This window comes from Nostoc sp. LEGE 06077, assembly GCF_015207705.1.
In the GTDB taxonomy this organism is placed as follows: domain Bacteria; phylum Cyanobacteriota; class Cyanobacteriia; order Cyanobacteriales; family Nostocaceae; genus Nostoc_B.
In genome coordinates this window covers 1-47,015 of record NZ_JADEWI010000050.1, presented here as the reverse complement: position 1 = coordinate 47,015, position 47,015 = coordinate 1, and the positions used below count along the sequence as shown (strand labels likewise).

Here is a 47,015-nt window from a genome sequence, read left to right as displayed (position 1 = left end):
TTTTTAGGTAAAGATTCTCCAGCAATAGTTAATATTAGAAACTTTGTAAATTGTGGCTATTTTAACTTCTCTAACCTAAAAGAAAATAACCCTTCATTATACCAGAAAATATTTATGCAAGAGTTCTACTGAGCATATTCCTCTGGTGTATCAAAGTAAATCCGACCCACCGCATACTGCACATCTATTTGATATTGAAAACGATAGGGAATCGCTTCTGGATCACCCACAATCAATAGATAATAAGGCATTTTGTCTGGGTCGGCTGGGCCTGGGCCAACGCCATGACGGGATAAAAATTGATTCTTCGATTCCCCAGGACGATAACCTTTGGGGCCTGTGTATTCTTTATACTCACTTCTTGCACCTAGTTGAGTAAATACGTAAAAAACAAATCAAGAGAGCCAAATAATACAGCGTTTGAAGAAGCACAGGCAAGTATAGTTTTGTAGCTAAGTAGACTAGAAAAGATAGGTAGATTACATATTCAGCAATAAAAACGACTAGTTGCTGGGATGGTATTAGGAGCATCATCGGCAAGAAATATACTCAACAAAAAATTGTCAGGTTTGCCTTTGAGACTGAAAATCTGAGAGAAAAGGCGTGAAATACCAAATTAAACAAAGCACTAATCAATGCTTGCCCACGCCCAAAACCTAGTTTATACCTTGAGAGAACTGATGCCGACCCAGTATCAAAAAAAAAGATAATTTAGAAGCTATGCTGGCATTATTCTTAGAGGCACAAGGACATCCATTACCAGAACACAGTCAGACAAAATCTCCAAGCGCAATTAGCCGATTCTTAAATATAAACCCTTGGTCAACAAGGAAGATGATTAGGGTAATTCGTAACCACGCATTAGAAGTAATTTTAAAGATATTATCATCATCTAACCCAGGACGAAAACCTTTTTTACAAGTCATTATTGATTTGACAACTTTAGAAAAGCGGGGCAAATTCTCAGAATTTGGTGACTTAATTAGAGTGTACAATGGTAAGCGAGGTTTACATATAGTAGTTGTTTATTTGGTTATAGGAAGATGCCGTATTCCTTGGAATTTTCGGGTTTGGAGAGGTAAGGCAAAGCCTTCTCCAGCGCAGCTTGGATTGAAACTCGTTAAACGTTTACCTCAATCTTTAACTCAACATTTCCAGACAATTATTTTAGCTGATACAGCCTTTGGTAGTATAGAGTTTCTTGAGGGTATACGTCGGCTGAAATATCATGCTGTTACAGGTGTATCTATTAGTCGTAAGTTAGCTGACGGGAGACTGTTAAGACGTTTACATCAACAAGGGCAACAGGTTTATTTATTTGGTTTAAATTTTCCTGTTACTGTTTCTTGGTATTACTTAAAGCGTGATAATGGCAAACTAGAAAAACGTTTTGTTTTGTCTACTCGCCCGATTAAAGCTTCTACTCTTAAATGGTGGGGTAAGCGTCGTTGGCAGATTGAGGGATGGTTCAAAACTGCAAAGCATCGCTTCGGATTACATCGCTTTGGGCAAGGAACTCTACTGGGTATGTATCGTTGGCTGATTCTTTCACTCACTGCTTACCTGATTGCTCATTGGACTTATCTGCATATTCAACCAACATCACCTCCTGATTGGGGTCTGGCTGCACAAACTGCCCTTGAATCTATTTTTCCACAAATAGTTGTGTATTTTCTTTTACTTGATATTGAACGCCTAACTCCCCTTGCACGTGGTTGCGGTTTTGACATTCATATTTCCAGGTGCAAGATCTGAGTATAATAATGCTCGTGTTTTTGCGTCGCTTGTTTTTGACGATGCTCTAATAATTCTTTGAGTGCTTCTTTAATTACTGGGTCAGCATTAAAAGCAAAAATTACGCCCCAGCCTGTTTCTGCTAGGTTTTTTGGGTCTACCCCTTCCATTGGGGCAAAATGACCTTCTTGATAGCGCGGATCTTTTTGCTTAAGTTCGCTTAGTTCTAGAGGATCAAAGTCTTCACCCTGAGCAATTTTAGCTACTTGTTCAGGCGTTAAAGGCGGTAATAAATAGCCATTAGAAGCCCCATCAATACCGTTGAAATGTAGTTCTTCGGTTAATTGTTCTACGCTCATGTTAAGTACACCCTGTGATTTTGATTGTTGAATTAATTACCAAAAGCTGCCGCCCAAACAGCATGAGCTACTTCTGGCTTGGCGATGCTGTTGTGAGCGTCTTCATCTTTACCAGTTTTGGGGTCGGTATTACGGATAAACTCGCTGCTTTCCAAGTTATAAACTTTACCTGATTGGAAATTGTATGGCTTGTCACAAGGGTACATTTTTAAGCTTGTAGCTTCGTTGATTCCTTGAATGCCAAAAGTCCCAATACTGCCATACTCAGGAAATTCTGAGTTAGTCTCAGCAAAGTTAATATCTTGACCTTGGAACCTACCTAGTACGCTGGCTGTTGGATACAATTTTGTTACAGAATTATCGTGGATAGACCGAGTAGTAACAATTGGGCCTGTAACTTTGCGGTTATTGAGAATAGAGGAAAAACAACCAGATAAATTTCTGCGGCGGAGAATATCAGGACAGTAAGACCAAAGTGATAAAGCACCTTGAATTAATACTAAAGAATCAACTGGGCGGACTAACTGATTATTGTCTTTTCCATTCACAATTGAAGAAACCACAATACAGCCAAAACTATGTCCCACTAAATGAAATCGGGTTGTTTTAGCTGCGACTTTTTGCAGTTGAGTTAATAACTTAAAGCCACTGGTGCTACCAATTTCCCGCGCCCGTTCTTTCATCTTCCAATAGGAAAGATATCCTAAAAGATCCAGAATTTTATTATCAGCAGCATCACCAATTCCAAAACTGATTTCTTGGGTTTCTGCGTTCTCTGCTATCAGAGATTGATAAATATTTTCCGGGTTTAAGTTCAAAGATGCGCCATCTTCTTCATCACCGTTTAAAGCAGCTTCCTTGATTAACACCTCATAAGCTTGGTTTACTTGCGGCGGTAATGTTTCTGGGGGATTGGCATATTCTATCGAAGCTGCAAAAATTGTTCTGAGAGCCTCACGCGCTGCTTCTGTATCAGCCACATCTTGAGCATATTGGTCAATTAAATTATTTAATTCTGACCCTGATGTGTCGTACGATGTGGGTTTAGCATTTAAGTCTTCATTCCCCCAAGGTTTACTTGGCCAATGCAACCCAATTAACAAAGGGCGAAATTCTTGGTTTTGTAACTGGCGTAATTCTTTGATTTTTTGGATATCAGCAGCCCTACTTCCCATAGCTGTGATCCAATTGTTGTACTGTTCTTTCGCTGCGGGAATGTCACCCATCCATCCGTGGCTAATAAAAAACAGGACTTACGCAACTGGCACAATGCGATCGCTATTCAATAGTACATCAGTATTAATTAAATCTGATTCCGAAAGCTTTGTCTTCGCAGTAAAAGTCGCTGCCTGGGAAGCAAAACATGAAATATTCAGGAGAAAATAGGTAGAGGTTGTATGAGATAAATATTGCTTACGGTAATGAGATTTACTAAGCTTAATTACTGCCAATACTTATTAAGTAGTCAAATTAATTATACCACTACAAATTTAGCAGAGCATTTAGAGAATATTAGCCATGATGCCATTAACTATTATTTGAAAAGAGAAAAGTTAACACCTCGATTACTCTGGGAGAACGTGAAAGAGGTAGTTGAGTCTGATGCCAATGGTTACATAATATTTGATGATAGCGTTTTAGATAAAAGGTATTCTGAAGAAATAGAAATAGTCAGAAGGCAATATAGTGGTAATGAGCATGGTGTCCTCAAAGATATTGGTGTAGTTAGCTGCCTGCGTCTATGTTAACCCTACTCTACAAAGATATTGGGTAATAGATTACCGCATTTTTAATCCTGATGCCGATGGTAAAACTAAGATAGACCATGTGAAAGATATGCTGCAAAACCTTGTGTATCATAAGCTTTTGCCGTTTGATACGGTTTTGATGGATACGTGGTATGCGGTAAACAGTTTAATGCTTTATATTGATGCAATCGACAAAATTTATTATTGCCCTTTAAAAAATAATCGGTTAGTTGATGATACTTTTGGTAAAGAAAAATATAAACGTATTGAATTATTAGAATGGAGCCAAGAAGAATTAGACTGTGGTAAAATAATCAAAATTAAAGGGTTCCCAGCTAATAAAAAAGTGAAACTATTCCGGGTTACTGTTTCTACCAACAGAACGGATTATGTCGCTACTAACGATTTATCTCAAAGTTCCACGGATGTTGTACAAGAGGTGTGTAAAATTCGTTGGAAAATCGAGGAGTTTCACCGAGAGATTAAACAACTAACAGGCATTGAATCTTGTCAATGTCGTAAAGCTAGGCTCCAAAGAAACCATATCGCTTGTGCAATGTTGGTTTGGGTTAGATTAAAGAATTTAGCCTATCAAACTGGTAAAACTATTTATCAAATCAAGCATAATTTGCTTTCTAATTATTTAATTCAGCAACTAAAATGCCCAAGTATTCCTATATGCTTGGTTTGATTTAAATTGTCGTGTGCCACTGCTACGCCCCGCCTACTATTTGTGCCAGTTGCGTAAGTCCTGAAAAAGACATCTGTAATTGGTTGAGTAGCTAGTATATCTAATAACTTTTGGCTCATGAAACCAGTTGGTTCTAGACGTTCATTCCCATTAGCGTCATAAGCAATTAGATAATAGTCTAATGATAAGGTAGTGGTAGTAATATTTACAGTTTCAATTGGCATGGAAAAACTTTGATGTAAGTGTAATGTTGATTACTGCATCAAGAAATTTAGATAGCGATCGCTATCTCTCAACGCAGACTCACAAGTGTTAAATGCACCGTATAAGTACAATCTGTATACTCATCTAGTTGTTAGACTTGTACTTCATATATACTTAGTTGTGCTTACACACTTGAATACACATTAACCATAAAAAAACGGTAAACCCTCAGTGATAATGCTTACTTTTTTCGGGCATAATTCCGAAGATATATTATTCTTAGTTAAGATTTATACACTTAAACTCTACACATAGAGCAAAATCTATGAATACTAATTCGTACTCATAAGTAACCACACAAAATTAATTACAGTCATTGCGAGCAAAGCGAAGCAATCCCAGGTGTAGGTTGGATAGAGGATAGTAGTAACCCAACAAAGTCTTGAGAATGTTGGGTTACTACTATCCTCTCCACTCAACCATATTGTCTTGTCTGATTAATCTTCTTTAGGTAAAGTATCCTCAACGGAAGTGGCTGAATTTTCTTCCGGCCAATCATTATGATTACTAGGAGAATTAGAAACTATCACCACTTCAGTGTCTTGTGAATGATGAGTTCCCCATTCATCCAATACATCTTTAATTAAAACTTCTTGTACCCAAATTTTGGCAACAACTGTTAAAGGTAAAGCTAAAAATAAGCCTAAAAAGCCAAAGAAAGTTACAAAAAATAGTTGAGAAATTAAGGTGACGGCGGGTAACAAAGAAACTTGTTGCGCCATGACATAAGGTGTGATGAAATTACTTTCTATTTGTTGAATAATAAAGTAAAGAATCAAGACAGCAAGCGATTTCCAAGGCGCATCTAATAAAGCGATCGCCATTGCAGGAACTAAACTCAATGTCGGGCCGAGATTGGGTATCAAATTTAAAAATCCTGCCAACACAGCTAAAGCTAAGGCGGCTTTTACCCCCAAAATTGATAAGCCAATCACACTCATCAATCCCACAACACCCATTGCAATTAACGCACCTGTGACCCATCCGCCTAATGAGACTTCGCATTGATTTAAAATGCCCTCTACCCGTCGGCGATAAAAGGAGGGAAATATGCGAATAAAGACTTTGCGATAGGCTATAGGGTCAGCTAACAGCATTCCCGTCCACACCAGTACTAACAAAACTTTCAAAACAACTTCTAAAGAACTAGAGACAAAGGCAAAAGAACTCCCCAAAACGCGATTAATAAAAGGCTGTGCTTGCTGAATTAGACTGTTGAGATCGGGGATGTAGGGAACTAACTGGCTAGGAACTCTAGTTTTCATTTCATCCAGCCAACTATTAAAGCGTTCTAACCCTTGAGGAACCCGGTAAGTTAATTCATGAAATTGTTGGGCAAAAGGTGGCACAATCAATAAGAAAAAAACCACCACCGCAACAAAAAAGAGAGCAACTGAAAGGAGTACAGCAAATCCCCGTTTCATCCCCAAGTGTTGGAAGCGCTTTGCTAACCGATTTAAGGTGGTGGCTAAAACCACAGCGGCAAACATGAGCAATAATACTTCTTTGATTTGCCACAATATATATAGAGAGAGAACTATGGCAATTAAGCCAATCCATTGACCAAGGTTCACAGGCTGACTCCCGGCGGTTGGTGTGATGCGTCTGGTAATGCAGTTAGGTTAGCTGATTTTAGCGATAACGCCCAGATGATTTAAGTTAAGTTTGTTTTTTGGGTTTGGAATCGCCAGAATAAAGCGATCGCCATAATCATACTAGGCAATAAAACTAAAATTAGGGCGTTTGTTGCTGTCGCTGGCAGTGCCACACTCGGTAGTACATACTTAATTAACAGCGAGATCAAAGCTGATAGTACAAGTAGTTTGACAATAAAACTGAGTTGATTTTCCATAGCAGTACGGCAATTCACCTTTTCCTGTAGGGTATACCCGAATCTAGGCTCAATGGAAGACTCTCTACAATATTCATATAAATACACATCAAGGCTGAAGTCTAAAGTCTGAAGTGAAACAACCCATATAGTAAGCTTTTCAGCAATTGAGAATGGGGGGTTTTATGTTTCGTCATTTGTCAACACAAAGGACAAATGACCCATGACTAATGACAAATCTAAATCGAGGATACATCAAAATGCCTGTAGAAAAAAATACCAAGACTCCCATCAAACAACCGAAACTCCGGCAGTTTGGGGGTAGCTTACTAATTTTGGTTACTCTGTTATTACTGCTTAATTTTATAGTTCCTAGTTTCTTTGGCCCTCGATTACCACAAGTGCCTTATAGTGATTTTGTTGCTCAAGTACAACAGGGTAAAGTAGACCGCGCCGTTGTGGGTGGCGATCGCATAGAATATACTCTCAAAGGGCAAACTCCCGATGACAAAACTACCGCACAGGTATTTGCAACTACACCAGTCGCCCTCGATTTAGATTTACCCAAGATTCTGCGCGAGAATAACGTTGAGTTTGCAGCACCACTTCCAGACCAAAACGCTTGGATTGGTACACTCCTGAGTTGGGTTGCACCACCGTTAATTTTCTTTGGGGTTTGGGGCTTTTTAATGAATCGCCAAGGTGGTGGCCCGGCTGCATTAACAGTTGGTAAAAGTAAAGCCCGGATTTATTCTGAAGGTAGTACTGGGGTAAAATTCCCTGATGTAGCTGGAGTAGATGAAGCCAAAGCCGAACTTGAAGAAATTGTAGATTTCTTGAAAAATGCGACCAAATACACCAACTTAGGTGCAAAAATTCCCAAAGGTGTGTTGTTAGTCGGCCCTCCAGGTACAGGTAAAACATTACTAGCAAAAGCGATCGCTGGGGAAGCTGGTGTTCCTTTCTTCAGCATCTCTGGTTCAGAATTTATTGAATTATTTGTTGGTGTGGGTGCGGCGCGTGTCCGCGACTTGTTTGAACAAGCCAAACAACAAGCACCTTGTATTGTTTTCATTGATGAATTAGACGCACTGGGTAAATCTCGCGGTGGTGCGGGTGGATTTGTTGGCGGTAACGATGAACGGGAACAAACCCTCAACCAATTACTCACCGAAATGGATGGCTTTGATGCTAACACCGGAGTAATTATCATCGCCGCTACTAACCGTCCTGAAGTACTTGACCCCGCTTTGCGTCGTCCTGGTCGTTTTGACCGTCAAGTTGTGGTCGATCGCCCTGATAAAATTGGTCGAGAAGCAATTCTCAAAGTTCATGCACGTAGCGTCAAATTGGCGGATGATGTTAATCTCGCCACCATCGCCATTAGAACTCCTGGTTTTGCTGGTGCAGACTTAGCTAACCTTGTCAACGAAGCCGCATTATTAGCAGCACGAAACAATCGCCCAGCCGTAATCATGGCAGATTTCAACGAAGCAATTGAACGTTTAATTGCTGGGTTAGAAAAACGCTCTCGTGTACTCAACGAAACCGAGAAAAAGACCGTTGCTTATCACGAAGTTGGTCACGCCATCATCGGTGCATTGATGCCGGGTGCTGGTAAAGTTGAAAAAATCTCCGTTGTTCCCCGTGGTGTTGGGGCGTTGGGTTATACAATTCAAATGCCCGAAGAAGACCGCTTCTTGATGATTGAAGACGAAATCCGCGGCCGCATTGCAACCTTATTAGGTGGACGTTCCGCCGAAGAAGTTGTGTTTGGCAAAGTTTCCACAGGCGCAAGTGACGATATCCAAAAAGCCACAGACTTAGCCGAACGCTACGTCACCTTATATGGGATGAGCGATAAATTAGGGCCAGTCGCCTTTGAGAAAACCCAACAGCAGTTTCTTGATGGTTACGGTAACGCCCGTCGTGCTATTAGTCCCCAAGTCGCCCAAGAAATTGACAACGAAGTGAAGCAAATAGTAGATAATGCTCACCACATCGCTTTAAGCATTTTGCAACAAAACCGCGACTTATTAGAAGAAACTGCCCAAGAACTACTGCACAGAGAAATTCTCGAAGGTAAAGATTTGCGCGATCGCCTGACGCAAGCCAAATCCCCCGAAGAACTCACAGAATGGTTACGCTCAGGTAATGTTTCACCCGATAAACCATTGATGCAATCTGTGTTGAATTAAATAATTAAATCTGTGTGGTGCGTTGTCTTTTGCGACAACGCACCATATTTTTTATCTGTAGGGGCGAACGTCCGTTCGCCCCTAATCAGTTACAGGAAAAAAATAATTAACAGCAGATGGACGCGGATAAATCTTTTAAGCCACACCGTAATCTGTATACTGTCTTTTATACGGAGGTTGCAACCCCAAAACAATATCATCTTTGGGAACACCCATCTTCACCAACTCCTCAGCCGGATTTTGATCTGTTAAATTCTGTTGAAGCCAGATTTTTCCGTTTTTAATGTCCAAGTGGATAACGCAGCGATAAATGCGGTCAAATTGTTGCCAACCTACATTCATCCACTGATAATGATCTCGTTCTGTGTCAAAGATAAGTTGAGTTTCAACCTGCTGATCTGAAACATCGTCACTAGCATAATGAGTAAGCAAGGTCTGAATGTACTCGCGGTATTTAGCTATTTTATCCATTGCACAATCACCTCGTTTACGGGGTCATAGACAACTAACAACACTTGATATTTTTGTAATGCTGTCTGTGTAAACTCAAGTTGAAAGAAATTTTGATAGGCATCGACTGGAACTGCCAAATATAATACTCGTTCTGGCTGAGTAGTTTCTAGTGCTAGACGATAACTGAGAAATTGACCTAAAGCAGCGTAAAAATCTGTAATTGCAGAAGGATTGAGAAAGCTTTTAATCTCAACTGCTATTTTCTCATCTCCTCTATCGGCTGCAAGTAGTCTTTCTGCGCCCAAATCAACTTGAAAGTTGACGTTACCAAATTTAAATTTGAGTGGATCATCTGTAATTATCCACTGCTCTTTTTGTAACGCTTGCTTAACTGCTTCATGAAAGATATCCTTGGCAGACACAGATTTGAGTTAAATACGTATACAGTTATAATCTTACTATTTTGCTGATGGTGTGTTGCGCTTTGCGACAACGCACCATATTTTTATCTGTAGGGGCGAACGGCCGTTCGCCTCAGTTACGTCGCAAAGCACCACGCCACTACGAGGAAGATTTGTGTGTATATAGCGTAGCTTTTTAGGAGGGAGAGGTCTGCCAAATTCATATCTTAGTTAAATTTGGGCAGTCGTTTATCGAATTCGGGCAGCCGTTTATCGAATTCGGGCAGTTGTTTATCGAATTCGGGTAGTCGTTTATTGAATTCGGGCAGTTGTTTATCGAATTCGGGCAGTTGTTTATCGAATTCGGGCAGTCGTTTATCGAATTCGGGCAGTTGTTTATCGAATTCGGGCAGTCGTTTATCGAATTCGGGCAGTTGTTTATCGAATTCGGGCAGTCGTTTATCGAATTCGGACAGTCGTTTATTGAATTCGGACAGTCGTTTATTGATTTTAGTACACCCTAATACCCCTACACCCACGTCCCATTCCCCATGTTTCTTAATCCCGCAAACTCACGTAATATTTAAGTTGTAGCTGACCATCTAGAGGTATAACGTGGATACCATTGCTATCCCTACTCTCAATCGCCCAGTAGATGCCACGGTAGAGATTCCTGGTTCTAAAAGTATTACCAATCGGGCATTGCTTATCGCTGCTTTGGCGCAAGGCGACTCAATTTTAGAAAACGCCTTATTCAGTGACGATAGCGATTATTTTGCTAAATGTTTAGAGAATTTGGGTATTCCGATTACTCTCAATCCTGATTTGGCTCAGATTCAGATTACAGGAAGGGGTGGGGAAATTCCCGCTAAACAGGCAGATTTGTTCGTAGGTTTAGCAGGGACAGCCGCACGGTTTATTTCGGCACTGGTAGCACTGGGAAACGGCGAATATCGCCTTGATGGGGTTCCTCGGATGCGAGAAAGACCGATGGGCGATTTGATAGATGTGTTGCAAGCAAGTCGAATTACGGTTAATTTTGAGGGAAATCCTGGGTTTATGCCCTATACCATCTATGGTGGGCAATTCTCTGGCGGAAATTTTCGTTTAAAAGCTAACCAAACAAGTCAGCAACTTTCAGCATTACTGATGATTGCGCCTTATGCTCAACAAGATACAATTTTTGAGGTTGAAGGGACACTGGTTTCTCAGTCTTACATCCAAATAACCCGTCGTGTGATGGCAGATTTTGGCGTAGAGGTGAATCAAGTTGGCGACAATCAATTTCATATCAAAGCGGGACAGCGTTACCAGCCGCGCCATTACACCATAGAACCAGATGCGTCGAATGCCTCTTACTTTTTTGCCGCCGCTGCTGTCACTGGTGGACGGGTGCGGGTGAAATATTTAACTAAGCAATCATATCAGGGTGATATTCTCTGGCTGAATGTTCTAGAACAAATGGGTTGTCAAGTACGTGAGGCTGATGACTATATTGAAGTGACGGGGCCAGAACAATTACAAGGTATCGATATTGACATGAACGATATATCTGACCTTGTACAAACATTAGGTGCGATCGCTCCTTTTGCCAATTCACCTGTTACCATTCGTAATGTCGAACATATCCGCTATAAAGAAACTGAACGTATTCGCGCTGTGGTGACGGAGTTACGTCGCTTAGGCGTTAAGGTTGAAGAATTTCCAGATGGGCTAAAAGTTGAACCTAGCCCCATTACACCAGCCGCCATTGAAACTTATCACGATCATCGTATGGCAATGGCATTTGCTGTCACTGGCTTAAAGGTTCCCGGAATTGTCATTAAAGATCCAGGTTGTACAGCTAAGACTTTTCCAGATTACTTCACCAGATTCTTTAAAATGATAGAACAATAGCTGGCTAATATTCAGTTCCTACCTTAATCTTAACGATAAAGCCGACTACTTATAGGAGTTGCATCATGTCTAACATACGTGAAGAAATGCCTGTACTTGCCCGTCATGAAGGCGATTGGGTAGGAACCTATACACTTGTAGATACAGAAGGCAAAATTTTAGATAAACATGAATCGCATTTAAGCTGTCAGTTCCCCGATGACAGTCCTTATTCTTATTACCAAATCAATCGTTATAAGTGGGCTGACGGTAAACAAGAAGAACATAAATTTCCCGGAACATATCGTGATAAAGTTCTCTACTTTGATACAGAACGTATCGAAGGCAAATCCTGGGAAATAGACGATTCTACTGTGATTTTGTGGTTTTCTTATAAGACAGTTCCAGTAGCATACTTATATGAAATGATTCAAATCAGTCCCGATAATAATCATCGCGCTCGTACATGGCATTGGTTTAAAAATCATCAAATTTACCAACGTACCCTAATTCAAGAACAAAGAATTAGATAGTCATCTAAAAATTCAAAAATAGTCTCAAATTAAAGTGCGTTACACTATGTAAACGCACTATTTTATGACATAATAGATAGTTCAATATATATAAATTTAAATATATAATTTACGGATATGGCAAAGACTGAAAAAATTAACTTTTCTACTCCTAGCGGTTTCCCAGAATTTTTACCCAGTGAAAAACGCTTAGAATTATATTTACTAGATACCATCCGGAGAGTTTACGAAAGTTACGGTTTTACCCCGATAGAAACACCCGCCGTTGAAAGGTTAGAAGTATTACAAGCCAAAGGTAATCAAGGCGACAATATTATTTATGGTATCGACCCAATTTTACCACCCAATCGCCAAGCCGAAAGAGATAAAGCAGGCGAAACAGGCTCAGAAGCACGAGCTTTAAAGTTTGACCAAACTGTTCCTTTAGCAGCGTATATTGCCCGTCACCTCAATGAATTAACCTTTCCTTTTGCCCGTTACCAAATGGATGTCGTATTTCGGGGAGAAAGGGCAAAAGATGGACGTTTCCGCCAATTTCGCCAATGTGATATTGATGTAATTGCACGGCGCGAACTCAGCTTATTATATGACGCGCAAATGCCGGCAATTATCACCGAGATATTTGAAGCAGTTAACATCGGTGACTTTTTAATTCGCATCAACAACCGCAAAGTTTTGACAGGTTTTTTCCAGTCACTGGGTATTGCCGAAAATAAAATTAAAACTTGTATTAGCATTATTGATAACCTAGAAAAAATTGGCGAAATTAAAGTTAAACAAGAATTAGAAAAAGAAAGAATTTCACCAGAACAGACAGAAAAAATTATTGAGTTTATTAAAATCAATGGCAGTACTGATGAAATATTAGATAAACTCAAACACCTTTCACAAAACTTACCAACAGCCGAACAATTTAGTTTAGGTGTGAGCGAACTAGAAATAGTAATTACCGGGGTGCGTAACTTAGGCGTTGCTGATAAACGGTTTTGTATTGATTTGTCTATTGCCCGTGGTTTAAATTACTATACAGGCACAGTCTACGAAACAACTCTCATCGGTCATGAAGCTTTAGGTAGTATTTGTTCTGGCGGCAGATATGAAGAATTAGTCGGTATGTTTATCGGCGAAAAAATGCCGGGTGTGGGCATTTCTATCGGCTTAACTCGCTTAATTAGCAGACTACTCAAAGCAGGCATTTTAAATACATTACCTGCAACACCAGCACAAGTAGCCGTAGTCAATATGCAGGAAGATTTAATGCCGACTTATTTAAAAGTATCGCAACAGTTACGCCAAGCTGGCATTAATGTAATTACTAACTTTGAGAAACGCCCATTAGGTAAACAATTCCAAGCCGCAGATAAACAGGGAATTAGATTTTGTGTGATTATTGGTGCTGATGAAGCCGCCGCGCAAAAATCATCGCTCAAAGATTTGCAAACAGGCGAACAAATAGAAGTAGCATTAGCAGATTTAGCTGAAGAAGTTAAACGCAGACTGATGTAAATTTAAAATTGATCAGGTGCGAATCCTGATCACACCCATATTTTAAAATTCTCGCAAAAGTCTACCACAGCCATAAACTTGATCATGAATGTCGTTTTGGCGTAAAGCATACCACCAAGTGGCGGCGTTGACGGCAATTACGGGTTTAGCAGCGATTTTATTCACTTGAAAGGCTGCCAGTGCTGCCTGATATGCCGAAGCACAAGAAGCCACCTTCACATCAGCATAGTCCTCAACTCGCTTGATAAACTCTATGTTGCCTGCTTTACCTTCCCAAAAAGTTTCCGCACTCATCGCCATAATCAGGTAATCGACACCCGCAGTCATCACCCGATCAATAGCAAAGAACATTTCTTCGGAAATAGCTTCTAAAAGCCGTACCATTTTTTCATCACTACTCAAGTCCTGATCACGAAGATGAATCCGCGATGTATGAGAAGTGACACCCGGTACAGTCATTGCATGAAAATCGGGTTCAACAATTGTATTTGTGCTAGGCGCAAGCACACCAAATTTTTTTCGCCATCCTAATACATCTGTCATTGTCTACTTAACTATTTTTGTAGAAAATCGATGACTGATTTTACTATTTCTGTCGGCATTTGATTCACCATCCACAAAGTTCCACCTTCTAGTTCTACTCTTTGGCTATGAGGAATTACATCTTTGAGCCAATATTGATTTTCAGCTTTTGCTAAACCAGCTTTTTCTAATGGTTCTAAGGCATTTCCCCCTGATAAAATCAGAGTTGGACACTGAATTAAACGAAATCTTTCTGGAGCCGCAAGACAATAATTAGCTATTGCAATCCCAGGATACACAGGAGAGCCAAAACACTTCAAATCTTCTAAAACACAACGATGATTTAATTCTCCGTTACCGATGTAATTCACACGAGATAACCATTGTTCCATCAAATGAGAGCCATCTGCTTTAATGGTAAATCCTTGAGAATATCTGTAGAGGATTTTATCTTTTTCCTCTGCGTCAAATCCAAATAAATTACAGAGAATCAGTTTATCAACCCGATTTGGATAAGCTGCGGCTACTTCTCCGGCAATATAACCCCCTGTTAAACTACCAAAAATACTCGCTTTTTGAATGCCTAATTTATCCAAAAGGGCGATCGCAGTATTAGCATAGTCAGCAACAGAATAAACTCTAGGTGGTTTGTCGGAATCACCTAAACCCATCAAATCCATTGCAATAACTAAATTTTTTTCTACCAAAATACTCATCAATTCTTGAAATTCATCACTACTGCGGGGAATCATGTGCAGTAAAAGTATCGGTTCACCTTCTCCACCTATGCGGTAAAGAATTTGTCCATCTTCTGTGTCTAAAAATGCTTTTTTAATCTGTTGACTCATGTTTTCTCCGCCGTAACTAACTAAGAAAATTGCACATAAGAATCATATTTGATTCCTGAAAAAACTCAGTATACCTCTGTTATTTCTTATCCTGTTCCCTGTTCCCTACCTACACAAGTAATTTCAATAATCAAGTCGGATTCCTATACAAACCTTGCTGTTCTAGCTTAAACAGATAATTTCTTTTGGCTCATTTCTGTCTGCTTGATTTGAGATTCTAAAATCGCCCCATAAAGTGGACTTGTTTGCATTAATTCTTCATGGGTTCCTTGGGCGACTAATTGACCTTTATCAATTAATAAAATGCGATCGGCATTCTTGACTGTACTAATGCGTTGAGCCACAACAAAGGTGACACAAGCTTTTTGCTGCATTAAATCATCAAGTTCAGCTTGAATTTGTGTGGCGGTTTTGGCATCTACCGCAGAGGTACTATCATCTAATATCAGAATACTGTAATCAGTGAGTAAGGTACGGGCGATCGCTATTCGTTGTTTTTGTCCGCCAGATAAACCAACACCGCGCTCACCCACAATTGTGTCGTAACCATCGGGCAAACTCATAATAAAATCATGCATCTGGGCAGTTTTTGCTACCTCTATTACCTGTTCTAAAGTTGCATTCGGTTTGGCGTAGGCGATATTCTCGCGGATAGAGCCAGAGAATAAAGTAGTTTCTTGAAACACAATGCCAATATGCGATCGCAAACTTTGGAGGGTAAAATCCCGCACATCCCGCCCATCAATGCGAATGGCTCCCCCAGTCACATCATAAAAGCGGGGAATCAAGTTCATGACTGTGCTTTTGCCGGAACCTGTCATGCCCAGAACAGCGATTAACTCTTTGGGCTTGGTTTCAAAGGAAACATTTTTCAGGGCTTCGGTTGTGGCTCCTGGATAGCGAAAGGAAACGTTTTCAAAGGTAATTCTGCCACTACAAATTTCAAATGGTATGGCATGAGGGCGATCGCGGATATCTACTGTGGCATCTACTACTTCAAACACTCGGACTGCGGAGGCTGCGGCTTGCGCGATCGCTGGGGCGGCAAAACCAATTAATAATATTGGTTGAAAAATCAATACTAAATAAGAATTAAACGCCACCAATTCCCCAATGGAAAATCTCTCACCAATTACCTGAGTTCCCCCATAGCCAAAAACTGCCAGCGTTACCAAATTACTCAGCAAAAAGATAAAGGGAAAGATATTGCGGATGGCGCGAATTGTCTCCATGTTGGCTGTGACGAGGCCATCGTTCAAAGTCGTGTAACGCGACTTTTCGGCAGACTCGCGCACAAAGGCTTTAACTACCCGTATCCCCAGCAAGTTTTCTTGTAAAACAGCATTCAAATTGCCCAATTGCTGTTGTATTTGCCCAAACAGTCGGTCATTGCGACTGACAAACTGTGCCATCAACCATGCTGATACCGGTACTACCGATAGGGTAATTAAAGCTAATTGCCAGTTCATCACTAGCAAAATGATCGCAATCGTTACCAATGTCACCAATCCGCCAATTACCTGAATCAAGCTAGTACCGACAAATGTGCGGATTAGCTCAATGTCACTAGTCACACGGGTTAACAGTTGAGAAGTCTGTGATTGGTCATGATAGCTAAAACTCAGATTTTGAATTTTGCTGAAAATTTTGTTGCGTAAGTCATAGGCGACACCTTGAGAAGCCGCTTCTGCTAAATAACTTTGGCCAAAGTTAAACACACCCCGTGCGATCGCTGCTACTACCATCCAAGCAGCACTGTAAAGTACTATCTGTAAGTTTTGCTGGGCAATCCCTTGATCAATTCCCCAACGAAATAATTGGGGAGTTACAGCATTTGCAATCGTCAATAGTAAGAGACTAATCAAAGCTCCTAATGAAATCCATTGGTAATTGCCTAAAATCTCTAATACCCGCTTGATTGACCGCATCGGCGAACTTTGTCGGAGTTCTGGTTGTTGCACCAATTGTCTTCACCTCAACATCGTACACTTGTAAACCGGAAACTCTTGGGAGGGCTGGGTGTAATCTCGGATGTTAAGTCTGTTTATTTAATTATTAATTCTTTCCCTGACACCCCTACACCCATTTTCACTCCCTATTTCCGCACAGTAACCACAGGTAATTGTACTGTAACAGTAGTACCTGATGCAGTATCAGAAGAAATAGAAAATTCCCCACCATGAGCATTGACAATGCGTTTCGTAATCGCCAGTCCTAGCCCTGTACCCGCAGATTTTGTTGAGAAGAAAGGCTGAGTTAGTTTAGCGAGAATTTCTGGAGGAATTGGCTCACCACCATTACAAACATTGATACAAGCTTGGCCAGAAGATGAATTTTTCACTTCCCAGATAATCACATCTCCTGAAGAAACTGCCTCACAAGCATTACGCACAATGTTAATAAATACTTGTTTGAGCTTATCTTTATCTCCTAAAATTTTGACTGGATGTGGACTGGGGATAAATTTGATTGTGCGTGCAAGTGCTTCTGGCATTTCACAGATTAATTGCAGCAACTCCCTAGTAAATTCATTGACATCTAATTCACCTAGTTGCAACACTTGAGGTTTTGCATACAGCAAAATTTCACTCAGCAGATTTTCTAACCGCGTGGCTTCGCTCAGTGCTAACGATAATCGCTCTTTAGCGCCTGGGTTTAAAATAGTTTTTTTGAAAAAATTTAATCCCATGATCATTGTCGTCAAAGGATTACGAATTTCATGCACAATCATGGCAGCAAATTCACCAATAGCGGCTAGTCGTTCTTGTTCTACCAGCTTGGCTTGGGCTGTCCGCAATTCGGCGGTGCGTTTTTCTACTTCCGACTCTAAAATTTGATTAAATTCGCACTGTTGTTGGTAGAGATAATAATTGTCAATGGCTGTAGCTGCACGTTCAGCAAATACCTCAGCTACTTGAATTTCTTCTTTGGTAAATTCTCGTTGCTGGCGATGAAAAGAGCAAATAGTCCCAATTACTTTTCCTTCTGCTGTCCGTAATGGTATGCCCAAATAAGCATAGTAACCTTCGGGAATCTGCCCATACTCAGGATTTTTTAACGCATCTTCTACTGCTAAGGGGCGACCAATTTCAATCACAGTCCCAGTGAGCAAACCATGTAGTGAATAGATATGTTCACCCTTACCCATATCAATACTACTGGCTAGTACTTGCTCAAAACCTTTTTGGCACACGGTCACGACTGACCAATCTACTTCTAATAATTCGCTAACTCCACAGGCAATGCTCTGTAGGTAATTAGATAGTTCCCCAGAGCGATAGTTTAAACAGGATAAAAATGCGATCGCTCGTCTTTCGCGCTGCCATAGTTGCTTTTGCAACAAACTTGTTTTACCACTGGCTTTGCTCATATATGCCTGTTGCAGAAGTTAATAATTTTTTAACAATCATTAATACTAAGTTCAAAACTTCCTCCAGTAACTATCCTGGATGTTGATAATAATTTAATTAACTTTGGATTTAGCGATTTAATCATTACAAGGAAATAATACTGGAATTATCTGCATATTTACACTATTGATTCATAAATATTTTCTTAAGTTAATAAATTTTCACGACATCTAACTCGAAGCGTAAATGTATTTAGATGAATTCTGCTATTATCTACTCAAAATACTAAGGTTAACATTAGATTAATAAAAGTTAAAAACTAGATAATACATAATAATTTAATATTTTATTGTTTTCCACAATATAGAAATTAGGTTTTAGTCATGTTACAGCATTGCTTACCTGACTTTAATAAGAATAAACTAGCTGGTGCAAGATTTCCAAGCAACACTTTTTCTTCCTACCTTTCTAGCCTTATACCAGTGTTTCTTCAGAGATAACTCATATTTGATTTTCGTAATAGAAAGTTATTGCAAGGATGAGATTCCTATAAATCTGCAATACAAACATAGAACTGATCCACGCTACTTTAGATATTCATCCTGGATGGAAAGGTTTAAAAAATACATTCTAATCCTGACCGCAGACTTGTATGTATTCACTCTTAATTTAAGTTTTCCAGCAAAAAAAAGCAGTATTTACACTGTCGGCAATTGTAAAAAATAAAGCGACTATTTTGATGGATACGATACTCAGTCAATTTGATGTAACGAAGATTCACTAGATAAGTAATTGGGCAAAATAAATTATCTAGTTAGGTAAGGCAGTCCTATTAGTACAGGACAACAGCGAACGAAATCGCTGGGAACAATGACTCAATATTTATGCGTGGGTATTTAAGTGTGAATACAGAATTGATAATTAATTATACGCACAGACATAAACAAATTTGTCAACCGCGCATAACAATCCTGAAGCCTTTAACATTCGGCTTTGTTATTGCCGCGGTATTGTGCAATTATCATCAGGCGATCGCTCAAACTTCCAGTCCTCAGACTTTACCAACTGGAAGAATTGAAGATATTTCTGTTCCTCCCTTACCCTCAGATGCACTACCACAGCCATCAGACAAAGAGCCATTACTTCCGCCTGTGCAACTCCCTGATCAGTCAACACCAGGAGAGGATGATTCTAGTGCCAAATTCCGAGTTGATCGGATTGAAGTTGTTGGCAGTACAGTATTTAAACCAGCAGATTTTGCCCCCATTACAGCCCCCTTTATCGGACGGGAAGTAACCTTTGCAGAATTATTACAAGTCAAAGAAGCCATCAGTAAGTTATACACTGATAAAGGCTATGTCACTACAGGGGCTTTAATTTCACCGCAAACAGTAGATGCGGGAGTGATCAAAATTCAGGTAGTCGAAGGTAGTTTACAAGAAATCCAAATTGTCGGGAATCGGCGATTAAATAGCAACTATATTCGCGATCGCATCCGCATTGGTGCAGGAAAACCCCTGAATGTGCCACGTTTATTAGAAAAGCTGCAACTACTCCGACTTGATCCACGCATTCAAAACCTCTCAGCTGAATTACAAACCGGGACAACTCCCGGAACTAATATCTTACGCGTCGAAGTTAAAGAAGCCGACACCTTCACAGCTACAGTCAGCTTGGATAACGGGAGATCGCCTAGTGTGGGCAGTTTTCGTCGGGGTATAGATGTACAGGAAGCCAACTTACTGGGTTTGGGAGATACCTTAAGCGTCGGTTACACCAATACCGATGGTAGTAATACAATTGCCGCTAGTTACACATTGCCTGTCAATGCTCACAATGGTGCTTTATCTTTTAGTGTTAACCAAGGCTGGAACAACGTTATTGAAGATCCATTCAGCGTTTTAGATATTCAGTCAAATAGCACCTCTTACGAATTCGGATTTAGACAACCATTACTGCAAAAGCCTACCCAAGAATTAGCCGTGGGTTTCTCCTTCTCACGCCAAGAAAGCCAAACAAAAATAGGACTGGATAACATTGGTGGCTTTCCTTTATCCCCTGGTGCAGATGACAATGGTAGAACCAATATTTCTGCCTTGCACTTTACCCAAGAGTATACCCAACGTAGTAGTAAACAAGTTTTCGCCGCGCGATCGCAATTTAGTCTGGGAGTTGATTGGTTTGGAGCTAATGTGAGTAACGAAGCTCCAGACAGCAACTTTTTTAGTTGGCGAGGACAGGCGCAATGGGTACGACAATTCGCACCGGATACTCTCTTGTTAGCTAGAGGTGATTTACAACTAGCAGCAGATACCCTCGTACCTTTAGAACAATTTGGACTTGGTGGACAGCTAAGTGTGCGGGGTTATCGCCAAGATACATTACTCACAGATAACGGCATCTTGTTTTCCTCAGAATTCCGATTTCCGATTTTGCGTGCTAATAAAATCCAAGGAGTTCTCCAACTAGCGCCTTTTGTTGATGTCGGTAAAGGCTGGAATACCAAGGGTACCAATCCCTCTTCCAGTACATTAGTTAGTACTGGGTTAGGACTTTTGTGGAAACAAGGCAATAACTTCTCCGCTCGTTTGGATTGGGGGATTCCGCTGATATCTGTGGAGGGTGACAAAGAAACACTCCAAGAAAACGGCTTGTACTTCTCTATGCAGTATTCGCCATTTTGATAGGAAAAATTGCATTGTATAAATGTTGAATGAACTGTCTCACCAAATCATTTTGTGAATTGATATGACTGCATTGGGAACAATAAATACGGAATAAAAAATAAAAAATCAGTTCATGAAAGTAACTTTTGTTGGGTTTGGCTTTCTTGGTGCAATCTGTATATCTGCAAGTTACAACAGTAGTGTTTACGCGCAAGTAACCCCCGATAACACTCTCAATACTACTGTGAGTGGTAGTAGTAATTACACCATCAACAACGGCACTCATGTCGGCAATAATTTATTTCATAGCTTTAGCCAATTCTCTATACCTACAGGTGGATCTGCTCTGTTTAATAATTCCACTAGTGTAGAAAACATCTTCGCCCGTGTCACAGGTGGAAGTATCTCGAATATCGATGGCACAATCAGCGCTAATGGTAGCGCCAATGTATTCTTGCTAAATCCTGCGGGGATTTTGTTTGGGGCTAATGCTAAATTGAGTATTGGCGGTTCTTTTGTTGGTACTAGTGCAAATAGCATTAAATTTGCCGATGGGGTAGAGTTTAGCGCCACTAATACAACAGCCCCCCTCTTGACAATGAGCGTCCCTATTGGATTGCAACTTGGTAGCAATCCTGGAGCGATTACCGTTCAGGGAGCCGGACACAATGGTAGCTTCAGTGCATCGTCTTCAATATCTGGACTCAACATTGGTACAAGAGGATTACAAGTACGATCTGGCAAAACCTTAGCGTTAGTAGGTGGAAATATTGCCTTGGATGGCGGCTTACTCTCCGCACCAGGAGGACAAATAGAACTGGGTAGCGTCAGTAACGCCAACGTTACTCTTAATTCCACGTCTCAAGGATTTACCCTGATTTATCCTAATACTGCGAGTTTTGGCAATATAACCCTTACCCAAAAAGCTTTAGCATCTACACGCGATCTCAGCCAAGGAAATGGCGGATCTGTCAACATTCAAGGAAAGCAAGTGAGTATCCGCGATGGTTCTTTGGTATTTGTTCAAAATCGTAGTAACCAAGCTGCTGGTGATATTGTTGTTAATGCTACTGAGTCACTAGATATCATTGGTAAGTCACCTAATTTTAGAAGTTCTAGTAGTTTAATCAATGACACCGTATCCTCTGCGGCAGCAGGGCATATCATCGTTAATACCCCGAAGTTAAATATTGATCAAGGTGGTTACATTTTAAACCGCACATTTAGTACAGCGTCTGGAGGTAACATTATCATCAATAGTGATGCAGTAGATGTCAATGGTTTTGCATCGGGCGATCCTCTAGCTTTTCGAGCCGTTAGTCAGATATTCGCTGCGTCTTTTGGTAAGGGACATGGCGGAAATATTTCTATTTCCACTCAAGATTTATCTGTTTCTGCGGGAGCTAATATAGCAGCTAGACCTTATTCTTCAGGCAAGGGCGGCGATCTGAATATCAAAGCAGATACAATTCTAGTGACAGGTGAAGGAACTCCAAAAGGCAGTTATTTTAGTCTAGTTTCTGCTGCCACATTCGGGCCTGGTGATGCTGGAAATTTGAACATTGATACCCGTAAACTGTCGGTTCAAGCTGGTGCTAGAGTCTCAGCTTCTAGCATCATTTTAGGCAATGCAGGTTCACTGACTATTAATGCGTCGGAATCTGTTGACGTGAGTGGAGTGAAACCAGAAGAAACACCTAGCTATATTGGTACTGCTGTTCTGCCTGTTGGTTTTTTTAGTACAATTTCCCGTGCTAATGCAGGTAACACAACTATTAATGCTCCAAGTGTTAGTGTCTCTGATGGTGCAACGATTTTTGTCCAAAATACTGGCTCTGGGACAGCTGGTAATCTGCAAATTAATGCCAATACTCTCACACTCAAGAATGGTGGAAACCTTTTAGCTTCCACAAAAGCAGGTGAAGGCGGTAACATCAACCTGCAACTGCAAGATTTACTACTTATGCGTTATGGCGGTTTCATTAGTGCCGAAGCAGGGGGTACTGGTAATGGTGGCAATATTAGTATTAATGCTCCGGTGATTGTTGGGCTAGAAAATAGTGACATTATTGCCAATGCGGTACAAGGAAAGGGTGGGAATATTGCCATTACAACTCAAGGCATTATTGGTCTAAAATTCCGTGATACCTTGACTCCAAGAGTTGATTTGACCAATGATATTACAGCTAGTTCTGCATTTAATGTTAATGGTACGGTAGAAATTAATAATATTGGTGTTGATCCCAATTCAGGTTTAGTGGAACTGCCAGCAAATGTGACTGATCCATCTCAAAAAATAGCTAGTGGTTGTTCTGCCAATCCAGGTAGTAGTTTTGTCGCCACCGGACGCGGTGGTGTACCCCAAAATCCCACACAAGAAATCAGGAGCGATCGCACTTGGGCTGATATCCGCGACATCTCTGCATTCCACAATAAAACTACCGCAGTTATAGCCCAAACACCGAAATCCCCAGAAACACTTGTCCAAGCTACATCTTGGCGACGTAACGCCCAAGGCAAAATTGAATTAATTGCTGATAAATCTTCTGTGAATTTAGCACCATCATTAACTTGTGCTGCTGTTCATAAAAGCTGAAAAAAAACTCACCATAACATTACACAGTCACCCCCATAGCAAACTGAATCTTGGGAAGACTAGATACAAGGTAGATAATTACAAGTTTGGTTGATGAAAGTAACTTTTGCTAACTTAGGTTTAATTGGTGCAGTCTACATATCTGCTATTGGTAACAGCAGTGTTCAGGCACAAGTCATACCCGATAGTACTCTCAACACGGCTGTGTCTGGAAGTAATAGTTACAACATTACTGGCGGTACTGTTGTTGGCAATAATTTATTTCACAGCTTTAGCCAATTCTCTATTCCTACAGGTGGTTCTGCCACATTCAACAGTACCTCTGGCATCCAAAACATTTTTAGTCGGGTGACTGGTAATAGTGTTTCTTATATTAATGGTTCAATCACAACTAATAGTGGTGTGAATCTGTTTTTACTCAATCCCGCAGGGATTATATTTGGAGCAGATGTTCGCTTAAATGTGGGTGGTTCTTTTATCGGCACAACGGCAAATAGCATCAAATTTGCTGATGGCAATGAGTTTAGTACCAACATAACTCAATCCCCATTGTTAACCATGAGTGTACCTATCGGATTACAGTTGGGGGGCAATCTGGGAACTATTTCCGTACAAGGGATGGCAAATAATAGTAAACTGAATCCCACATCTCCTGTTTCTGGATTAACTAGTACAAATGGTTTGCAGGTTAAACCTGGAAAAACATTAGCTTTGATAGGCGGTGATCTCGTTCTCGATAGTAGCTTTCTTTCTGCACCAGGAGGACGAATCGAACTTGGCAGCATTACCCAAGGCAGTGCAAATATCCATCTCACACCGCAAGCATTAACGTTTAGCTATCCAAGTAATGGCTCTAGCTTTGGTAATATCCAAATGAGTCAACGTGCTGTTGCATCTGTACGCGGAACCAGCCCCGGTTCTATTCAACTTCAGGGTAAACAGATCGATCTTCGGGATGGTTCTTTGCTGGTAGTACAAAATTTAGGCAACAGTCAAGCAGGAGATATTACTGTTAATGCTACAGAGTCGCTACAGGTAATTGGTAGATCCTCAGATTTTCTTAGTTCCAGTGGCATAGTTAATGAAGCTCTACTATCAGGAACCGCAGGAAATATTGTGATTACAACTCCAACATTAACAATTGATCGCGGGGCAATTGTTATGAATCGTAGCTATAATTCGGCCCGTGGTGGTAACATCACAATCGATGCCAATACAGTGTCTGTGGGTGGGGTTGATCCGCAAGATCCATCTACTGTTCCGCTCTTTGGTGTGCTTGTTGCTGCTGCTTTTGGAACTAAGCCAGGTGGAGATTTATCAATTTCTACTGATAGCCTTTCAATTTTGGGCGGTGCTAATGTTGGTACGAGGAGCTTTTCTAGCGGTAAGGGAGGCAATGTTAAAGTTACTGCTGATACTGTGAATGTCTCTAGTTTAAATGCTCCCCCTGGATCACTTTTTATCAGTTTGTTATCAGCGAATACTTTTGGTAAAGGAGATGCAGGAGACTTACATTTAGATACTCGGAAATTGTCAATAGAAGATGGGGGTTTAGTCTCAGTTTCGAGTGTAAGTAGAGGGAATGCTGGCAATCTTACCATTAATGCCACTGAGTCAATAGATGTGAGCGGGATGAAAGACACAGCAAATCCTAGTTATATTGGAGCGATCGCTCGTTTATTCATACTGAGAACTCCTACAGCAATTAGTAACAATAGTACCGCTAAAGCAAATGCAGGTAGTGTCACCATTAATACTCCTAAATTAACTATTCGTGATGGGGCAAGAGTGTTTGTTGAAAATGAAGTTCAAGGTGATGCAGGTACCTTAAACGTTAATGCCAATACGTTATATCTCAACAATGGTAGTAGTCTTTCTGCATCCACAAAAGTTGGTCAAGGGGGCAATATCAATCTCCAACTCCGCGATTATTTGCTCATACGTAATGGTAGCTTCATTAATGCTGAAGCTGGTGCTGCCGGCAATGGTGGTAACATTACCATTAATTCACCTATCATTCTCGGCTTAGAAAACAGCGATATTATTGCCAATGCTTTCCAAGGTAAAGGCGGAAATATTGACATTACAACTCAGGGGATTTTTGGGTTACAATTTCGTCCGCAACTGACACCAGAGAATGATATCACTGCTAGTTCACAATTCGGTGTCAATGGTACAGTGGAAGTTAATACTGTTGGTGTTGACCCCAATTCTGGTTTAGTTGAATTGCCAGCCAATGTCACCGATCAATCGCAGCAAATAGCAAGTGGTTGTTCTAGTACCAATGGGAGTAGTTTTATCGCCACCGGACGCGGTGGTGTACCCCAAAATCCCACACAAGAAATCAGGAGCGATCGCACTTGGTCTGATATCCGCGACATCTCTGCATTCCACAATAAAACTAACGCAGTTATAGCCCAAACACCGAAATCTCCAGATGTTCTTGTCCAAGCTACATCTTGGCATCGTAACGCCCAAGGCAAAATTGAATTAATTGCCGATAAATCTTCTGTGAATTTACCACCATCATTAACTTGTGCTGCTGTTAATAAAAACTGAAAAAACTCACCATAACATTACACAGCCACTCCAATTACTCACTTCATCTTGGGAAGACTAGACAGCAAGTAGATAATTTGAATTACAAATAGGCTGATGAAAGTAACTTTTGCTCAATTAGGCTTCATGGGTGCAGTCTATATCTTGGCTATTGGTAATAGTCATGTTCAGGCACAAGTTACACCCGATGGTACACTTAACACGGCTGTGTCTGGCATGAATCTTTATACCATTAATGGCGGTACTGTTGTTGGCAAGAATTTATTTCACAGCTTTCAGCAATTCTCTATTCCTAGCAACGGTTCTGCTACCTTCAACAATAATTCTGGCATCCAAAATATTTTTAGTCGGGTGACTGGTGGTGATGTTTCCAACATTAATGGTTCAATCAACACTAATAGCGGTGTGAATCTGTTTTTGCTCAACCCGGCTGGGATTATATTTGGAGCTAATGCTCGCTTAAATGTGGGTGGTTCTTTTATCGGCACAACTGCAAATAGCATCAAATTTGCCGATGGCAAAGAGTTTAGTGCTGTGAATACAAATGCCCCAACATTATTGACAATGAGCGTGCCAATTGGCTTGCAAATGGGCAGTAATTCCGGTGCAATTAACGTTTATAGGGCAAAATTAGCAGTTCCAGCGAAAAATACATTTGCACTGGTTGGTAATAACTTAACTTTTGACAAGAGTACAATTACGGCTACCGATGGCAAAGTTGAATTAGGCAGCGTTGCAGCGAATAATCTGGTGGGACTGTCTGCAAATACTGCTGGATTCAACTTAGATTTTAATGCTGTGACTCAGTTCCAAAATATAAACTTTATTAATGCAGCTAAGGTTGATACAAGTGGACAGCAAGGTGGTGCGATCGCTCTCCAAGCAGGGAAAATTACTCTGTCTGGCTCTTCTACTATCACTTCCCACACATTAGGCACAGGCACAGGACAAGGTATTCTCGTCAAAGCTTCAGAATCCCTAGAACTAATTGGTCAGCCAGCCCTTTCTAACACAGCAATTGCCGCTTACTCCCAAGCAACAGCTAGGGGACGGGGTGGTGATGTGACCATTGAAACACCTGTGCTGAATGTTTTAAATGGCGCACAAATTAACACCCGTGCCTATGGAATTGGCGATTCGGGCAATATTACAGTCAAAAGTAAAACTGTCAATGTGATTGGAGAAGCAATCTATACACCAACAAAACAGCGATTTAGTGTGAGTACCCTGGCATCCAATACCATGAATAATTCTCAAGGTCGGGGTGGTAATGTCAAAATTGATGCTACACAAGTCAACATTCGAGACGGGGCTGAATTGCGTGCTACCGCCAGAGGAACTGGTGATGGTGGCAACATTATCATCACAGCACAGAACCTAAGTATAACAGGCGAAACTGCAACAAATGAACCTGCATTTTTGACAGGTATGAGTACCAGCATCCGTGAATATGCTACAGGTAAGGGTGGAGATATCATTCTCAATGTCGGTAAACTAGAGGTCTTGAATGGCCCTGGTATTCGGACAGGTACTTATGGTGAAGGCGCATCGGGTAACATTATTGTTAATGCTGACGAAGTAACGGTGGCTGGTAGTTCTTCAACTGGCGTGGCCAGCCGATTTTTTGCCTCAACAAATGGTAACTATGATTTTGCTACTGAAAAACTGATTAGTCTAGGTCAGGGACAAGGTGGCAACATTACTTTTAATGTTGGTCAACTCAACTTACTCGACGGCGGACGAATTTCTACCTCAACTGAAACCTACGGTACAGCCGGAAATATTTCTATTCAAGCCAATTCCGTGAATATTGCAGGTGTCAGCCAAGTACCTAGTGGCCAACTACTTTACTCTCTTGATGCGACTGGCCCCAGCGGGTTGTATGCTTCTTCTACTGGCCCTGGGACTGCGGGTTCGGTAAATCTGACCACGAAGAATTTGAGTCTGCGTGATCGCGGCGAAATTGTAGTTAGTGGCAAAGGTACAGGAAATGCCGGTAATATGCTCATTCAGGCTAATTATCTGAAGTTGGATCAAGCCAGTAAACTGCGATCGGAAGCCAATGCAGGCGAAGGAGGGAATATTGATCTGCAAGTGCGAGATGTCTTATTGATGCGTCGTGGCAGTTTCATCAGTGCAGAAGCAGGTGGTAATGGGGGTAACATCACAATTAACGCCCCTAATATTGTCGGTTTAGAAAACAGTGACATTATTGCCAATGCGGTGCAAGGTAGGGGTGGTAATATTCACATCACAACTCAAGGAATCATCGGGTTGAAGTATCGCAATCTTCTCAATCCTAGAGAAGTTTTGACCAATGATATTACCGCTAGTTCCCAATTCAATGTCAATGGGACTGTGCAGATTAATAATGTTGGTGTTGACCCTAATTCTGGTTTAGTTGAATTACCTAAGAATCTCACAGACCCATCCCAACAAATTGCTAGTGGTTGTGCTAACGAGACTGGTAGTAGTTTTGTCGCCACAGGTAGAGGTGGGATACCGCAAAATCCCACACAGGAAATTAGGAGCGATCGCACTTGGGCAGACACCCGCGATATCTCTACATTCCACACCAAACAACAAGTACAAGCCCAAACAGCAAAATCTCCAGAAACACTTGTCCAAGCTACGTCTTGGCGACGTAACGCCCAAGGCAAAATTGAGCTTATTGCAGCCAAATCATCTTCACCGATGCAACCCGCTTTAACCTGTGCTGCTGCATTCCAAAATTAACTACTGTTAAAAATTTTATTATCTTGGGAAAAATAAATATGGACTAGAAAATAACAAAATCTATTCATGAAAGTAACTGTTACCAGTTTGGTCTTAATTGGTGCAATTTTGATGTCTGCTATTTACCACAGTGATGTTCAGGCTCAGGTAACTCCTGATGGCACTCTCGACACAGATGTAAGTGGTAGTAATAATTACACCATTACCAAAGGTAGCCGTGTCGGTAATAATTTATTTCATAGTTTCAGCCAATTTTCTGTTCCTAGCAATGGTTTCGTAGCCTTTAATAATGATGCAGACATCCAAAATATATTTAGTCGGGTAACTGGTGGTCATATTTCCCACATTGATGGTGAAATCAGTGCCAAGGGTAGTGCCAACTTATTTTTAATCAACCCTGCCGGGATTATTTTTGGCAAAAATGCCAGCTTAAATATTGGTGGTTCATTTGTCGGAACTACGGCGAGTAGTATTAAGTTCGCTGATGGGACAGAGTTTAGTGCTGTCAATCCTGCGGCTAAACCATTATTAACAATGAGTGTACCCATTGGACTGCAAATGGGCAGTAACTCTGCTTATATCAAAGCTCAAGGAAGAGGATATACAAATAGCAATTCTTTGATTATTCCAATACCCAACTCCACAGAATTACAGGTGAAACCAGGGAAAACCTTAGCCTTGGTAGGTGGTAATTTACAAATAGATGGATTTATATTTACTGCCCCACAAGGACGGGTAGAATTGGGTAGTACCAACGGCATTGGACAAGTTAATTTAATTCCAAATGCACAAGGTTATACTTTGGGTTATGAAAATGGACAAATTTTTGGTGATATTCAATTAGCAGAACAGTCACTTATAAATGTCAGTGGTATAAATTCAGGTTCTGTTAGTTTGCAAGGAAAAAATATCCGTTTAATAGACGGTTCATTGATACTTGCACAAAATTATGGAAATCTTACCGGTGGAGACATTAGCATTCAAGCATCAACAGAAATTAATTTAATTGGGAGAAGTAGAGATGGAAATATTGTGAGTGGAGTTCGTAGCGAAACTTATGGAATTGGAGTAGGGGGAAATATTGGTATTTCTACTCAAAAATTTACTGTTCAAAAAGGAGCTGGTTTAAATAATCTAACTTTGGGAATTGCTCCTAGTGGCAATATTGATATTGATGCCAAAACAATTGAAATATCTGGTTTTTCAGTAATAAACCCGAACGGCGTTAGTGGTATTAGCACTTTGAGTTTTGCTTCTGGTAGTGCTGGCGATATCTTCGTTAAAGGTGATAATTTGCTAATATCTGGTGGAGCTTCCCTTTCTTCAGTTACGTTCGCCAGTGGAAGTAGTGGTAAAGTTTCAATTCGCAATCAAAATACCACAGTTATCGGCAACAGCCCTTCAGGATTTGACAGTGCGATTACTTTAGCTACATTCGCGTTCGGAGATAACAAAGATTTGATCCTGAATACTGGCAAATTACAAATTTTAGATGGGGGAAGAATTGGTTCATCTACACTGTTTGCTGGCAACGGGGGAAATGTCATTATCAATGCAAGTGAAGAGATCGCAATTAGTGGTCGTAACAATAACAATAACAGTGCAATTAATTCTTCTGCGACTCGTCTTAATGCAAAGTTGCGTCAATCATTTGGCTTTCCCGATATGCTGACGGCAAATGCTGGTAGTCTTAGCATTAAAACACCAAATCTGATCTTGACGGATGATGCTACTGTGACTGTAACAAGTGAAGGTACTGGTAATGCCGGCAACCTGAAAATTATCGCAGATATTATCCAACTAAAAAATCAGGCGTTGATTCAAGCACAAACCGAATCTGGTAATGGTGGAGATATAGACTTAAAATTAAGAAGTTTGCTGTTAATGCGGGATCGCAGTAAAATTACAACCACCGCAGGCAGTCAAGGTAATGGCGGGAATATCAACATCAATGCACCCGTAATTGTCGGCTTAGAAAACAGCGATATCACTGCTAATGCTCTTCGAGGTAAAGGTGGGAATATTAACATCACCACTCAGGGAATTATTGGTTTAGAATACCGTTCGCAACTGACACCAGAAAATGATATCACCGCTAGTTCAGAGTTTGGGGTGAATGGTACAGTGGAAATTAACAACATTGGTGTTGACCCCAATTCTGGTTTAGTGGAATTACCAGGAGACTTTACTGATTCATCACAAAAGATTGCTAGTGGTTGTGATGCTAATACTGGTAGTAGTTTTGTGGCCACAGGTAGAGGTGGGATACCGCAAAATCCCACCGAGGAAATTAGGAGCGATCGCACTTGGTCTGATATCCGCGATATCTCTACATTCCAAAATAAAACTAGCGCAGTTATAGCCCAAACACAGAAATCTCCAGAAATCCTTGTCCAAGCTACATCTTGGCGACGTAATGCCCAAGGCAAAATTGAACTTGTTGCCGCTAAATCTCCTTCTCAGGTGCAACCATCATTAACCTGTGCAGCTGTTCTCAAAAATTAATCGATGTTAAAAAAAATACTAAATTGGGAAAAATAAAACACTGAATAAAAAATAAGAACTAAGTTAATGAAATTAACTTTTGCTGGGTTTGGTTTTCTTGGTGCAATCTGCATATCTGCTATTCATAACACTGGTGTTTACGCACAAGTCATACCTGATAACACTCTCAACACTGCTGTGAGTGCTGGTAGTACTTACACCATCACCAACGGCACTCGTGTTGGCAATAATTTATTTCATAGCTTCAGCCAATTTTCCATTCCTAGCAAAGGTTCAGCAGTTTTTAACAATGCCACAGATATCCAAAATATTTTTAGTCGCGTAACTGGTGGTAACGTTTCCAACATTAATGGTTCCATCAGCGCCCAAGGTAATGCCAACTTATTTTTAATCAACCCCGCTGGAATTATTTTTGGGCAAAATGCCAGCTTGAATATTGGTGGTTCATTTGTGGGAGCGACAGCCAACAGTATTAAATTTGCTGACGGGGTGGAATTTAGTGTAACTAATTCCAGTGCAACACCATTACTGACGATGAGTGTCCCCATTGGCTTACAAATGGGCAGTAATCCAAGCCCCATCACGGTTCAAGGTACAGGTCATGCCCTAACAGCTGTTAGTAGCCTCAGCCCCATCACTCAAAACCCTAGTGCCTCAGAACTGAGGGTCAAGCCAGGAAAAACCTTGGCACTGGTAGGAGGTAACTTAAATCTCACCGGCGCAACTTTGAACGCGCCCCAAGGAAGGTTGGAATTGGGAAGTTTAAGTGGAGTCGGAATGGTCAGTTTAAATCCCATCTCCCAAGGTTATCAGTTAGGTTACGAGAGTGGACAAAGCTTTGCAGATATTCATCTCACCCAAAAATCGTTGCTGACTGTAGGAGCATTACCAAGTGTCGGGGCTTTGAATGCTGGTTCAGTACAGTTGCAAGGAAAGCACATTCAAATTAGTGATGGTTCAATTATTTTTTCCAAAAATCTGGGAAATGTCGCTGGGGGTGAAATTTTTTTACAGGCTTCAGAAGGGATTGAGATTGTTGGTACAACAGCCAATGCCAAAATTCGTAGTGGTATCCGCACTGAAGGATTGAATACTGGCACAGGTTCACACATTCATATCATCACTCCCCACTTAACACTCTCACAAGGCGCAGGAGTTAACAGCAATGCGTTTGGATCGGCTGCCAGTGGCGACATTCAGATTGATGCGGGGACAGTTGAGATATCTGGTTTTTCTGCCATCAACCCCACAGGCGTGACTTCTCTAACTACCTCTTCCCGAACAGCTAAATCAGCAGGTAATCTCTCCATTAACACTAATAATCTACTAGTTTCTAATGGCGCAGCCATCTCTTCAATAACATTTGCGAATGGTTCCACGGGGCAAGTAACCATTCGCAGTCAAAATACAACTGTCACGGGAGACAACCCAGCAGGACTCTATAGCAACATTAGTGCAATCACCTATGGTAAAGGCAATGCCCAAACCTTGACGTTAGATACGAACCGATTACAAATACTCAATGGAGGAGTGGTAGCAACTACGTCATTCTTGATTGGTCAAGCTGGAAATTTAAATATTAACGCGACGGAATCAATTTTGATTGATGGGTATAGTCAAGCTAACAATAGCAGTATTAACTCAGCCGTTCTGTTCCCTCAAGCATTAATTCAAAAGCTATTCAATTTGCCCAATGTTCTGTCAGCAAATGCCGGAACTGTGAATATAACCACCCCAACTTTGACGCTGACCAATGGCGGCGTAGTCAGTGTGACTAACCAAGGTACAGGTGATGGGGGCAATATCAAAATTGCTGCCAATAAAATTTTCTTAGACAGTCAAGGTAGCATTCAAGCTCAAACAGCATCGGGCGAGGGAGGCAATATGACCTTACAAATCAGCGATCTATTGTTGTTACGCCACAATAGCTTGATTAGTGCGACATCAGCGGGTACGGGTAATGGCGGCAATATTAGCATCCATGCTCCTGTGATGATTGGACTGGAAAACAGTGATATTGTTGCTAATGCGGTGAAAGGAAAAGGTGGGAATATTGATATCACTACTCAAGGGATTATTGGTCTAGAGTTTCGTAATACCCTGACTCCCCGCCAAGACCAAACAAACGATATTACTGCTAGTTCCCAGTTTAATGTCAATGGTACAGTGGAAATTCATAATGTTGGTGTTGACCCTAATTCTGGTTTAGTGACATTACCAGCGAATTTTACTGATTCATCTCAAAAAATAGCTAGTGGTTGTTCTAATAATACTGAAAGTAGTTTTGTCGCTACAGGAAGAGGTGGTGTACCCCAAAATCCCACACAGGAAATTAGGAGCGATCGCACTTGGGCTGATACTCGTAATATCTCTGCATTCCATAAAACTAGCACAGTCACAGCCCAAATCCCTAAATTACCTGAAGTTCTTGTCCAAGCTACATCTTGGCATCGTAATGCCCAAGGCAAAATCGAACTTGTCGCAGATGAATCTTCCACTCAGGGACAAAAAGCATTAACCTGTGCAGCAGTTCCCAAAACTTAACCTATGTTCTACCTCTTGTCTTAGCCAAGATTGCCAACCTTACCTAAACAGTCAGAACAAAAACCCGCTACAATTGGAATTCTGTAAAATTGGCAGATAAATTTTTACAAGGTTCATGAGTATTCAGAGGACTAACATTATGATTCAGATTGGCTCACTAGTACAGTCCTCGAATAATTCTTTGGGGATAGGTAAGGTTATTGAAATCTCTCAAGGCAATATTGTTGTTGAGTATTTCTGTTCCATAGGGCAACGCTTGCAAAAAACTGTACCTTTAGGGTCGTTGTCCCCAGTCCTCTTAAAACAACAGACTCGATGCTATTTCCAATTAAAAAACCAAAATCAATGGATAATTGGCAAAATTTTTGGTTGGGACGAAGACGCTCTCAAGTATCAAGTTGATTTGCCAGATAAAAAGTTTATAATTACGGCTGAAAAAGAAATTTACGTTCGTTGTAATTTAGCGGTCAAAGACGCTATTGAAACCTTAGCAATTAAAGGACATGAAACACCTTACTTGCATGATAGAAGGTTGGCCTTAGTTAAATGCTTAGTTAAACAGAGGGCTGTTAGTCATGGGATGACAGGACTAATTTCGTCCAATATTCATCTTTATCCTCACCAAGTACAAGTTATCCGACGTGTATTAGAAGATTCAGTTCAACGCTACATATTAGCCGATGAAGTAGGACTAGGAAAAACTATTGAAGCAGGTGTCATCCTCCGGCAATATTTATTGGATGAACCAGATAATATAGTCTTAGTACTGGTTCCAGGAAAATTAGTGCAACAATGGAAAGATGAATTAGAAAATAAATTTTATATTTCTCATTTTCCCAAAAGAGTAGTGGTAATGGCATCTGAAGATGTACATAAAATCAAACCACAAACCAAGATTGGATTACTAATTGTAGATGAAGCCCAGCATATTGCAGCAATGGCTAATTCTCAGGATAGAAAAATAAGTCAACAGTTTGAAATTTATAAAAATTTAGCTCATAAAAGTGAACACTTACTTTTGTTATCTGCTAGTCATATCCTGAAGAATGACCAAGATTTACTAGTAATGCTGCATTTACTAGAGCCAACAATTTATCAATTAAATAACTTACCAGATTTTCAGGTAAAAATCCACAACAGCCAAATCATCTCTCAAATCATTTCATCATTAAAGAATGACCAAGAAAGTTCGGGAATTGCAAATAATTTAGAGCAGCTACAGAAACTATTTTCTGATGATAAATATTTATTAAGTTTAGTAGGCAAATGGGAAAAATCTTTACCAGAAACCTTAACTAGCCAAGATAAAGTTCTCGATGAAATTTGTATTTACATCAGTGAAACATATCGACTACATCGGCGAATACTTTGTAATCGTCGTGCTGGGGTAGAAAATGCCATATTGAATCGTCATATTACACCTAAAGAAGAATACGATTTAGATGAGCGCTCATTTGATATCCATGAACTTATTGAAAAATGGCGTAATGCTGCTCCCAACGATGAACACTACCAACGGATTTTTCTATTGTTGTTTTTGGCTTCTGGTACTTGGTTAGGTATTTTAGAGCAAGTAATTGCAGCACGTCAAAGTGGGATTCGTCACCCAGCACTGATCAAAGAATTTGGTAATCATGATCTCAATCTGTTAACTCAAACTCAAAAATTTGAAGGTGAAGAAGAAATTCTCACATCTTTACGCCAAATTATTAGTCAACCCTCAGAAGATGGAGACCGGATTGAATTACTAAAAATTATTCTTCTCTACCGTTTATCAGAAATTTATGGGCTACAATCATTTCGTAATAATATTACTCAATTAGGCGAAAGAATCAAGCAGCGGATTAATAGACCTATTCCTGGTGATTCTTTACCAAAAATCTTGATATTTAGTGGGTTTGGGCAAAGTTGCCAAGAAATTGCTCGTTCTCTATCAATAACGTTTGGTGCAGAAAGTATTGCTATTCATCAATCAGAACAAGACTGGGGAGAAACTGAAAAAAATTTAACCCAGTTTCATAGTAATCCTAATTGCTTTATTTTAATTTGTGATGTTTCTGCACAAGAAGGTCATAACTTCCAATTTATTGATTGGGTAATTAATTTTGATATTCCTTGGATACCTTATCAGTTAGAACAAAGAATCTGTAGATTTAACCGGATTAGTAACTCTAAAAATATTGATTTTACTGTGCTAGTTGGTGCTGACTTAGAAGAAAGCCTTCATGCTGCTTGGTATCAAGTTTTAAGAGATGGATTTTTGATATTTACTGATTCAATAGCTAGTTTAGATGTTAGTCAACAATTATCAGAATTAGAAAAAACTTTGTTTCAATTAGGTGCTACTGGTTTATTAAACCAAATTGGATTAACTCAACAAGAAATTACTCAAGCACAATTAGAAATAAATTCAGAGGATGTTTGGAATGAAATCAACATTCAACAAGATGATCATACATATTTTCAAGAACTAGATAATTATGATAGTAATCATCCGGAAATTAAACGGGCTATTGAAGGCTGGATTGATGATGCATTAAAATTTAAATCGATTTATCACCCAGATTTAAAAGATGTGAAATACTATCAGGCAACCAAATATACTTTAGTGCCTGTAAATGAATTAAAAACTCGCTTTGCTAATAGTAACATCAGCCAATTTGGTACTTATAACCGCCATCTCGCCAACCAGAATCCTGGTATCAAACTTTTCCGCATTGGCGAAAAATTAGTAGAGACAATTTATAACTATATAAATTGGGATGATCGCGGTCAAGCTTTTGCTTTATGGCGACAAGATTTATCGTGGGATAGCAAGCCAGGTATGGAATGGTTTGGTTTTCAATGTAACTTTTTAGTTGAGTTTAATCTCGAAAAAATCCAGCAAATATTTACAGATTATCAACTTGATGATTCTCAATTCAATCTTTTCAAGCGTCGCGTTGATTCTCTGTTTCCACCTTTCATGGAGACCATCTTTATTGATGCTCGTGCAGAAAAACTCAGTGAGGTTCAAGATGAACCAACTTTAAATATATTACAGCGTCCCTATCAAAAAGATAAAAATTCTCATCGAGTGCAAGATTATAATCTAGCGAAAGAGCGTTTAGAGATTATTGACAATTTTATTCCTCCTAATAATTGGCAGAATGTTTGTTATCAAGTCTGTAATATGTCTCAGACATTACTGACTGAACGTCAAAATTATCTTGAATTATGTGAACACTATGCTCAAATTGCGGATCAGAAACTAGGTCATAGAGTAGAACAATTAAATTTGCGCTTGAATACAAAAACCTGGGATCATACTCTAGCTGAAGAACTGAAAATAGAAAGGGTTTTAAAGTCAGTTATTGTTAAAGGAATCCGTCAGCCACAGCTTCAACTTGAATCTGTGGGTTTTATTGTGATATCTGGCCGATCACTATCTGAGGATTTGTAGTTATTGAGCGATCGCTTAACTGAACAGTACCAGCATACAGCACAGCGAGGAGCTACTTTAAATTCTGCTTGTAAGTAGGGCTTGCTGACAATGCTGTATGTTGGCGTAAACCGTGCTTTGTGCTGATGCGCTAGGTCTAGAAATACTTTCGATGTCTGAGGATAAGACATTTTAAGTAATGTTAGGGTTGTATTTTGTAGTTACAAAACTTTATAACGGCTAATAACACTAATTTTAGATTGTAAACCTTGATTCATCAGCTTATTTTAGAAGTTGAAACCAAGAATATCTATCTTAATTTAGTCTGAATAATTATCTCTAAAAAGATAGATCCATCATTTTTATGAAATTGTCTTTACTTAGTTTATTGTCCAGCATCAGCCTGATTTTTTGTTTAACTATAACACCAAATGTCAGAGCAAATACTATCACTCACAAGCAGGATAAAGAAATATCTGCACAAGAAATAGCTGTAAAAAAAAATCGTATCTAGCTTAGGCTTAATTGGTCGCGCACAGCAACTTCAAATATTTGTGTAGGGAATAAATGGGTCTATAAATCTTTACCCAATAGTAAATGGTTGATTTCTCTAGACAAACAACCTATTTGGCTATCTCAAATTGAGCGATCACCTCTAATTTACACGGGAAAACTTTAAAACCCCTTACCCATCCTGCTCAGTTTCCTGCTAGTCAATTAGTCTTTCTGCTTGATGGTGACATAGCGATCGCCACCAAATCCGCCAGCCAAATAATTTAATATTCACTGGAGTTAGACAAAAGAGCATTCGGGGAATACTAAATAAGGGTATAAAGAGCGACTAGTTTATGAAAGTAATTTTGATGGATTTGGTGAATCGAATATTGCTGGGTTCTAAGCTCTGCTTGTTTTGGAATAGTTGCACTCATGCTCATGTCTCCAAGAATGGATATCACTTCATCATCTTGGACGGTAATGCGGCAATGAAAATCTATTTCATCACTATTAACCGTTTTTTGTTGCCCATAGCCAATATACAGTTCAGCAACATTTGATATCACTACATTAGTAACTACCTTATGAATTTCCAAATTATACAACGTCGTTGGCTGTACGTCAGTTTGAGTATTTTGAGCTTGTGTTTGGCAGTCACAATTACACCTACTCAAGCATCTTTACAAGTACCAACTCATTCTCTTTCTAGCCGTAATGTCAATATATCCAATACAGAATCAACTAATTGGCTAGAACAGGGACGAACCCTTTACCACTCAGGTAGCTTTACAGAAGCTGTGAAGATATGGCAAATGGCAGTCAAAAATTATCATAACCAAGGCGATCGCCCCAACGAAGCCTTAAGTTTGAGTTATCTGTCATTGGCACAACAAGAACTCAATCAATGGGAAGCAGCCAGACAATCTATTGAACAGAGTGTAAAGATTTTACAAACTACTAAACCCTCGGTTGATGCAATTATCTGGGCGCAAATACTGAATACCCAAGCAAATTTACAACTACGTACAGGCAAGACTGAAACCGCTCTAGAAATTTGGCAGCAAGCGCAAAAATATTATGAGCAAGCAGGCGATAAAATGGGCAGCTTAGGCTGTCAAATCAACCAAGCACAGGCCTTACAAAGTTTGGGATTTTACCGTCGCTCGAAACAACAATTGGAGGCGTTAGGGCAGAAGCTAGTAGCAATGCCAGATTCAGAAATCAAAGTTAGTGGGTTGCGATCGCTGGGTTTAGCTTTGCACGCCATCGGCGATCGCAACAGCCAGTCAGTATTAGAACAAAGTTTAGCCACAGCCAACCAAATTGCCGCTAAAACTCAGTTAAGTTCTATTCTTGCAAGTCTAGGGAAAGTTGCTTCTGATTTGCAAGACCCGGAAGCCGCATTAAATTACTTTGAAGATGCAGAAACATCTGCGACAAATCCCAATGAAGCTTTACAAGCGCGTTTAGCTCGGTTCAAATTATTGGTGGATTACAACAAACTAGAATACGCAATTCCCTTAGCACCACAATTACGGCAACAGTTAGCAGAATTGCCACCCAGTCATAGTTCCTTGGGTGCTGCAATCAATTTTGTTGCCACCTTAAATCGCTTGGAAAACCCAGAGCAAGTTTTACCTAGCCAAGAGTCAGCGCAACTGATGGCAGACACAGTTAAATCTGCCAAAAAAATTCAGGATGGCAGCGCCCAAGCCTATGCACTACATGAGTGGGCGCAACTCTACAGTCGGAAAAAACAGTGGACTGAGGCACAGGAACTAGCCAAGAAATCCCTGAGTATTGCTCGTGAAATCCAAGCGGATGATCTGATTGCTCAATCAGCGTGGCAAGTAGGAAAGTTGTATAAGCAACAAGGCAATCGTCTTGAAGCAATTACAGCTTATACAGAAGCAGTGAAATCATTAAAAGCATTGCGCGGCGATATGGTTGCTGTCAACCCCGATGTCCAATTTTCGTTCCGCGAAAGTGTTGAGCCTGTCTATCGGGAACTAGTGAGTTTACTGCTAGATGACCAACCTACTCAACCTGCGTTAACACAAGCGCGTGAATTGATTGAGTCACTGCAAATTGCCGAACTGGATAACTTTTTCCGCGAAGCTTGTTTAGATAAAGCACAGCAAATTGACAAAGTTGACCCCACAGCCACAGTTGTTTATCCAATTATTTTAAGCGATCGCTTAGGCGTAATTTTCTCTAAAGCTGGACAACCACTGCGTTACTACTCCACTCCTAAATCTCAAGCAGAAATTGATCAAACTTTAGGTAATTTTCTTGTTGCTCTTAACCCAGTTTCAGACTCAACAATTCGGGAAAAATTATCTCAACAGATTTATGACTGGCTGATTCGTCCAGCCGAAGCAGATCAAGCGTTCAAAGACACTAAAACACTGGTATTTGTCTTAGATGGGCGATTACGGAACATCCCAATGGCAGCCTTATATGACGGTAATCAATATCTGATTGAGAAGTATGCTGTGGCGCTCTCACCAGGATTACAACTGATGACAGCCCAGTCACTCCAGCAAAACCACATTGATGCGATTGTTGGTGGAATTAGCGAATCTCGTGCTGGTTTTAGTGCCTTGCCAGCTGTGGAATCGGAAGTGCGGCAAATTTCTCAGAAAGTTCCATCTTCGACATTACTCAACCGGCAATTCACAAGTCTTGCCCTCGCCGATCAAGTCAAATCTAGTAAGGCTAATGTTGTCCACCTCGCAACCCACGGGCAATTTAGCTCCCGTCTCGAAGATACCTTCTTACTTACGTGGGATGGGCAAGTGAATGTGAAGGAGCTATCCGAACTCCTCAAAAATCGTAGTGGTAATTCATCAAAGGCGATCGAATTATTAGTCCTGAGTGCCTGTGATACCGCCAGTGGCGATGATCGTGCTGTTCTGGGATTAGCTGGTTTAGCTGTCAAATCCGGCGCTCGTTCCACCATTGCCACACTCTGGCCAGTTAAAGATAAAGCTGCCCAAATGCTCATGACTCGCTTCTATGACCAACTACGACAGCCCAAAATCTCTAAAGCTGAGGCACTACGGCAAGCGCAAATTAACCTGATTCGTAAAACTGACTTCCATGACCCGTTCTTTTGGTCGGCCTTTGTCTTGGTAGGGAACTGGCTATAATTCCGTAATATTACTACTAATTTATAGGCTAAAAAAATACATTTTTTATGGATTTTTAACATAGATTCAGCTATAAATGCTAGTAGCCTTCCCCTAATTTAAATAGTGTTTAGACGTATTTGAGGAGTTGTTAACACAGTGTCGTTTAATGTATTTTCTATCACTGCTGAATGAGATGAGGTCAAAAATGAGGAAACATCAATATCTCGCTAGTATATTGAGCATCATTGCTCTAATTGCTAGTAGTACATGGGCTAGTGCCTACGCTGTAACATTCACCCCGCCGGTGAAAAATTCAGCGCCTAGACAAGCCACTGGTGGAGCTTCCCGTGGGAATCTCTTTACCCCAAATAAAAGTAATAGTGCGCCTAGACAAGCCACTGGCGGAGCTTCCCGTGGGAATCTCTTTACTCCCAAAAAAAATAACAGCGCTCCTCAACAAGCCACTGGCGGTGCTTCTCGTGGGAACCTCTTTACTCCAAAAAAAGATAACAGCGCTCCCCAACAGGCAAGTGGTGGTGCTTCCCGCGGGAACCTCTTTACCCCAAATAAAGGTAACAGCGCTCCCCAACAGGCAAGTGGCGGTGCTTCCCGTCTTGGGACTTACTACTTGAATCCTTCGACTGTAGCAGCAACTGGCCCCGCAGCACTGATTGCCCTTCTGCCCGAAAGCTTCTACGGGACAACTCTTTCTGAACGCCCCACCATTTTGGTTTACCTCCCTGCTTCTAATGCAGAAGAGGCGGTGTTTAGCATCAAAGATGAAACTGGTAATACAAAGTATCAGATGACCGTTTCTGTGGCGAATAAAGCTGGAGTCATCGCATTTAAATTACCAGCGGATGCACCTGCTTTAGCTGTGGGTAAAACCTATCAATGGTTCTTGGCGCTGAAAGTAGATGGAAAACTTAGCCCAAGTACACCTTACGTTGATGGTTGGATTGAGCGTATCCAGCCGACTGCTGAACTGTCAACAATCATGCAGCAGCAAGATACTCTCAAGCAGGCAGTTGCTTTGGGTAAAAACGGGGTGTGGTATGACTGCGTAGCGACAATGGCTATGCTGCATACTGCTCAACCCGAAAATGCAACGATTATCCAGCAATGGAAAGAACTTCTCGCCTCCGTTAGCTTAAAGGATATTGCCACAGCACCTTTAGTAGCATCAGCTAATTAAGGACTGTAGGGGCTAGGGAAAAGAAGAGTTTTTCTAATACCCAATGCCCCATCCAATAGTCAATTTCAGACAAGTATTAGTGGAGTCATGGCTGACGAATGCTAATCAATGTTATTTAAGCCCCTGGCGAAATTATGTGGCGTAAATTTCAAGGTTATATCCAACGCTCTCGTAGTGTTTTAATTATTACTCCCAGTGTCGCTCTCACATTTATTGTTGGGCAGTCATTGGGACTTTTTAATTTGCCGGAGTGGAAACTTCGTGATGAATGGGTACGACAAAGGTCGCAAAATACAATAGCTGATGAAATTGTCATTGTCACCATTGATGAAGGAGATATCCAAGCAGTTGGTAAATGGCCAATTCCCGACTGGTCACTAGCAAAATTACTCGAAAAGATCAGAGCGCAACAACCCCGTGCCATTGGCTTGGATATCTATCGAGATTTACCGGAAGGCAGAGGATATGAACAACTTGTCCAAGTCTTTCGTAACACTCCCAATTTAATTGGTGTAGAGAAAATTACTGGGGAACGTGTTAATCCGCCGCCGGAATTGCAAAAATTGGATCAAGTAGGATTAGCCGATTTGGTTTTGGATGGCGATCGCCATGTGCGTCGTGCCTTACTTACTTCAAGTGATGCCAAACAAGAGGGAAAAATTAAAGCGGGACTGGCAACTCTTGTCGCCCTTAAGTATTTAGAAACCGAAAAAATTAACTTAGAATCTGTTGACGAAAAACAACAGAAGTTTCGCTTAGGCAATCAAATCTATCTCCCACTCCAAAATCAAGAGGCGGGTTATTCTGATACCGATGTCGGTGGCTATCAAATTTTGCTCAACTGGCACGGTTCAGAAGCAGCATTTCGTACAGTGGCAATGCGGGATGTGTTAACAGGCAAAATTCCGGCAAACATGATGCGCGATCGCATGGTGTTTATTGGGTCAACTGCTGCCAGTACCAATGACTTCTTTAGCACACCTTTTAGTTCTTCTTTGATTTCTGCTCAAAAACCTACCCCAGGTGTTGCCATCCATGCCAATATCGCTTATCAACTAGTGCAAGGGGCAAGAACTGGGAAAGCCAACCTAAGCGGTGTTTCTGGGGTGGCTGTGTCCTTCTGGATTATTTTGTGGTCTTTAATGGGTTCTGGTGGTAGTTGGTATTTAGCTAATTTCAGTACCAAGCGAAAGATTCCCGGTGGGAAAATTTTGTGGGCAACAGTAGGCATTAGTGGCGCATTTGTCGGTGTTGGCTACGGGATGTTTTTACAAGGCGTTTTAATTCCCATAACACCTGCCTTAGCTGCATTCATCAGCAGCGTAATTGCCACAACTAATGCCTATAAACAGCAGAAGTTAGAAGAAGCAAATCGGCAACTAGAAATTGCCAACTCTCAACTCCTAGATTATTCTAAAACTCTGGAGTTCAAAGTTGAAGAGCGAACTCATGAACTGCTGGAAGCCAAACAAGCTGCTGATGCTGCTAATGAGGCTAAAAGCGAGTTTTTGGCCAATATGAGCCATGAGCTACGCACACCACTAAATGGCATTTTGGGTTTTGCTCAAGTGCTAGAACTATCGCCAAATTTGACCGATAAAAATCGGGAAGGAGTCAGTATTATTTATCAATGTGGGTCGCACTTACTCATGCTGATTAATGACATTCTGGATCTCTCGAAAATTGAAGCTCGTAAATTAGAATTGGTGACGACTAATGTACATTTGCCTACTTTCTTACATAGTGTCACCGAAATTTGCAGTATTCGAGCCGAGCAAAAAGGAATTGGATTTAACATCTTATTAGACAATTCCCTGGCAGTTGTCATTCAAGTAGATGAAAAGCGGCTACGACAAGTTTTAATCAACTTACTTGGCAACGCTATCAAATTCACAGACAATGGTAGCGTCACATTTAAAGTAGATGTGATTGAGCAAAAGTCTTCGCAAATTACTGATGAGACTTCAGAAATAACCTATCAGAAGGTTCGCTTTCAGATTGAAGATACAGGTGTTGGGATGTCAGCAGACCAACTGGAGAAAATATTTTTGGCTTTTGAGCAAGTAGGTGAAGCGGGAAGAAAATCTGAAGGTACAGGGTTGGGATTAGCCATCAGTCAAAGAATTGCCACCTTAATGGGTAGCCAAATTCAAGTGCAGAGTAGCTTGGGAGAAGGTAGTTTATTTTGGCTGGATTTAATAGTACCAGTACCAGTTTCTCATGACTGGAATACCGTAACCATTGCCGCCAGTGAACAGAAAATCATTGGTATTCGCGGTCATACGCCGCAAATTTTGATTGTCGATGATGATTGCAACCACCTTTCCTTGTTGAGTAGTCTGCTACAGAAAATTGGCTGTCGAACTTTAGAAGCAACTGACGGCAAACAAGGTTTACATCTGGCAACTGAACATCAACCGGATATGATTGTGTTGGATTTAGCTATGCCGAATATGGATGGCTTTGAGCTAATGGTGCAATTACAAGAAAATCCCCAGACTCATTTGATTCCGATTATTGTCTCTAGTGCTAGAGTGTTCGAGGAAAATCAGCAACGAAGTTTAGAGGCTGGTGCAACAGCATTTTTACCCAAACCCTTGCAAGTTGATGAACTATTAAATGCGCTGCGATCGCTACTCAATGTGGACTGGATCTATGCCCAATCTCAATCTCAGCAGTTACCTGTCAAGAATGAGTCAATAGATGATAATGGTGAATTGATTTTGCCATCTCAGGAGATTTTGCAACAACTATATCATCTCGCAATGATGGGAGACATTCCGGCGATCGAGGCAATTATCGCAGAGTTAATCAAGCAAGATAGTCAGTTCACTGCTTTTGCAAATACCTTGGGCAAACTTACTGTTAATTTCCAAACCACAAAAATCCGTAAGTTCCTGAAATCATTTGTCACCACGGAGTCACATCAATGATCACTGAAACTCTTTTGAACCCAATGCACATTTTATTGGTAGATGATAATCCCAATAATCTGAAGGTGCTATCTGAAGCTATTAAGGGATGTGGTTGGAAAGCACTTATGGCAACGGATGGTGAGTCGGCAATTGAACAAACAGAATATGCTCATCCCGATTTGATTCTCTTGGATGTAATGATGCCAGGTCTGGATGGATTTGAAACTTGCCGCAGGCTGAAAGCTAATAATATCACTCAAAATATTCCGGTCATTTTTATGACTGCCTTGTCTGATGCTACAGACAAAGTTAAAGGACTAGAAATGGGTGCAGTTGACTATATTACTAAACCTTTTCAACAGGAAGAAGTTATTGCTCGACTCAAGTTACACCTAAAAATCTCTCATCTGACGCGAACATTAGAACAAAGAGTGCAAGAACGCACCGCAGAATTAACTTATTCTATACAACAGTTACAACAAACTCAATTACAACTAATCCAGAGTGAGAAAATGTCGACTCTGGGGCAACTTGTTGCAGGTATAGGTCATGAGATTAATAACCCGATTGGTTTTATTAGTGGAAACTGCTCTTATATTGAGCAATATGTAAATGATCTTTTTCGTTTAGTGAATCTGCAACAGCACAAGTTACCAGAGGCAGATCCCGAACTGGAAGAACTGATAGAAGAAATTGACTTAGAGTATCTAGCTGAGGATCTACCAAAACTTCTGTTATCAATGCACCAGGGAATTAATCGGCTCAAAGACATCAGCCTTTCTTTGAGAACCTTTGCTCGATCCGATATTTCTTCTAAGATCAAGTTTCAAATTCACGAAGGTATTGATAGTACCTTAATGTTATTGAAACATCGGCTTAAAGATCAAGGCGATCGTCCGAAAATCGAAGTTATCACACAATACAGTGAGTTACCTCCAATTACTTGCTATCCCGGACAACTGAATCAAGTATTTATGAATATTATTGCTAATGCTATTGATGCCTTTGATGACCTGCATCAAAACTGCTCTCATCAGGAGATAGCCGCTTGCTATTATGCTGTCACAATTACTACATCAGTTGATCATGAGCAAAAAACTGTGACAATTTGCATCGAAGATAATGCTTTGGGTATGCCTCCTGAAGTGCAATCTAGAATTTTTGAGCCATCTTTTACAACTAAGCCTGTAGGTAAGGGAACTGGCTTAGGATTAGCTATTTGCAACCAAATCATTGTTGATAAACATCATGGACATATCAACTGTTCATCAATCACTGGCAAAGGAACGAAGTTTGTGATTACTCTGCCAATTTAGCTTTAAATATAATAAATGGCGTTGCTGATTGGGGTATGAATTTAAGAACATAGAGGAAGAGAATGATACTTCAAGTAATGAAGTAATAATCTAATAAAGTATTTCAGCATTTCTACGGATTTAGAATAACACAACGTTTTTCGATGCATTCATGCTAAATAATGACGTAAACGAGTGTTTTCACCTTCTACTCTAGTCATGTAAATCTTACTCACAAGCTGATCACCAGGGTCAATAAACTGAGGATAAACCTTCCATCCATCAGTGACATAAAAATAGCAATGCCAACAGCAAACTATTATATCCCATAAAGGTTTGAAGGTTTCTGCACTATGATCACCCAATACCCAAGCCAGAATACCTTAGAACTCTTGCAAAAATGTTTTGTGGTAAAATTAGAGGCTTGGCAATTTGCGATTAGGACTTTGAGGAGCCGTGAAAATAGAGAAAGCCAAACAGCTTACTGCAAAAAAATTTAAGCGAATGACTGGAGTAAGCCGTAAAACTTTTGAATTAATGGTTGATGTAGTTAAAGCTGATGCTCAAAACAAAAAGAAGCCTGGTCGCAGTCCTAAATTAGTTATTGAAGACCAAGTTTTAATGGTCATTCAATATTGGAG

General features: G+C 40.5%; 29 protein-coding genes and 4 pseudogenes. 18 read left to right on the top strand and 15 right to left on the bottom strand.

What is annotated here, in order from left to right; all coding sequences use genetic code 11:
- Positions 1–125: 125 nt before the first annotated feature.
- Positions 126–251 carry a hypothetical protein gene (locus IQ244_RS33055; RefSeq protein ID WP_265578951.1) on the bottom strand — a complete coding sequence of 42 codons (126 nt, stop codon included), beginning with the start codon at positions 249–251 and terminating at the stop codon, positions 126–128.
- Positions 252–635: 384 nt separating this feature from the next.
- Between IQ244_RS33055 and IQ244_RS24605 the strand changes: the two are divergent.
- A pseudogene (locus IQ244_RS24605) lies at positions 636–1,698 on the top strand (transposase); the annotation flags it as partial.
- Between the two features lie 32 nt (positions 1,699–1,730).
- Here the strand turns inward: IQ244_RS24605 and IQ244_RS24600 are convergent.
- Positions 1,731–2,093: a hypothetical protein gene (locus IQ244_RS24600; RefSeq protein WP_228059122.1), complete on the bottom strand. Its 363-nt coding sequence runs from the start codon at positions 2,091–2,093 to the stop codon at positions 1,731–1,733.
- Positions 2,094–2,125: 32 nt separating this feature from the next.
- On the bottom strand, positions 2,126–3,319 hold the full coding sequence (locus IQ244_RS24595; RefSeq protein ID WP_193898847.1) for a hypothetical protein: 1,194 nt from the start codon (positions 3,317–3,319) through the stop codon (positions 2,126–2,128).
- Between the two features lie 195 nt (positions 3,320–3,514).
- Here IQ244_RS24595 and IQ244_RS24590 point away from each other — a divergent pair.
- Positions 3,515–4,532, top strand: a pseudogene (locus IQ244_RS24590) (transposase).
- Here IQ244_RS24590 and IQ244_RS24585 read toward each other — a convergent pair.
- The 3 genes from IQ244_RS24585 to IQ244_RS24575 all read right to left on the bottom strand — a co-directional run bounded on the left by IQ244_RS24585 (position 4,490) and on the right by IQ244_RS24575 (position 6,648).
- On the bottom strand, positions 4,490–4,756 hold the full coding sequence (locus IQ244_RS24585; RefSeq protein ID WP_193898845.1) for a hypothetical protein: 267 nt from the start codon (positions 4,754–4,756) through the stop codon (positions 4,490–4,492). The pseudogene IQ244_RS24590 and the gene IQ244_RS24585 sit on opposite strands and share 43 nt — an antisense overlap.
- Positions 4,757–5,233: 477 nt before the next feature.
- Complete coding sequence (locus IQ244_RS24580) at positions 5,234–6,370, bottom strand: AI-2E family transporter (protein WP_193898843.1); 1,137 nt, start codon at positions 6,368–6,370, stop codon at positions 5,234–5,236.
- 80 nt (positions 6,371–6,450) lie between these two features.
- Positions 6,451–6,648, bottom strand: coding sequence for a hypothetical protein (locus tag IQ244_RS24575; RefSeq protein ID WP_193898841.1), 198 nt, complete (start codon positions 6,646–6,648; stop codon positions 6,451–6,453).
- A gap of 239 nt (positions 6,649–6,887) precedes the next feature.
- On the opposite strand from IQ244_RS24575, the gene ftsH reads away from it, so the two are divergent.
- On the top strand, positions 6,888–8,825 hold the full coding sequence (gene ftsH, locus IQ244_RS24570; protein ID WP_193898853.1) for an ATP-dependent zinc metalloprotease FtsH: 1,938 nt from the start codon (positions 6,888–6,890) through the stop codon (positions 8,823–8,825).
- Positions 8,826–8,960: 135 nt separating this feature from the next.
- On the opposite strand, the gene IQ244_RS24565 is transcribed toward ftsH, so the two are convergent.
- The 3 genes from IQ244_RS24565 to IQ244_RS24555 form a co-directional block, all read right to left on the bottom strand.
- Positions 8,961–9,296 carry a XisI protein gene (locus IQ244_RS24565; protein ID WP_193898839.1) on the bottom strand — a complete coding sequence of 112 codons (336 nt, stop codon included), beginning with the start codon at positions 9,294–9,296 and terminating at the stop codon, positions 8,961–8,963.
- Positions 9,284–9,700: a XisH family protein gene (locus IQ244_RS24560; protein WP_193898837.1), complete on the bottom strand. Its 417-nt coding sequence runs from the start codon at positions 9,698–9,700 to the stop codon at positions 9,284–9,286. Before IQ244_RS24560 ends, IQ244_RS24565 begins: the two co-directional genes overlap by 13 nt.
- A 206-nt stretch (positions 9,701–9,906) precedes the next feature.
- Entirely contained in the window at positions 9,907–10,218 is a 312-nt protein-coding gene (locus tag IQ244_RS24555; RefSeq protein WP_193898836.1) for a hypothetical protein, read from the bottom strand.
- 76 nt (positions 10,219–10,294) lie between these two features.
- Between IQ244_RS24555 and aroA the strand changes: the two genes are divergently transcribed.
- From aroA to hisS, 3 genes are all read left to right on the top strand, one after another.
- Positions 10,295–11,575 carry a 3-phosphoshikimate 1-carboxyvinyltransferase gene (gene aroA, locus IQ244_RS24550; RefSeq protein WP_193898834.1) on the top strand — a complete coding sequence of 427 codons (1,281 nt, stop codon included), beginning with the start codon at positions 10,295–10,297 and terminating at the stop codon, positions 11,573–11,575.
- A gap of 65 nt (positions 11,576–11,640) precedes the next feature.
- Entirely contained in the window at positions 11,641–12,087 is a 447-nt protein-coding gene (locus tag IQ244_RS24545) for a DUF3598 family protein (RefSeq protein WP_193898832.1), read from the top strand.
- Between the two features lie 117 nt (positions 12,088–12,204).
- A complete protein-coding gene (gene hisS, locus IQ244_RS24540) occupies positions 12,205–13,593 on the top strand; it encodes a histidine--tRNA ligase (protein WP_193898830.1) in 1,389 nt (462 codons plus the stop codon).
- A gap of 42 nt (positions 13,594–13,635) precedes the next feature.
- Here hisS and IQ244_RS24535 read toward each other — a convergent pair whose 3' ends face one another.
- From IQ244_RS24535 to IQ244_RS24520, 4 genes are all read right to left on the bottom strand, one after another.
- Entirely contained in the window at positions 13,636–14,136 is a 501-nt protein-coding gene (locus IQ244_RS24535) for a hypothetical protein (protein ID WP_193898826.1), read from the bottom strand.
- Positions 14,137–14,147: 11 nt separating this feature from the next.
- Positions 14,148–14,963 carry an alpha/beta fold hydrolase gene (locus IQ244_RS24530; RefSeq protein ID WP_193898825.1) on the bottom strand — a complete coding sequence of 272 codons (816 nt, stop codon included), beginning with the start codon at positions 14,961–14,963 and terminating at the stop codon, positions 14,148–14,150.
- A 167-nt stretch (positions 14,964–15,130) separates the two neighbouring features.
- Positions 15,131–16,891, bottom strand: coding sequence for an ABC transporter ATP-binding protein (locus IQ244_RS24525; protein WP_193898851.1), 1,761 nt, complete (start codon positions 16,889–16,891; stop codon positions 15,131–15,133).
- A gap of 167 nt (positions 16,892–17,058) precedes the next feature.
- Positions 17,059–18,333: a GAF domain-containing sensor histidine kinase gene (locus tag IQ244_RS24520; protein WP_193898823.1), complete on the bottom strand. Its 1,275-nt coding sequence runs from the start codon at positions 18,331–18,333 to the stop codon at positions 17,059–17,061.
- A gap of 864 nt (positions 18,334–19,197) precedes the next feature.
- Here IQ244_RS24520 and IQ244_RS24515 point away from each other — a divergent pair.
- The 7 genes from IQ244_RS24515 (at position 19,198) to dpdE (ending at position 37,361) form a co-directional block, all read left to right on the top strand.
- A complete protein-coding gene (locus IQ244_RS24515; protein ID WP_193898822.1) occupies positions 19,198–20,997 on the top strand; it encodes a ShlB/FhaC/HecB family hemolysin secretion/activation protein in 1,800 nt (599 codons plus the stop codon).
- A 115-nt stretch (positions 20,998–21,112) separates the two neighbouring features.
- A complete protein-coding gene (locus IQ244_RS24510; protein ID WP_193898820.1) occupies positions 21,113–23,575 on the top strand; it encodes a filamentous hemagglutinin N-terminal domain-containing protein in 2,463 nt (820 codons plus the stop codon).
- Positions 23,576–23,668: 93 nt separating this feature from the next.
- Positions 23,669–26,134 (top strand): filamentous hemagglutinin N-terminal domain-containing protein, encoded by a 2,466-nt coding sequence (locus tag IQ244_RS24505; RefSeq protein ID WP_193898818.1) that lies wholly within the window; start codon positions 23,669–23,671, stop codon positions 26,132–26,134.
- Between the two features lie 96 nt (positions 26,135–26,230).
- Positions 26,231–28,870: a filamentous hemagglutinin N-terminal domain-containing protein gene (locus IQ244_RS24500; RefSeq protein ID WP_193898817.1), complete on the top strand. Its 2,640-nt coding sequence runs from the start codon at positions 26,231–26,233 to the stop codon at positions 28,868–28,870.
- A 66-nt stretch (positions 28,871–28,936) separates the two neighbouring features.
- Positions 28,937–31,375: a beta strand repeat-containing protein gene (locus tag IQ244_RS24495; RefSeq protein ID WP_193898815.1), complete on the top strand. Its 2,439-nt coding sequence runs from the start codon at positions 28,937–28,939 to the stop codon at positions 31,373–31,375.
- A 66-nt stretch (positions 31,376–31,441) separates the two neighbouring features.
- Complete coding sequence (locus IQ244_RS24490; protein ID WP_193898813.1) at positions 31,442–33,919, top strand: filamentous hemagglutinin N-terminal domain-containing protein; 2,478 nt, start codon at positions 31,442–31,444, stop codon at positions 33,917–33,919.
- A gap of 139 nt (positions 33,920–34,058) precedes the next feature.
- On the top strand, positions 34,059–37,361 hold the full coding sequence (dpdE, locus tag IQ244_RS24485) for a protein DpdE (RefSeq protein ID WP_193898811.1): 3,303 nt from the start codon (positions 34,059–34,061) through the stop codon (positions 37,359–37,361).
- Between the two features lie 797 nt (positions 37,362–38,158).
- Here the strand turns inward: dpdE and IQ244_RS24480 are convergent.
- Positions 38,159–38,431 (bottom strand): hypothetical protein, encoded by a 273-nt coding sequence (locus IQ244_RS24480; protein WP_193898809.1) that lies wholly within the window; start codon positions 38,429–38,431, stop codon positions 38,159–38,161.
- Here IQ244_RS24480 and IQ244_RS24475 point away from each other — a divergent pair.
- The 4 genes from IQ244_RS24475 (at position 38,420) to IQ244_RS24460 (ending at position 46,395) form a co-directional block, all read left to right on the top strand.
- Positions 38,420–40,987, top strand: a complete 2,568-nt coding sequence (locus IQ244_RS24475) for a CHAT domain-containing protein (protein WP_193898807.1) — start codon at positions 38,420–38,422, stop codon at positions 40,985–40,987. The two genes, IQ244_RS24480 and IQ244_RS24475, sit on opposite strands and share 12 nt — an antisense overlap.
- 187 nt (positions 40,988–41,174) lie before the next feature.
- Positions 41,175–42,164 carry a DUF928 domain-containing protein gene (locus IQ244_RS24470; RefSeq protein ID WP_193898806.1) on the top strand — a complete coding sequence of 330 codons (990 nt, stop codon included), beginning with the start codon at positions 41,175–41,177 and terminating at the stop codon, positions 42,162–42,164.
- Positions 42,165–42,298: 134 nt separating this feature from the next.
- Positions 42,299–45,097 (top strand): CHASE2 domain-containing protein, encoded by a 2,799-nt coding sequence (locus IQ244_RS24465; RefSeq protein ID WP_193898804.1) that lies wholly within the window; start codon positions 42,299–42,301, stop codon positions 45,095–45,097.
- Positions 45,094–46,395 (top strand): response regulator, encoded by a 1,302-nt coding sequence (locus IQ244_RS24460; RefSeq protein ID WP_193898802.1) that lies wholly within the window; start codon positions 45,094–45,096, stop codon positions 46,393–46,395. Before IQ244_RS24465 ends, IQ244_RS24460 begins: the two co-directional genes overlap by 4 nt.
- Positions 46,396–46,436: 41 nt before the next feature.
- On the opposite strand, the pseudogene IQ244_RS24455 reads toward IQ244_RS24460, so the two are convergent.
- A pseudogene (locus IQ244_RS24455) lies at positions 46,437–46,757 on the bottom strand (IS1 family transposase); the annotation flags it as partial.
- A 73-nt stretch (positions 46,758–46,830) separates the two neighbouring features.
- Here IQ244_RS24455 and IQ244_RS24450 point away from each other — a divergent pair.
- Positions 46,831–47,015, top strand: a pseudogene (locus IQ244_RS24450) (IS5/IS1182 family transposase); the annotation flags it as partial.

Excerpts from the sequence above, each read along its gene's own strand:
- IQ244_RS33055 (WP_265578951.1), bottom strand. The coding sequence starts at position 251 with ATGCCTTATTATCTATTGATTGTGGGTGATCCAGAAGCGATTCCCTAT.
- IQ244_RS24600 (WP_228059122.1), bottom strand. The coding sequence starts at position 2,093 with ATGAGCGTAGAACAATTAACCGAAGAACTACATTTCAACGGTATTGAT.
- IQ244_RS24595 (WP_193898847.1), bottom strand. The coding sequence starts at position 3,319 with ATGGGTGACATTCCCGCAGCGAAAGAACAGTACAACAATTGGATCACA.
- IQ244_RS24585 (WP_193898845.1), bottom strand. The coding sequence starts at position 4,756 with ATGCCAATTGAAACTGTAAATATTACTACCACTACCTTATCATTAGAC.
- IQ244_RS24575 (WP_193898841.1), bottom strand. The coding sequence starts at position 6,648 with ATGGAAAATCAACTCAGTTTTATTGTCAAACTACTTGTACTATCAGCT.
- ftsH (WP_193898853.1), top strand. The coding sequence starts at position 6,888 with ATGCCTGTAGAAAAAAATACCAAGACTCCCATCAAACAACCGAAACTC.
- IQ244_RS24565 (WP_193898839.1), bottom strand. The coding sequence starts at position 9,296 with ATGGATAAAATAGCTAAATACCGCGAGTACATTCAGACCTTGCTTACT.
- IQ244_RS24545 (WP_193898832.1), top strand. The coding sequence starts at position 11,641 with ATGTCTAACATACGTGAAGAAATGCCTGTACTTGCCCGTCATGAAGGC.
- hisS (WP_193898830.1), top strand. The coding sequence starts at position 12,205 with ATGGCAAAGACTGAAAAAATTAACTTTTCTACTCCTAGCGGTTTCCCA.
- IQ244_RS24535 (WP_193898826.1), bottom strand. The coding sequence starts at position 14,136 with ATGACAGATGTATTAGGATGGCGAAAAAAATTTGGTGTGCTTGCGCCT.
- IQ244_RS24530 (WP_193898825.1), bottom strand. The coding sequence starts at position 14,963 with ATGAGTCAACAGATTAAAAAAGCATTTTTAGACACAGAAGATGGACAA.
- IQ244_RS24525 (WP_193898851.1), bottom strand. The coding sequence starts at position 16,891 with ATGCGGTCAATCAAGCGGGTATTAGAGATTTTAGGCAATTACCAATGG.
- IQ244_RS24520 (WP_193898823.1), bottom strand. The coding sequence starts at position 18,333 with ATGAGCAAAGCCAGTGGTAAAACAAGTTTGTTGCAAAAGCAACTATGG.
- IQ244_RS24515 (WP_193898822.1), top strand. The coding sequence starts at position 19,198 with ATGCGTGGGTATTTAAGTGTGAATACAGAATTGATAATTAATTATACG.
- IQ244_RS24510 (WP_193898820.1), top strand. The coding sequence starts at position 21,113 with ATGAAAGTAACTTTTGTTGGGTTTGGCTTTCTTGGTGCAATCTGTATA.
- IQ244_RS24505 (WP_193898818.1), top strand. The coding sequence starts at position 23,669 with ATGAAAGTAACTTTTGCTAACTTAGGTTTAATTGGTGCAGTCTACATA.
- IQ244_RS24500 (WP_193898817.1), top strand. The coding sequence starts at position 26,231 with ATGAAAGTAACTTTTGCTCAATTAGGCTTCATGGGTGCAGTCTATATC.
- IQ244_RS24495 (WP_193898815.1), top strand. The coding sequence starts at position 28,937 with ATGAAAGTAACTGTTACCAGTTTGGTCTTAATTGGTGCAATTTTGATG.
- IQ244_RS24490 (WP_193898813.1), top strand. The coding sequence starts at position 31,442 with ATGAAATTAACTTTTGCTGGGTTTGGTTTTCTTGGTGCAATCTGCATA.
- dpdE (WP_193898811.1), top strand. The coding sequence starts at position 34,059 with ATGATTCAGATTGGCTCACTAGTACAGTCCTCGAATAATTCTTTGGGG.
- IQ244_RS24475 (WP_193898807.1), top strand. The coding sequence starts at position 38,420 with ATGAATTTCCAAATTATACAACGTCGTTGGCTGTACGTCAGTTTGAGT.
- IQ244_RS24470 (WP_193898806.1), top strand. The coding sequence starts at position 41,175 with ATGAGGAAACATCAATATCTCGCTAGTATATTGAGCATCATTGCTCTA.
- IQ244_RS24465 (WP_193898804.1), top strand. The coding sequence starts at position 42,299 with ATGTGGCGTAAATTTCAAGGTTATATCCAACGCTCTCGTAGTGTTTTA.
- IQ244_RS24460 (WP_193898802.1), top strand. The coding sequence starts at position 45,094 with ATGATCACTGAAACTCTTTTGAACCCAATGCACATTTTATTGGTAGAT.